The sequence below is a fragment of the Sphingobacterium sp. UBA7625 genome (genome assembly GCF_002484085.1).
Taxonomy (GTDB): Bacteria; Bacteroidota; Bacteroidia; order Sphingobacteriales; family Sphingobacteriaceae; genus Sphingobacterium; species Sphingobacterium athyrii.
The window spans coordinates 1-57,671 of record NZ_DLJD01000029.1; the positions used below are offsets into that span (position 1 = coordinate 1).

The following is a 57,671-nucleotide window of genomic DNA, read 5'->3' on the forward strand; positions in this document are numbered from 1 at the left end:
TAAAAAAGGCCTTTCAAATGAAGGGCCTTTTTTTATGTGTTAGTGGATCTGGGGCTGGTTACAAGTAATAACAACCCATCACAAGGTTATACACCTTAACACCGAGATAGCCCCCCACAACAGCATTTAGTTTGTCGTAAACCTGCTTTCTATTCAAAGGTTTGTCTTTTTTCTTAAGAAGATTGTCAGAAGAAATCGTTACTGGACTCAGTTCGACTTTAGTTGCGAACATATTATAGTGAAGCTCCGGAACAGCCAACCCCAAAATCATCCCAGGTAGACCATTGAATGCGGACGGTCCACCAGATACTGGAATCTGGTCCGTATAAAATGCTACAGCATAGATCGAGTCAAGCACAAGTCCGTTTGCCCGCCGGCATTGATACCCCGCGATCTCCCGGTACTCGTTCGTAATTTTCCATTTTATCTTTAGTGTCGAATCAGCGATTACGATCCGTTCTCCTCCCAATTCGAAGATGGATTTGAATTCCTTTGTTTTCAGATTCTGATAACTGCTAATTCCAGATTCAAAAATCCCCATCCGCATCAACCCCTGTGTGACTTCGGGATAATCCTCAGCAATATGCTCATACAGCACTTCATCCGGAGAAAATTTCAAGGTCTTTCTCAGCACTTGATTTTCTGGAGCCGCTTCCCCCAATCCCTTGAAGGCATTACGGCTCTCTTCATCTTTGGAATAGGCTCCATAACGCTTGATCAAATTTTTAAGAAATACGGTTTTCTCAAAAGTAATCGTTCCCCGGTCCGGGAAATAAGCGTATTGTCCTACCGCCGTTTTTCCAAAAAATAGGACTAAAAATAGGGTTATTATATTTTTTATCGTTCTCATTTTATTTCGATTTGGCTAACATCTTATTGATTTCCCAGCTTAGTTTTACCATATAATACCTACCGATTGTATTAAATCGACGCTCGGTAAGTAGGGTGCCGTTTTGATTTCGTTCAAAGCCTATATTTTGATTCAATATGTCATTAACCATAAAAGTTGCTTCGAGCTTCTCATCTTTCATAAACTTTTTCGATAGTGCAGGGTTCAATACAAAACGTTCGAACTTTTTACTATACACGGCCGTCGGTGCCTGATATCGATAGTTGAAGTCTGTCCGCAATACAAATTTGGCCGGAAGAAAATATTTAAGACTTCCATTGGAAGATAATGTAAAACCTTTACTGTCTTCCATCATACCAATTGAATTACTCTGGATGACATAGCCCGGCGAAACTTCAAATTCAAAATCCAGCCCTTTTGTTGTGGACTTTTGAAGCCCGTAATTCACTGAATAAGTTTGAAACTTCGCATTCGCCAAAACATTGTTCACATAATTATAATTGTTACCAATGGAAATAGTAGGTCCACCACCGTGTCTCAGTTGATACTTTTTCCACAGAATCCCATAATACATAGGGCTGATGCTAATCTGATTATTGGTATTGTGATTTAAGTTATCCCAGATAAACGTTGTTTTACCCACAGAATCAATTGTTGCATTTTGAACCAAGGCTTTGTTGGTACGGGAAGCATTGATGAAAATACCATAAAACTCACCTTTAAGGATGGAAAAAGATCTAAAACCTAAATTCAATTCATTGGTATAAGATGGTTTTAAGTTTTCATTTCCTAAATATTCATTCAACGGGTCAAGGTTTGACCGTAGTGGCTGAATCTGATTGAGTGAAGGTAATCCATTTGTTCCTCTATAGACCATTGAAATTGACCTATTTTTTTTAATCTCATAATTTAAATCCAAGACAGGATTATAAACAAAAAAGGACCTAGACAGATGTGCATTATCCGCTCGGTTTAACTGCGACAAATCGCTATTTTCAAATCTATTGGCAATATTAATAACAAATTTTTCCAGCGGTTTATAGTTGACCGAAAGATTATAGGTATTCTTCGTGGTCTTATACAAAAAGTCATTACTATAAACTTCATCCAGATCATCGTACTTACCTGTGACAGGATTTTTGTTAGATGATTTTACCGAATTATTGTCGCGGTTATAATTGATGCCGTACTCAAACGCTAAAATAAGCTTCTTTGATAGAGGTTCAGAGTAAGATACATCTCCCCCCATTGCAAACGATTTATTTGCAATCACCTTCTCTTGATCTAAAATCGTATTGCCGACGGAATCACCATCCTTGTAATAGCTTAGATTGGAATATAGCTGCTGATTTCCATCCTGCTTGTTACCTGATGTTGCATAGCTAAATGTTAATGAGCGCCCCTTTTTCTTAAATCTCCTTACATAAATTGCCGAGGTATTATACTGTTCTGACTCAGTATTATTCTTAAAATTTCGGGTATTGCCATTAATCTGTTGATCAAATTGGTTAAAGGTTGTTGAGATCGTTGCTGAGGAGCTAATATCCCTTCTCCGATTCGCACCAGCCCAAACGGTCAGATCCGATAAAGAATCTATTTTAAATTCATATTTCAGTCCGACGTTATGTTTTTTATTGTCGCTGGAAGCAGCCGTATTATTGTTGCTTATCAGAATGGTATCCCGTGCTGCATTTCTTGTGAATACACTTCTGTCCAGATCTACATTCGATTGACTATACTTATAGTCAATACGCCACGTATGTTTTTTATTTGTTGTTTTATCTGAATATAGAAAACCCGTATTTAAGGACTTCGGAACCCCTTCCCCCTCAAAATTTCCAGAACCGTCACCATCACCACCTATACTTGATGCCTCTTGACCATTCAGCCCTGTTTTTCCGGTATTACTTGCGATCAGATAAGTTGAAATCCGAAAAGATTGATTGAAATAATTCAAAAAGCCCTGACCAAGGTAAAATTTATTATTTCCGACACCAGCATCGGCTTTCCCAAATATACCACGTTTTGCTTCTTCTTTTAGTTTTACATTGATGGTCTGCGTACGTACTCCATCATCAATGCCCGTTTTCTCCGCTTTATCGGATTTCTTTTCATAGACCTGAATCTTGTCGACCATATCCGAACGGATATTTCGGCTCACCAATTTCGGATCATCCCCAAAAAACTCTTCGCCATCGACAAGCATCTTTTCGACCGTTTTCCCCTGTGCGGTAATCTTCCCCGAAGCATCCACGGTGATCCCGGGCAGCACTTTCAAAAGATCTTCAACCTTTGCATTTTTCTCCACCTTGAAACTCCGGGCATCGTATTCCGTTGTATCACCTTTAATTGTTATGGGGATCCGTCCCGTTACGATCACTTCCTCTAATAAAGTCGTACTGCTTGTCAGTCCAATCGACAAATTTGTGTAATCCTTCCCCGGTAAGATATCCGCATAATATTCACCATATTTTGGATAGGTAACGATAAGAATATATTGTCCGGTATCTGGTTTGGCCAAAGAGAATTTTCCGCCCTCATCAGAGCGGGTAAAATCTGTTAGTATCGAATCTTTGGCTGTCAACAACATGATCGTTGCTTTTTGTAACTTTAGCTGATCCTTTACGTCGTTAATCCTTCCCTCAATTTTGGATTGTGCTTGAACTATTCCGCAGGAGCATAGTAGGAAAAGTAAAAGTGGTAACCACAGGCTTTTCATAAAATTTATTGAATGGTATATAATGATAAATTGTATTAGCAGGCAAAACTACAATTTTGCCACTATTATTTTTCACTTCGGTTTTAAAAAAAATAACCATGTAATGAAAAAATTATAAAAATAAACATACTAAGTCGCTTTTTGGCCTATCGTATAGCAGCTAAATTTCGCATAAAGTTACCCCGATCAACATAGATTTTACTTTTTCTTAGTAAGGCACTTGAGTACCTGACAAATTAAACACACTTATGCTCGATGCGTCTTTACAAATTACCCAATTCCATGATAAACTGAACGGTTTCTTTATTCATGTGCTGTGACAAAACGCTCGAAATCTGATCGGTCATTGTCTTTCTGGTCATCCGTTTCACTTTACTTTTTTCGAACCTTTTTTTATCCATGATTACATCATTGCTCAATTCGACTTTCGTGGCAAAATAGGAAACATGCTGGCTGGGCACCACCAAGCCCAAGATCATCCCGGGAAGACCGTTGATGGATTCAGGTCCGCCACTGATTGGAATCTCGTTACAATAATAGCCGATTACATAAATCGAGTCAGCTGTAAGGCCATTGGCTCTCCGGCAATTGTATCCCGCGATTTCCCGATACTCGTCAGTAATTTTCCATTTGATACGTTTCATCGTGTCTTCGACAATAATCTTTTCACCAACGATATCATTATACCTTAGAAAAGAGCGGGTCGTCATATTGGACAAAGTAATCCCTTCAAAGTCCAATGCCAACATCATGATGTATTGCTTGACCATCTGATCCAGATTATCATCTTTGACTGGTTCAAACAAGGTTTCATTGGCATTGAATTTTAGGGTCTTTTTCAGTACGGCATTTTCAGGAAGTTTGGGTAACATCTGTTCAAAAAATATTTTTGATTTATCATCAGCCTTCGCCAAAAACTTTTTACCCACAATATTCTTCATGTACATGGTTTTATCATAGGAAATGCTCCCGGACCTTCCGAATAGCGTGTACTGCGCCTTGAGACTTAGAACTGTACAACAAAAAAAGAAAAAAACGATATATTTTAACATGGTATTTATCTTAAATTTTATAAAAACATTTTTGTGAAATCCCAGGATAACTTGAGCATATAATATCTACGGATCGTATCATAACGTCGCTGTGTAAAAATTGATGTTGATGCCGAACGGCTAAAACCTTTATTTTGATTAAGTACATCGTTGATCATAAAATCCAACATCAGAGATTCATTCTTCAGGAACTTTTTACTTACTCCGGGATGCAACAGGAATTGCTCAAATTTTTCATCAAAAGCCTTCGTCGCTGCCTCGTAGGTATAGCTATAGTTTGTATATACTTTAAAGGTTTTATTGATAAAATATTCAACACTACCATTTGATCCAAATACAAAGCCATTACTATTCGTGTTACGTTCCAGGCTGGATTTCATTAAGCGATATTGTGGGCTGAAGTTTAAATCGAAATTCAATCCAGTCTTTGTATCTCTTTTAAAGTTGTACGTAAAATTGAAATTCGTTGTGTTGACCTTGTTTAATTGCTGGTTGAATAGATTATAGTTATCACTCATATTCAGGTAGAACTGTGGCGAATTGGACAAGCCCAATTTTTTGCTCAATTTGAAATGGTACCCAGACCAGATATTCACGGAGGTATTTGTTTTACCTTTTACATTATTCCAGGTGTAGATATTGAGACCTTTTACAGTATCAATATTTTGTGTGATCGGATTTTTATCCAAAGTGATATTCCCGCCCACATAGACATAACTTCCTGTCAAAATCCGAAATGAGTTATAATTGATATTTAAGGAGTTTCTAAAAGAAGGTTTTAAATTTTCATTTCCCAAGTACCTGTTGATCTGATCCGAATTATCCAGAATAGGCTGAATCTGACTCATGGAAGGTAATTGGTTCTTTCCGGTGTAATTCATCCATAACCCTTTGGTCTTTGTGAAGGAATATCCGGCACTCACATTGGGATTATAAGTAAAATAACTTCTGGAAAGCCCTTCTTGACTATAATAATTATATTGTTTCAGTTTATCATTATTAAAATTATTGGCAACAGTGAACTTGAACTTATCAGTGGTATGCACGATGGCTAATTTATATCTGCTGCTCCGTCTATCAAAATCATAATTGTTACTAAAACGACTGTCCAGATCATCATATTTCCCGTCAGCACCTTTATTGAATGATTCAACACGGGAGGAGTTATTGCTACTTTCTATTCCAGTTCCGACAACAAGATTCCAAACTTTCGATAGAGGCTCTGTATAAGATACCGAAGCACCTAGCACATCATTTTTATTATTGCGTTCCTTGCGTTGATCTGTCCTGTCAATCTGTCTATGCCCTGCGGAATCCTTTTGAGCATAATTTTCAACAGTTGAGGATAGATGACCGTCTCCTATCATTTCACTTCGCTTGAATTGACCGTCAAATGTAAAGGAACGTCCTTTTTTCTTAAATTTATGCGTAAAATAGGTGCTAAAATTCAACTCGTTAACCGTATTCTTGATGGTCTCACGGGTGTTTTCAGCGACGGTTGTATCCATATTCTGGGTAAACTGATAGGCTTCACGTTTGTTGTCCGACCAAAGATTTTTACGGGAAGCTCCGCCTCGGATGGTCAAGGTATTTAATGAATCAAAATTCAGATCATATTTTAAATTGGCACGATGCTGATCGTTTTCTGTATCTACGGATTTAGTTGACTTATTATTGATCAGCCCCGTACTAATTGTCTCATCATCCCCATCACTGCTTAGTCTTCCATATTTATAGTTGATATTGACGTTGTGTTTATCCTTGTTGAATTTATCCGAAAAATTGACCCCCGAATTGATCGCACGGGGTATACCGATTACACCCTGCCCTGAAAAAGGATCGGTAAAATTAGACCAGGACATGGATCCGTCATCCCCGTATGAAACGCCTGAATCACCACCATATTTCTGTGCATCCTGCCAGTTCATGCTTGTCGTCCCATTATTTCCAAAAAGACCATAAACGGAGATCTTTTGAGATCCCTTGAATTTGTTTAACATCAACTGTCCCATATAATAATCACTGGTACCGCCTCCGAGTAAGGCTTTTCCGAACATTCCATTTTTGGCACCATCTTTTAATTTGACATTAATGGTCTGTTCGCGCTGTCCGTCATCTACTCCCGTTCGTTCGGCTTGCTCAGACTTCTTTTCATACACCTGCACCTTATCAACCATATCCGATCGAATATTGCGGGTGACCAGCGTCGGGTCATCACCGAAAAATTCCTCGCCATCCACGAGAACCTTTTTGACCGTTTTACCCTGTGCAGTAATTTTTCCGGACGCATCGACAGTAATCCCCGGCAAGACTTTCAGCAAATCTTCAACCTTTGCATTTTTCTCTACTTTAAAACTACCGGCGTCATACTCTGTGGTATCCCCTTTTATAGTAATGGGAATTCGACCAGTAACAATAACTTCCTCCAATAAAGTGGCCGTTTTGGTCAGCCCAACAGCTAACTTGGAATAATCCCTGTCTTTAGAAATCTCTGTATAGTAATCACCGTATTTGGGATAACTGACGATCAACAGATAGGACCCTGTATCTGGCTTGGATAAAGAAAAAAGTCCGTTTTCATCTGATCTCGTAAAACCCGTCAATATGGAATCTTTAGCGGTAAGCAACATAACTGTTGCATCAGATAATTTGACTTGATCCTTTACATCACTTATTTTTCCGGCGATAATTTTGGACTGTGCGTGCACTATTCCATGAACTCCGAAAACGAAAAATAAGAGAATTTGCAAAACTCTTTTCATAAAATTGTTGGATAGTATTTTAATATCAATATAACATTAGTAGATAAAACCAATGTTTTGTTACAGTAAATTTAATTTTATTTCTAAAAAAATTTCCCCGGCTGCCCCTACTCTAATTGAAAAGAAATAAAAAGTCCATGTCTGATCAAAATTGCGACTGTGAGTGAATCAGGCAAACCAGCACTTACATAGTTTTGTAATATGCCCACAATAAATAGTCCAATGCCTATTCCCAATACCAGAATCCCCGGCTTTTGCCAATCAGCGGGTTGCCTTCTTCTTTCCTCTCCGGGGATATTGATTGCTGTGCTGCGGTAACGCATGATAAAATAGAAGCTAAGTGTAACACATGCAAACATTCCTATCCCTAGAATTGCTGCCATTTGCTCTTTTCCCATAATAATTTGATTTAATTTTAACATTAGTCACTATCAAATCTGAAAAGGTTACAACAAATTGAGTTAAATGTACCGATTTGTGTAAATTTGTTTCAAATACAAACAATATGCAAAACATTAAAGAATATGTAGAAGCAAACAAGCAACGTTTTTTAGATGAGTTGTTTGATTTATTGCGTTTACCTTCGGTCAGTGCTGATCCTAAATTTAAGGGTGACGTGCAGAAGACGGCTGAATTTGTTGCTCAGAAATTGCGTGATGCAGGGGCCGACAAGGTAGAAGTTTGTGCCACTGCTGGTAATCCAATCGTTTATGGCGAAAAAATTATTGACCCTTCATTGCCAACTGTACTGACCTATGGTCACTATGATGTACAGCCAGCAGATCCATATGAGTTGTGGGACACCCCTCCTTTTGAACCGACTATCCGTGATGGTAAAATATATGCCCGGGGTTCGGCAGATGACAAAGGACAATTTTACATGCACGTAAAAGCTTTCGAATATATGATGAAAAACAATGCGCTGGCATGTAACATCAAATTTATGATCGAAGGTGAAGAGGAAGTAGGTTCAGTCAACTTAGGCACCTTTGTCAAGCAAAACACCGAAAGGCTTAAAGCAGATGTTATCGTGATCTCGGATACATCCATGATCAGCATGGCGCAACCGTCTTTGGAGACTGGCCTTCGTGGTCTTTCTTATGTCGAGGTCGAAGTTACGGGGCCAAACCGGGATTTACACTCTGGCGTATATGGTGGTGCTGTTGCAAATCCAGCAACGATTCTCGCAAAACTTATCGCCTCCCTGCACGATGAAAACAACCATATCGCAATTCCCGGATTTTATGACGATGTCGTTGAATTAACGGATGAAGAACGCAAAGCATTGAACGAAGCTCCATTTGATATTGAAGAATACAAATCAGATTTGGGTATTCAGAATATCTGGGGAGAGAAAGGATATACAACATTAGAACGTACGGGAATCCGTCCAACACTGGAGGTCAATGGTATCTGGGGCGGATATATCGGCGAAGGTGCCAAAACAGTATTACCTTCCAAAGCAAATGCTAAAATCTCCATGCGTCTTGTCCCAAACCAAAATTCTGAACGCATTACCGAGTTATTCAAAAAGCACTTCGAGGGTATTGCACCAGACTATGTTAAAGTAGAAGTAAAACCGCATCACGGTGGAGAACCGGTAGTCACACCAACAGACAGTGTGGCCTATAAAGCCGCTGAAAAAGCTTTACATGAAACATTCGGTGTAAAACCAATCCCTACACGTGGCGGTGGATCTATTCCAATTGTCGCTTTATTTGAAGGCGTTTTAGGATTAAAAACAGTGCTTCTTGGATTTGGACTAGACAGCGACAACCTGCATTCTCCAAACGAGAAGTATGGAATCGAAAATTACCTCATGGGTATCTCTACAATTCCTTTATTTCATAAATATTACGCAGAACTAAGTAAATAATTTAGTTTTTCATTAGATAAAGGGTTATTTTTAAATTTTAGAAATAACCCTTTATCGTTTTATGGATTTTGATTTTCGTCTCATCGTTTTTTATACTGCAGCTCAGCATCTTAATTTCACCAAGACCGCTTCGGCGCTTTTCATCTCGCAACCTGCGGTCAGCAAAAACATTCAGGAACTGGAAAAAAAACTTGGTGTTCCTCTTTTTGAAAGGAAGGGAAATAACCTCGACCTGACTGAACCGGGGCAAATTCTCTATAAATACGCCCAACAGATTATCAATCTCTACAATCAGGCAGGGCAGGAAATACAAGAACTACAAACGGGACGTAAGGGAAACCTTGTGTTAGGAGCCAGCACAACAATCTCCCAATATGTACTTCCCACCTTACTGGCAGACTTTCTTTCCCAATATCCAAACAACCGCATCCAGTCTTTTCAATCCAACAGCCGTAGCATTGAAGAACAGCTTATTGACAAAACATTGGACCTGGGGATCACGGAGGGCTCAACAGACAACAGGGCATTAAAATATATCCCCTTTATGAAAGATGAGCTCGTCTTGGTCACGAATAGCGAAAACCCGCTTTTAAAACAATTGAAAAACCCTATTCTTTCGGACATTACACGTCTACCTTTAGTGCTTCGTGAGCAGGGGTCAGGTACACGTACCATTGTTGAAAATGCATTAAAAGAACAACGTATCAGTCTCTCAGAAATCCAGATAGAAATGATATTACCATCAACAGAAAGTATAAAAGGATACCTGGCCCGCCGCCATAGTTTTGCCTTTCTTTCTATTCATACGGTTCAACGGGAGGTCCTGAACAATCAATTGACCATTGTCGATATTCCCCAGCTGTCTATTGAACGTTATTTCTATTTCACGCACGTATACGGAGGTCTTGCCGGTACCCCCAACCAATTCTTGCAGTTCTGCCTGAAACAAAATTTCAAGATATAACATTTGGTTATATCTCATAAAAAAACTTCGTTTTAATCGCTGTTAATGGACAGGTAGATTTGTACAAACGAATTAGAGGCATGGAATACAAAAAACTAACAAATTACCTAAAGGCGCTCAGTTGGATCATTATCGCATTGTTCATCACCTGTACAACACTCTGTGTATTTCCACTTAAGCATGAACGCACCGGTCAATCGACCGATTCGCTCGCTGCTGACAATGATTCTCTGATTACACATGTATCACAGTTCAGAGCCGTATCCTTCAAAGACAACCCAGAAGGTGAAATGGCTAGTTACGGCGAGAAGCTGATCAAAAACACGTATGACTATTTTTACGACGGGGAAATAAAAATCGGAAATAAATTGGCTTGCAGTAGTTGTCACCTCAACGGTGGGACCAAGGCATTCGCGGCTCCTTATGTTGGCCTCACAAATGTTTTCCCAGTTTACATTGGACGGGAAAACAAAGTTGAATCTCTGGAAGAACGTATTAATGGCTGTTTTGAAAGAAGTATGAACGGCCGCGCTATTCCAGAAAATGGCAAAGAAATGCGTGCTATTGTCACCTATATAAAAAATATCAGTATCAATACGGTCAATAAGGGAAGATTAACCGGTCAGGGCTTTGTCAAAATGGACATACCAAATCGTGCTGCGGATTTAAAACATGGTCGATTGGTCTTTGAAGGCAAATGTACCAGCTGTCATGGAAAAGACGGACAAGGGGTGCCGCAATCTACAGGTAAAGGATATCTATACCCACCACTTTGGGGCAAAGACAGCTACAACGATGGAGCCGGTATGGCACGATTGCTTACTGCTACACGTTTTATTAAAGCAAATATGCCCTTGGGAGCAAGCTACGACGCACCACAGCTCAGCGATGATGAAGCCTATGATGTTGCGGCATACATCAATTCTTTCGATCGTCCAAAAAAAGCAAACAAGGAATTTGATTACCCGAATCTGGCAAAGAAGCCAAAAGATAGTCCTTATCCCCCCTACGCAGACAATATTAGTTTAGAACAACATAAACATGGACCTTATAATTTTTAATATAATGAAAAAACACCTGACAATTGCGTGCATTCTCTTAGCAATGACAACAATACAAGCTAAAGCACAAAGCAATAAATTATTGCTAAACAACCATCAGTATACCGGTGCTGTCGCCAAGAAAAAAATGTATAAAGCAATCTATCAATTGGATAGTAATGATCCAAAAACAATCGAGAAAGCCATTCGCAATATCAACAATGTGCTGAAAGATCCGCGACTGAAAGGACATCTTCAAATTGAACTAGTGGCTTTTTCAGGTGGTACTGAAGCCTATCTAAAAAAGAATAGCCAGTATGAAAAACCATTGCAGGACCTCGTCGAAAAAGGTGTTATTGTCGCCCAGTGTTTAAATACATTGGAAGAGAAACATATCCCAAAGGAGGAGTTATTTGACTTCATCGGTTATGTTCCCAGTGGGAATGGCGAATTGATCCTAAGGGCAAATGAAGGTTGGGTCATTGTTAAACCATAGTATGATGAGAAAATTAATCACGTTAAGTCTCGCCTTGGCATGCTTTACCGTTCCAAAAATTAAGGCGCAGGAACATCGTTTTGATCCCCCTTGGAACAATCCGCCGGAATCAGCATTAAATTTTACTGTTCCCGGGATAGACAATATTCCGGATCTGTACGGGGATATTGAAAACCCACAGCTCACTGTATTTTTTGCCGGCAACCAGTTTATGGTCGTGGATGATTTACTGGCATCTTTCAAAAAAGAATACCCACAATATGAACGTATTTTTGTCGAAACATTGCCGCCGGGAATCCTGGCGAAACAGATAAAAGGGGGATCCATCACAATTGGCAATCTACGCATTACACACAAACCCGATATCTACACTGCAAGCAAACGTGCAATTAATGAAATGGCCGATTATTTCAGCCATACGCAAACCTATTGCTACAACAACATCTGTTTGATGATCCCACAAGGAAACCCTTCTCATATCAAAACGTTAAATGATCTGGGAAGAGCGAATGTACGGATTAGCATGCCTAACCCACAATGGGAAGGCATAGGTGAACAGATTAAGGCTTCCTATAAAAAAGCAGGTGGCGAACAGCTGGTCAAGAAGATCATGGAAGATAAGGTAAAGGATGGCAGTACGTATTTGACAAAAATACATCATCGCGAAAGCCCCATGCGTATCCTCTACAGTCAAGCCGATGTAGCTCCGGTCTGGACTTCAGAGGTAGTCTACCAAAAGCTTATCGGTCATCCTGTTGAAGGCATAGCTATTCCTGATGCGCAGAATACCACAGCAACCTATGTGGCCGCAAAATTGAAAGATGCACCACATGCACAGGCAGCAGATGATTTTTTAAAATTTATGGACTCCCCCACAGCCAAGCAGATCTACAAAAAGTATGGCTTTACAATAGACTAAAAGAAAATGGATAATTAATTATCCATTTTCTTTTTTTACTTTAGGTCAAAATTAGTTGAATTGTATGGTTCTATTGCTCAAAAAACTCCATCGTTACTGGTATTTTATTAGCGTTCTACTTGTTTTCATCGTATTATTCCCCTATATCTATTTCTTGGCACGGGATCCAAAAAAGAACTATGCTCAGATTGCGCGTATGCGACGTTGGGTATCCATAGGGGGATCAGCATTGGCAGGTGTATTTTTTAAAGTCACCTATGAATCAAAAATGGACTGGAACAGACCGATGGTACTTTGTCCCAACCATACCTCAGTGCTTGATATTACAGCGCTAACCTATCTATGTCCTGTCCCGTTTTCATTTATCGGGAAGGCCTCTCTTCTTAAAAATCCCGTAACCCGTATTTTTTTCAAAACCATAGACATTCCTGTCACACGGAGGAGTAAAGTATCTTCATTTAAGGCATTTCAACGTGCCAACGAACTTGTCCAAAATGGCCGCAGTGTCGTCATTTTTCCGGAAGGAAAAATAGATGACGGATTTCCACCTCAGATACATGCGTTTAAGTCTGGGGCCTTTCGTATTGCGGCACAAAACGATGTGCCAGTAGTCCCCATTATCATTGAAAACGCCTGGGATATCTTTTTTGATGATGGCGCCAAAAGGGGATCCCATCCGGGGATTGTCAGGGTTCATGTTTTTTCACCTATTGAAACAAAAGACTTTGACGACAACAATGCCGCAGACTTGGAGAAAATTGTTTATGACAAAATGCATTCCTATTGGATTATGAAGAATAAATCGTATTTTCATCAACCAGAGAACGTCCAAAAAATATGTCAGGAAAGATATTAATCGAAATCAAGGATATTGCTCGTGAATACCAAATAGGCTCAGAGACAATCCATGCACTCAGCTCAGTAACGCTCAATATTCATAAAGGAGAATTTGTAGCACTTATGGGGCCTTCAGGATCCGGAAAATCCACGTTAATGAATATCCTGGGTTGCTTGGATACCCCCAGTAGGGGTGAATATATCCTGAATGGGATTAATGTAAGTGACATGTCGGAAGACGAGTTAGCTGAAGTAAGAAATAAGGAGATCGGCTTTGTATTTCAAACATTTAATCTCCTTCCTAAAAGCACTGCATTGGAGAATGTGGCACTCCCTTTAATCTATGCGGGATACAATAAAGCCAAGCGAGAAGAAAAAGCTACGGGCGCATTGGAAAGTGTTGGACTAGGACACCGTATGGACCACAGACCCAATGAGCTTTCAGGGGGACAACGTCAGCGGGTGGCTGTAGCCCGGGCCCTGATTAATGATCCCTCGATTATATTAGCCGATGAACCAACGGGAAATCTTGATACAAAGACATCCATTGAAATCATGGGTTTGCTCGAGGAGATTCATTCCAAAGGAAATACCATTATTCTAGTCACTCACGAAGAAGATATTGCGCTACATGCTCATCGCATTGTACGCATGCGCGATGGTCTAATTGAAAACGATTACCCCAACGCTGACATTAAGTCCGTGTCACCACGGCTAAGTGCCTTAAATGAAAAAGGGAGCGACTTTGAGAATATTTAAAAATATTATTTCATTATAAATCAAACACTTATATTATTGACACAAAAATAACAGTTGATTTACTTGTTTAAGTTAAATTAAATGATAGTTTTGCGAAAATAGAGAACTTAAATTGTTTTTATATGTATTGGACATTAGAATTAGCTTCGCATCTAGAAGATGCACCGTGGCCAGCAACAAAAGATGAATTAATCGATTACGCTATTCGTTCGGGTGCACCAGTTGAGGTGATTGAAAACTTACAATCTCTTGAGGATGATGGTGAGCCATATGAAAATATTGAAGAAATTTGGCCCGATTATCCAACAAAAGATGATTTCTTCTTCAATGAAGATGAATATTAGCAAATAAAAAACGCCTTTAGTCAAAAGGCGTTTTTTTTTCAGAAAATTAATCCATTGCCATGAAGTTCAGTCTTACGCTTATGAAGATAAAACTAAATCTATTGTTGTTAACGTTCATAAGCTGTATGCTATCTATTTCTCTGTTCGCTCAGGAAAATCCTGCAGCGACAGAAAATATTGCTGTGTTAAGAAAATTCGTCCATCGTCTAAATGATCCCGATCTGGCGACTGACATCATTTTAAGTCAGGATATATTAACGGCGAAAAACCTCGATGAAGACCAACAGGAGTATCTTTTGGCCAGCATAGACGAAATCCGAATCAATGTACAAAGCAAAGATATCCGTCAATTAGAATATATCAATTTTATAGCAGCTGGCCGGAAAGAAACCTACGATATTGATCTGGAAGGAATAGATCCGCAACAAGTATATTTCGTGAGGTATCTCAAGCGTTTTGTTTTTGCCGCTGTTATTCGGGACAAAAAAATTGCCTCCTTTACCTTGGTCTCCAAAGGAAACAATAAAGCACATTTTGTATTCTATTAATCTTTCATATGTGTTATACTCTTCGTTTTTTCAGGCAATCTTATCTTTTTAAAATCCCCATCTTAGTTTGCCGTTGATCATCCTATTCCAATATGGAAAAGCACAATACACTTGACTTATTTCAGGATTTCACTCGGCTGGACTTATGAGCCATCTTAAGCTTAGACTGCTTTCTTAAAAATTTTTCAATAAAAACACTTGCATTTTAGAATTCTATCAACCATATTTGTAATAACAAAAACGGAAATGATAATAACTGTATTAAATAAGGCTTGGTGGTGGCACAACGAATAACGTTGTGGCAAACACCTATTGCATTATTTGATATATACATCAAGATATGATGGGCTTGCCTGAATAAGGTAAGCCCTTTTTTATTTACAAAAATATTATGAAAGAAATTTTAGCCCATTTATTTGAATACAAGACCTTTTCGCGGCAAGAAGCTTACGAGATTTTGACGAACATTGCCAAAGGTAAATATGATAGTCATCAGATCGCCGCTTTTATGACAGCTTATGGTATGCGCAGTATTCGGGTGGAAGAACTTGGCGGATTTCGAGATGCCATGTACGATCTGTGCCTCAAGCTGGATTTTGATGGCTATGACTTGATCGACTTATGTGGTACTGGCGGTGATGGTAAAAATACGTTTAATATTTCTACCATTGCTTCCTTTGTGACAGCTGGCGCAGGTTATCAGGTTGCAAAACATGGCAATATAGGTGTATCATCGAGCTGCGGCTCCTCCAACGTAATGGAGTATTTAGGGTATCAATTCAGTAATGACAAAACCGAGTTACAGCGACAGCTTGATGAAGCTAATATCTGCTTCCTCCACGCGCCGCTGTTTCACCCCGCCATGAAAACGGTGGCTCCCATACGTCGCGCATTGGGTGTGAAAACATTCTTTAACATGTTGGGCCCACTAACAAATCCGGCCAATCCGAGGTTTCAATCTGTCGGTGTATTTAGCTTAGAACTTGCCCGGCTTTACGGCTATCTATACCAAAATACAAACAAACAATATTCTATTATCCATGCACTGGACGGTTATGACGAGATATCGATGACCGGAGATTTCAAGGTTATCAACAATCAGGGTGAAAACTATTATAATATGGAGGAGTTAGGTTTCACTCCTGTTCTTCCACAGGAATTAGCCGGTGGTGACAGCATCGCCGAAGCAGCCCAGACCTTCTTGTCCATCTTGAACAACACAGGCACAGATGTGCAGAACAATGTTGTTTTGACAAATGCGGCATTTGCCATAAAAACATTTCATCCTAAAAAATCTTTTGGCGACTGTTTCTATGAAGCTGAGGAATCACTTATGACAGGAAAGGCGCTCACAAGTTTCAAAAAAATAATAAAGCGATAAAATGGCAATCAAGATAAAAGTTTGTGGCATGAAGCACCCTGACAATATCGTTGGAGTGACCGCCCTTGCTGTTGACTACATCGGTTTTATATTTTATGAGAAATCCAAACGTTTTGTTGGCGATGCTAATCAAGACTATATCAAAGGACTCAAAGGTGTTATAAAAGTTGGTGTTTTTGTCAATGCGAACCTTACCGAGGTACATCGTAAAATTGAAGAGTTCGACTTAGATGCAGTTCAATTGCATGGCGATGAAAGTCCTCAATTCTGTGCAGAACTTAAGCAATGTACACCAGTGACCGTGATCAAAGCTTTTGGTATAGACCCGCATTTTGACTGGTCAGTATTGGATGCTTATGTGGGGGTAATTGATTATTTTTTATTTGATACCAAAAGTAATTCCCACGGTGGTACCGGTCTACAATTTGACTGGTCTTTGCTCCATCAGTACAAACTTGATTGCCCTTATTTCCTCAGTGGTGGATTAAATGCGAACAATATTAAAGACGCTTTACAAGCAAATGATCCCAGGTTATATGCCTTGGATCTCAATTCAAAATTTGAAGTAGAACCAGGATTAAAAGATATTGATCTTTTGGCCCACAGCATAAATAGTATTAAGAAATGAGTATATATCAAGTCAATGAAAAAGGGTATTATGGTCCATTTGGTGGTGCCTATATCCCCGAAATGCTCTATCCCAATGTAAAAGAGCTACGGGAAGAATATCTCAAGATAATCGAAGAGAAAAGTTTTCAGGAGGAATTTAACCAACTACTCAGTGACTATGTGGGACGCCCCTCCCCATTGTATCATGCAAAACGACTGTCTGAAAAATATGGCACAACGATTTATCTCAAACGGGAAGATCTCAATCATACAGGTGCACATAAGATCAACAATACCATCGGACAGATTCTATTGGCCGAACGTCTCGGAAAAAAACGCATTATTGCAGAAACAGGTGCTGGACAACATGGTGTAGCTACAGCTACTGTTTGCGCATTAAAGGGGATACAATGTGCCGTCTATATGGGAGAAATTGACATTCAAAGACAGGCACCTAATGTTGCGCGAATGAAAATGATGGGTGCGGAAGTCATTGCCGCAACATCTGGTTCAAAAACACTCAAAGATGCGACAAATGAAGCTTTGCGCGATTGGATCAATAATCCTGTCGATACGCATTACATTATCGGCTCTGTCGTAGGTCCACACCCTTATCCCGATATGGTTGCCCGATTTCAATCCATTATCTCCGAGGAAACGAAAAAGCAGCTGTTAACAAAAACAGGGAAAGAGAATCCGGATATCGTACTCGCCTGTGTAGGTGGCGGATCCAATGCTGCAGGAATGTTCTATCACTTTCTCGACGATGAAGCTGTACAGTTATATGCCGTAGAAGCGGCCGGACATGGCGTTGATTCCGGTGAATCTGCAGCCACTACAGCCCTAGGAAAAGAGGGTGTTTTGCATGGTAGCCGATCCATATTAATGCAAACCGATGACGGTCAAGTAACTGAACCTTATTCAATCTCTGCCGGTCTTGATTATCCCGGTATCGGCCCACAACACGCTTGGCTGTTTAAATCTGGAAGAGGAAAATACGTTAGTATAACAGATGATGAAGCTATGCGTGCAGGATTGGAACTCACTCGACTAGAAGGTATCATTCCCGCGATCGAAAGTTCACATGCACTTGCCTATTTGGGTAAAATCCCTTTCAAAGGTGATGAAACCGTTGTGGTTTGTTTATCAGGGCGCGGCGATAAGGATCTCGATAACTATATGAAATACTTTGATTTTTAAAGCATGACTACAATTGAAAAAAAAGAAGGCAAACCCCTTCTATCGATATATTTTACAGCTGGGTATCCGGAGTTGGATAGTACTGTCCGCATCGCTAAAAAATTGGAAGAAGCCGGTGCTGACTTTCTGGAAATCGGCTTTCCATATTCCGATCCTGTCGCGGACGGACCTGTCATTCAACACAGTTCGGAAGTTGCCCTGGCAAACGGAATGACTGTCAAAAAATTATTTGATCAATTACGCGAGCTACGAAACCAGGTACAGATTCCCGTCTTTCTGATGGGCTATGTCAATCCCGTGATCCAATTCGGCGTAGAAAAATTTTGTGAAGAATGCAAAAATGTCGGTGTAAATGGCGTTATTATACCCGATCTACCGATGTACGAATACGAGGATCTTTATAAGGATACTTTTGAAAAAAACGGTATTGCAAATATCTTCATCGTTACACCGCAGACCTCAACAGAGCGCATCCGGAAAATAGACAGTCTATCCAATAGTTTTATCTACTTATTATCCTCCAATGCAACAACCGGAAAAACGCTGGATGTAAGTGAAGATACCAATGCTTATTTCAAGCGGATTCATGATCTTCAGTTGAAAAACCCCTTGATCGTTGGATTCGGAATTTCAAACAAAGAAGCTTTTCAGAAAGCAAGTCAACATACTGCCGGAGCAATTATAGGCAGTGCATTTGTAAAAAGACTCGGGGAAAAAGATTATATGGATCAGATCCCTGACTTTATAAAATCAATAAAAGGGTAAGACAACACGATGTGCTAACGTGAGTTCTAAGCAAAGCGACGGACTCACGTTAGTATCTTTAAGTACTTCAAAAAAGCTGTATCATACAGCTGTTAAATAGCCTATAGTTCCATTCCCTTTAAAAGATATTTGTTAACTTCATTTATAATTTACTAATATTGTAACGTAAATACACTTGAGCTAATGATATGCCTTTTAGGAGTGTTTATTAGCCAAAGACGGGATATAAACAATCTGATTACATTCTGTTAACAACCAATTCATGTATAACCAATAGTTTCACGAAATGAAGAGTAAAGCTGAAGATCTGAATTATACCGCATGGATTATTCGCTTAAATGCAGGTGAAATGATCGCTTTTGAATGGTTGTACAATACCTACAAACACCAGTTAGCTGGCAATCTTCTTAAACTCGTAAAAACGTCCGATATTGCCGAAGATATCCTCCATGATGTTTTTGTTAAAGTTTGGGAAAATAGAACAAAGATTGATCCCGCACGTTCCTTCGAAGGTTATCTTTACCGCATAGCAGCCAATATGGTAGCAGACTTTTATCGAAAAATCAGCAAGGATAGAAATTACCAAAAACACCTCATTTCTATACAAGAAACTGTTTATCAACATATTGATGAGTTATTGGAAAATAAATACAGAAAGGAACTGATAGATAAAGCCTTGACGGAACTCCCCCCTAAGTGCAGAACAGTTTTCCAATTGTGCAAAATTGAAGGCCGTAGCTATGAAGAAGTCTCCAATCTTTTGCAAATATCTCCAAATACGATTAGCAACCACCTAAACCGCGCTAACAAAAAGATACTATTATTTTTACAGAATCCTGTAAACCTCCCCTACTTCCTGCTCCTAATATGGATTAAATAATCCTTACGAAAAAAATAAAAAAAAAATAAATTTCATGTAGTGACTTTTTTACGCTAACACGTAATAGATATAAAACGAGTCCCTTGGAAAAGAAAAATTTGAATAAACTGTTTGAGGATTTTATTGCCAATCGCTGTTCGCCCGAAGACATTGAGCAGCTGATGCAGCATTTTGATTCGCCAACAAGCCTAGATAATCTGCGCAATCTGATTGAACAACAGCTTGCGGTACAGCAATTCGAAACGTCCCCCCAAGCTGTTGGATCGATCGTTTGCGCCGTTGATAAGAAAATGGCAATGACCATGTTGAAATATCAAGCAGGAGAAAAACAAAAACGAAAAACACAAAGAATATGGCGATTTGTTTCAGCCGCCGCCGCGTTAATCCTTTGTATCTTGGCCGTACTTTGGCAATACAAACCAGCTATACAGAAAGATACAATACAACAAGCTGAAAAAACACGCACTCAGGAAATTCGTCCAGGAAAAAACCAGGCACGTCTTACGCTATATAATGGCGAAAAGTTAAACTTTGACCAACAAGGGACCGACAATAAAAAAAACAGTACGGCCAATCTCAATTACGACAACGGAAAGTTAGTGTACGGTGGAAGCCCTGTCGAAGAAACGATTCAGTGGAACGTCCTTGAAGTTCCTAAAGCCGGAACCTTTGAAATACAGTTGCCTGATGGATCGACAGTGTGGGTAAACGCCAATTCCAAACTCTATTTCCCCAATCGTTTTCCAGCAAATGAACGATCCGTCAAAGTGGAAGGAGAAGCTTTCTTTAAAGTACAAAAAGATAAAAAACGTCCATTTAAAGTCCAAACTGGAGATCTTAATATTTCAGTCTTAGGAACATCCTTCAATGTACGTGCTTATCAAACCAAGCATATATCCACGACACTGATCGAGGGATCCGTCCAACTGACATATCACGATCAGCGAATCATCATGACGCCGGGGGAAAAAGCATTTATAGACGCAAAAAATAAGCTCCAAATCCAAACAGTAGATATTGAAGGCGCGACGGCATGGAAAGAAGGATATTTTTATTTTAAAGATGAATCATTGGGTAAAATATTGCAAGATGTAAGTAATTGGTATGATCTGAAGGTCAGCATAGCCGGAAATTTACCGGGCGGTCGATATAGTGGTAGTATGGATCGCAACAGTAATCTAAGTGGCGTACTCAAAATGCTCTCCACAGTTGCTAACCTTGATTTTATTCTTGATGGCAATCATCTTACTGTTAAATCAAAAAACAAAAAAAATTAATCGCCTATGATAAGAAGTTAGTACAATAAAAATACGGAGATGGTGGTAGCATCTCCGCAATCTGTTCAAAAAAGCTGTTCAAAAAATTATTAAACAACCTTAATTCAAAATTATGGAATATTTCTGTGATCGTAAAGAAACAATACGACTATATCGTTTTTTTACGGGCCATTATCTAATCATTAGAAGAATGAAACTGACGATCATCTTCATCTTGTTCTCAATTGGGTTAAACGCCAAAACAAGTGGACAACAAATCAAACTATCAGTCAAGCAGATGCGTTTGGAAAATGTACTTAAAAAGATAACCCAGCAGACTGATTATAAATTTTTCTATTCAAGCGATCTGATCGACAATACAGAATCGGTCAGTCTATCGGTAGAGGAAGCTTCCCTAGAAGAAATATTGGAAAAAATTCTTACACCGAGGGGGCTGAGTTATCAAAAGATGTCACGAACAATCACAATTACTGCCGCCAATAAGCCACAACAAATTGAGATTTCGGGAACTGTAAAAGATGATAAAGGACCACTTGCAGGGGTTAACGTCTATACCAAAGCCGACAACAGAATCGGGACAAGAACAGATGCGGATGGAAAATTCACATTAAGAGTACCTGCGAATTCAACACTTATTTTCAGTTTTCTAGGCTATGAGCGAAAAGAAATCGTTGCGCGAGATAAGGAGCTTCATGTGGTATTAAATCAGATCAGCAACGCAATGTCCGAAGTTGTTGTAACAGCTTTAGGTATCAATAAAGAGAAACGTAAAGTTGCTTATGCCGCACAAGATGTCAAAGGAGAAAGCCTGACTGCAGCCCGGGAGCCTAATGTCGCCGCCAGCTTGGTTGGAAAGGTCGCTGGCCTACAGATAAAAACCAAATCGACCTTGTTTGAGAATCCCGAGATTAGCCTGAGAGGTGGGAAAGCGACAATCGTCATTGATGGGGTACCTGCGCCTGATGGCTTTGATATGTGGAGCATAAACGCGGATGACATTGAAAATATCACCGTCTTGAAAGGAACTGCCTCATCGGCTTTATATGGTTCAGTAGCACAGAATGGAGCCATTATGATCACCACAAAAAAAGGGAATGGTGGCAAGGCGGGCATTGAGCTTTCCTATAATTCGAGCACAGAATTTCAGGCTGGTTTCTTGCGCATTCCCAAAACGCAACAGGATTACGGCATGGGTTTCAATGGTAAATATGCCTTTGTAGATGGTAAGGGTGGTGGTATCAACGATGCCTACGGTTATGTTTGGGGGCCCAAACTGAATCAACCAGATCCGTCGACAGGAAGTGGCTTTGTGGAGATACCTCAATATAACAGCCCCTTGGATCCGATAACGAATAAGTTGACACCGCTTCCATGGATTACCAGAGGAAAAGACAACTTAAACAATTTTCTCAATAATGGTTTAATTACAACACACAATGTGAGTGTTGCTGGATCGACAGACAAATCGGACTACCGCATTTCACTGTCTCACCTGTATCAAAAAGGACAGGTGCCCAATACAAAATTAAATTCAACGACCTTGAGCCTCGCAGGTAAGCTGAAACTGAATAGTAAACTTGAAGCTGAAGCGACTTTATCGTACAACAGGCAATACTCACCCAATTATCCAAACAGTGGTTATTCACCGGACAATTATCTTTATAATATTGTTTTATGGATGGGGCCTGATGTTGATATCCGTGATATGCGGAGTTATTGGAAGCCGGGCCGGGAGGGACTGGAGCAGCTGACTTACAACTACAGTTGGTATAATAACCCTTGGTTTTTGGCCTACGAGAAAGAAAGAGCCTACACGAACGACGTAATTGTTTCGCAAGGAAATATCAAATATAAGTTTAACAATGACCTAAAATTACTCGTTCGCGGTGGCATTACCACAAACTTTGCAAACAGTGAAAGTCGTATTCCCTATAGTTATATTAACTATGGTACGGATGCCGCTCCTTATGGCAATTACAGCATCAATCGTGATAATCAGATGCGCTTTGTCAGCGATGCCTTGCTGACCTATGACAAAAAATTAAGCCAAGATTTCACGGTTACAGCGAGCGTCGGCGCAAGTACACGATTAGATCAATATAATAAATTGGAATCCAAAACTACTGGCGGCCTTTCCGTTCCGGAATGGTACAATCTTGACAATTCAAGAGATCCTGTCCGTTCTACGAATGAGCGAATTGAAAAACAGGTGTATGGTGTCTATGGTTATGTTGACTTAGATTACCACAACATGGCGACATTAAGTTTGACCGGACGGAATGATTGGACTTCAGCGCTGCAATCTCCTTATAACTCTTATTTTTATCCTTCAGCCTCCCTCAGTCTGATTATTTCCGAAATGTTCCATTTACCTAAAGTAATCTCATATTTCAAATTACGCGGTGCTATAACAGATGCCACTACCGATATCAACGCCTATAGTGCACTGTTAACATATGAAATCGGTAGTAGATGGAACGGTAACCCTTCATTGTATCTTCCTAATACCTTACGTCCTCCGGGATTAAAACCCAATAAAACAATCTCTCAGGAATATGGTGCAGAATTACGCCTGTTTCGTAATCGTATCGGATTAGATTTCACCTACTTTAACTACGACAGAACGAACAATGTAGTAGAGGTACCACTCTCTGAAGCTTCCGGTTTTGCCAAACTTCAACTAAACGGGGATCGTTATCGTCGGAGAGGTATCGAACTTGTTGTTTCGGGGACACCAGTACAGACCCAGAACTTCAAATGGACGACCACATTGAATTATTCCCGTTTACGAAACACGGTAATTGAATATTATGGTGGCGAAGAAATTCGTGGTGGGGTGAAAGTAGGGGAACGAATGGATATCTATCGCGGCTGGGCATGGCAAAAGTCTCCTGATGGACAGATTGTACATGAAAATGGTATCCCACAGTATATTAATCAAGAGACCAACCTCGGGTATGTCCTCCCAAATTGGGAATTCGGTTTCCAAAACAGCTTTCAATATAAAAATTTCGGAGTTTCTTTTGCTTTTGATGGCCGTATTGGTGGAAAAATATACAATGGTTTAGAGGCAAAAATGTATGAAGGTGGAATGCATCCCAATACCGCAAACAGTTACCGGGACGATGCTTATAACGGAGAAAAGACATACCTTGCCGGTGGCGTAACACAAACGGGCGGCGAAGTTAGTTATGACGCACAGGGAAACATCACTGCTGATACACGCACTTTTGCACCAAACACAACTAAAGTTAACTATATAGATTGGGTGTTTGCAAAATATACCAATGGGATCGACGAATCTGTAAACTATAGTGGAACCTTCGTGAAACTGCGTGAAGTAACATTGACGTATCAAATTCCGTCCCACTTATTGACAAAAAGCCCTTTTAAAGCAGCTAGTATTTCTCTTGTCGGACGAAATCTAGCCCTTTGGGCGAAAGTTCCCTTTATGGATCCTGATGGCTATAACGGTTTGACAAAAAATAATAGTGTTTCCCCACAGACAAATAGTATTATTTTCCCTGAACCCACTATCCGTAATATAGGTTTCAACGTCAATCTCAAATTCTAAAAGCAAGAACTTATCATGAAAAAAACATATATATTATTGATCGTAAGTATACTCGCATTGAGTATGGGTTGCAAAAAATTTGATTATTATCAAGATAACCCCAATAAACCAACCAAAGCTACACCAGCTTTATTAATGACCTATATCTGTCAGAATATCTTTAACAACAATCCCATCAGTGCCGCTTATGCCTCAAGACACCTCACTTATTATGAGCGACCGAACGAGTCCATCAATTACAATTGGAATCGCGGCTCTTTTGACGGTTATGGCGGCTTACGTCAAGTACTCAAATTAGAGGCTCTTGTTGCGGATAACAAAAATTTCCAAGGACTTGCCCATTTGTTCCGTGTAATCTATTTCACCCAGCTGACGGAAACTTTTGGCGATATTCCGTATACAGATGCCTTGAAGGCCGAGCAGGATGGGCGCACGCCAATCTATGACAAACAAGAGGATATTTATACCGGATTATTGCAGGAGCTGGAGGAAGCTAATTCCCTGTTGGATGCCGGAAACGGAATTATCGACGGCGACGTTGTCTACGCCGGCGACGCCAATAAATGGAAAAAATTCGTCAATGCTTACCGGTTACGTCTACTGATCCATCTTTCGAAGAAAGAAGGCCAATCGAAAATAGCGATCAAACAGCAATTTCAATCTATCCTTAGCAACCCGGCTAAATATCCGTTAATGACAAGTCCTAGTGATAATGCCCAATTGGTATTTAATACAACTGATCCATCAAACTATTATCCTACTGCGGGTTCGCTAAGTGTTTCAACCTTAGTATCGCTCGAACAATCTTTTGTCGAAATGCTACAGCAACGAGAAGATCCACGTTTATTCTCCTTTGGAGATCCAGTCGCTGGCAAAACAGCGGGAGTTTTCGCAAACTATAAAGGAGTAGATGCAGGCCTTTCTCCGGCAGATCAGCAAGCTAGTGCTGCCCAATCGTCCCTGATTGCCCGCAGATTTGTCGACCTCCGTAATCCCATAAACGAACCGATGATCTTCTTAAGTTATGCGGAACAAGAATTTATTATTGCCGAGGCCATTCAACGGGGTTGGATAACCGGAGATATGAACGACCATTATCAAAAAGGAATAACCGCATCAATGGCCTTCTATAAAATAACTGGAACGATTGTCACGGATTACCTTAATAAAGATCTTGTTAAATTAACCACCGGTGACCCTTTAACAAAAATATTGACACAAAAATACATTGCTTTCTACATGAATTCAAGCTGGGAACCTTTCTTTGAACAACGACGCACTGGAGTCCCCGTGTTACGAGTTGGCCCCGGAACGTTAAATGGAGGTAAAGTACCCAAACGTTGGCAATACCCACTTTCCGAGTCACAATATAATGAGGCGAATCTAGATGAAGCTGTAAAGAGACAATTTGCTGAGGGAGATAACGTGAATGCCAGTATGTGGCTAATCAAATAAACTAAAACATGGATACTAGAAGAGATTTTTTAAAAAAGGCAGCTATGCTTGCCGGGGGAGCATCACTTTCCCAAGTGCTCCCAGCGGCTATCGCAAAGGCTATGGCTATTGATCCGGCTCTAGGTAGCACATTTTATGATGCTGAACATGTGGTTCTGCTGATGCAGGAAAACCGGTCTTTTGATCATGCTTTTGGTACGCTACGGGGTGTCCGCGGCTTCAATGATCCAAGAGCCATCCGTCAACCAAACAATCACAAAGTATGGTTACAGACACAAAAAAACGGGGAAACATACGCTCCTTTCCGACTGGACATTAAAGATTCAAAAATCACATGGATGGGTTGTCTTCCACACAACTGGACCGACCAGACCGATGCGCGAAACAACGGAAAGATGGATAAATGGCTAGATGTCAAACATTCCGGATTTAAGGAATTTGCAGATCTGCCCCTGACCATGGGCCATTATACACGGGAAGATATCCCATTCTACTATTCACTCGCGGATTCTTTTACCATCTGCGACCAGCATTTCTGTTCCAGTATCACAGGTACAAATCCCAACAGACTTTATTTTTGGACAGCTAATATCCGGGAAAACCTGAATGGAAAAGCATTGGTATGGAATGGCGATTCTGAATTTAGCGGCAAAGCAAACTGGAAGACTTTCCCAGAGCGACTTTCAGCGCTGGGTGTAGACTGGAAAATATATCAAAATGAGATTTCCTCAAGCAGTGCGGGATACAGTGGTGAGGCCAATAGCTGGTTGGCGAATTTTGGTTGCAACCCGATGGAATATTTCCCTCAATACCAAGTCAAATATAGTTCCCGATACAGGGAGCTCCTCACAAGGAAAAAAGAGGAACTTGACAAAAAAATAGCTGCAACAACGGCAAAAGATACGCTTGAAAAGCTGCATAAGGAACATGCACATATAAACGAAGAACTGCAACAATACAGCGCAGAAAATTTCGAAAAGCTTGATGAACGGACCAAAGATATCCATCGCCGTGCTTTCGTCAATAACAGTGCGCAGCCCGGTTACATGGAACTCGAAACCATGCACTATCAGGAAGGTGATCAGCAACGGGAACTGCAGATCCCAAAGGGCGATGTGTTATATCAGTTCAGAAAAGATGTCACTGAAGGTAAACTACCAACGGTATCCTGGCTTGCACCGCCACAACTTTTCTCAGATCATCCCGATTCGCCTTGGTTTGGTGCTTGGTATGTCAGTGAAATCATGGATATCCTCACACAAAATCCCGAAGTCTGGAAAAAGACAATCTTTATTCTTACCTATGATGAGAATGATGGTTATTTTGATCATTTCGCGCCCTTTTCAGCCCCAAACCCTTATGAAGCAGAGAGCGGTAAAGTATCCTCAGGCATAGATCCCAAATTGGAATTTGTCCGTCGTGACGAACAATATTACCCAGAAAGTGGGAGAGAAAGCAATATAGGTCTGGGATATCGTGTCCCTTTGATTATTGCTTCGCCCTGGACAAGGGGTGGATGGGTAAATTCTCAGGTATTTGATCATACTTCGAGTTTACAGTTTTTGGAAAAATTTATTAGCCATAAAGTCCATAAAGAAACCAAGGAAACCAATATAAGCAGCTGGCGGCGTACAGTTTGTGGAGATCTCACCTCTGTATTTAGGCCTTACCATGGGGAAATCATCAAAAAACCGCTGGTATTGGAACGTCAGCTTTTTATCAAAGAGATCCACCAGGCAAAATTCAAAGGGCTCCCAATGGGATTCAAAGCATTGTCAACTGCGGAGATCGAACAGATTGAAAAGAATCCCGCACTCTCCCCCTATTTTCCAAAGCAAGAAGAAGGACTTCGTGATTCTTGTACTCTTCCGTATGAGCTGTATGTACATGGCGAATACCTACCTGAAGGAAAGTATCAGCTGACGTTTGAAGCGGCTAATACGATGTTCGGTGCGCGTTCTGCAGGTTCACCTTTTACGGTATACCATCGCAGGTCTTATAAGGGCGAAATCGGTACCTCCCGTAACTATGCCGTATCTCCGGGGGATCAGATCTCGGACAGCTGGTCTATCCATGCATTTGACAAGGAAATGTTTCAACTTGACGTACATGGTCCTAATGGGTTCTATCGTATGTTTAAAGGTGATACGCAACGCCCAAACATTAAAATTCGCTGCACCTACGAGAAAAGTAGGGATGAGCGGTCATTTACAGGTCGTCTTTCCTTCACTTGTATAAATCAAGATAGCAAAAGCCATCGTCTTTTGCTTGAAGACATCAGCTATGGTGGAGATAGAAAGGAATTCGAACTCAAGGCCGGAGCGTCAACAACAGTGTTATTCGACCTTTCCAAACAAAGCTTTTGGTATGATTTCCGTGTCAGCTGTAAGAATGACAGTGTATTTGAAGAACAATACGCAGGTCGTATAGAAGCTGGAAAAAGTGGAAAAAGCGATCCGCTATTAAGCCGATAACAACTGAAACGGGGTTATTTTGAGAAAGAGATAACCTCGTTTATCAGTTATTTATAAAGAAAATAGATGATCAATCTAAAATCAACTCGTTTAAGCCATAATTACTTAGCAAAGCCCCCATCACTATTATTCTTGTATACGACGAATAACGTGATAGAATCCTTTATATAGTAAAACTGCGCCAACAATCAAAAAAACAGCTAATAAATATAAACTGATGGAGTTAATAAATAATAGACACATCATAACGGTAATTTTTGGTTTTTTATTTCTTATGTACAAGTTATAACATTTATCCAAAATATTACAAAAAAAAAATACAAATTTTCTCTACTTTTGTTGCGATGAGGAAAATTGCATTGTTTATCGGCTTGTTTTTTTATTTGCTTGCGGCAAGTGGTGCAACTTTACACTTTCATTTTTGTCAGGGTGAAGCGCAAAGTGTTTCATTAAGCCAAAATCAAACGGCTCATTGTCCACTATGTGCTAAGTCGGATAAAAAGCAGCAAAATCACTGCCATCAAGAAGGCAGTTGTAAAGATGTCGTTATTGCTGCTCAAAAGGTCGATGACTTTAACAGATTATCACAAACCCTTAATTTCAATAGTTTCTCTCCGGCAATTGTTACACTGCATTGGATATATAATTATTATCAATTTCCTACCGATGAGGACGATTCATCGAAATTAAGTGCTAATCAGAACACCGTAATAAAAAGGTACAGTCCCGCTGTATTTATTCTTAATCAGAGTTTCAGAATTTGATTCTTTTCTTTTTTTTGATTTTTAATCAAAATAACTGTCGATGATTCTACCTTCGACCTTACATGCTATGCGCGATTTTTTTCAGGCCGTACATTATCAAATAAACTATGAATCAAATTTTAAAAAAAATATATACAACGACTCTTTTATTCTTGTTTGCCCTGGCATTCGTGCAGGCGCAAAGCGATAGTAGCCGAACGCTTACCGTAGCTGGCAACTGTGCCATGTGCAAAAAGAGAATTGAAACCGCTGCGAAACTACCTGGTGTTGAAAGCGCCGTATGGAATACAAGCGATAATTTGCTACATCTTAAATACAATGCTCAAAAAATTGAACTGGAAACCATCAAAAAGAATATTGCACTGGTCGGACATGATGTCGAGAACTTGATTGCAAGCGAGGAATCCTATGCAAAACTCCATGAGTGCTGTATGTATCCAAGACTGGAAAACGGAAAAGTTCCCGAAAAGAAAGTGGTTTCTACAGAAGATGGGCACCACGATCATCCCCATACCGTCACAGGTGTTGTTGTCGAAGAAAATGAAAAAGGAGATCTAAAACCTATCGTTGGTGCCAATTTACATTGGGCGAATTTACCGACCAGAAATACCAGAAGTAATGAAAACGGTGTATTTAAGCTTGATCACAAAGAGGGTTTTGACAAATTAGTCGTCAGTTATGTCGGGATGAAATCCGATACAATCACGATCAAAGACCTGCATGAGGTCGTCATGATCATTGCGAAGGGAAATGTACTCATGGAAGTCGAAGTCAAAGGAACACGTCGGTCGAATTACATTGACCGGATGACACCAGCTCGACTGGAAGTTCTCACAGGAAAAGAATTATTTAAAGCTGCATGTTGTGATTTAAGTGAAAGCTTTGAGACCAACGCTTCAGTGGATGTCATTAGTGCAGACGCGGTAACCGGCAGTAAACAGATTCAAATGCTGGGTCTTAGTGGTATATATACACAATTGACGGTAGAAAACTTGCCTGGACCACGTGGTTTGGCCTCACCATTAGGACTTAATTCCATTGCCGGTACCTGGATTGAATCCATTCAAATCGCCAAAGGAGTGGGCTCTGTGGCTAATGGGTACGAAAGTATGGCCGGTCAGATCAATGTCGAGCTGAAAAAGCCACAAAATTCTGAAAAGCTATTTTTTAATGCCTATGCAAATAACATGGGACGTACCGATGTGAATTTAAATCTATCTCAAAAAATAGGTCAACATTGGTCTACATCGGTGTTATTACACGACAACTTTATGTATAATAAGTCCATGAACTTTAGCCACAATGGATTTAGGGATGTGCCCGTTGGCAATCTTTTCTCCGGAGTAAACCGTTGGTTGTATGAGAATGGCAAAGGTCTGATGGTTCAGTTCGGCGTCAAGTATTTAAATGACGATCGTACTGGCGGGCAAATAGATTTTGACAAAAAAACAGATAAGGGCACGACGAATCGTTATGGACTTGGTTTCGATATTGAACGGGTTGAAGGTTTTGCCAAAATAGGCTATGTATTTCCAGAAAACAAACACCGAAGCATTGGCCTTCAATTGGCTGGTTCCAATTATAATCAAAAAAGTTATTTCGGGTTAAAAAATTACAACTCCGAACAGCAAAATGGTTATGCCAACCTATTATTTCAGGATATTATAGGTACCGTAGCCCATAAATATCGTGTGGGCGCCTCCATCAATTACGATAACTACGATGAATGGTATTTAACCAATCAAAATTTCAAACGGAAAGAAGTCGTTTCAGGTGCATTTGCAGAATATACCTTCAGTCCATCCGAAAAATTTGATGCGGTAGTCGGACTGCGCCAGGACTATAATTCATTATATGGCTGGTTCACTACGCCGCGGTTGAATGTACGCTATGCTCCTATTGCCGGAACGACATTCCGCGCAAGTTCAGGTAGAGGTCAACGCACCGCCAATATTTTTGCTGAAAACACGGCGGTGTTAGCAAGCAGCAGGAGATTGATCATTCAATCTCAGGATATCTACAATAAAGCTTATGGTTTGCAACCAGAGGTATCTTGGAATACAGGGATCGCGGTAGACCAAAATATGCGCATCTTTGGAAGGGAAGCCTCCGCCTCCATTGAATTCTTTCATAACAGCTTTTCCAATCAGGTGGTGGTCGACTACGAAAATCCAAGAGAAATCAGTTTTTACAACTTAACCGGAAAATCATTCTCAAATAGTTTACAGACAGAATTTCGGTTTATGCCAGCGCCACATTTTGAAACACGATTGGCTTACCGTCTATTGGATGTCCAGACCGACTTTCAGAGCGGAAGAAAAACAAAACCATTGTTGGCAAAACACCGTGGTTTCGTCAATTTAGCCTATAATCATCATTCCGGATGGAGCTTAGATTATACCTTGAATGTGGTCGGACCGAAACGCATCCCTTCAACCATGGATAATCCAGTTGAATACCAGATGCCGACCGAATCAAAAACGTACGCAACGATGAACGCACAGATCAGCAAAACTTTTGGAAAAGATAAAAACTTTACCGTATATGTCGGTGGTGAAAACCTGTCCAATTATTTCCAGAAAACACCCATCCTTGCGGCGGACCAACCTTTCGGAAACTATTTTGATACCTCCATGTTATGGGGACCTTTAACAGGGCGCATGTTTTATACAGGCGTTCGATATTTCATAAAATAGAATCATTTTAACATAAAAAAAGCGGCTCTGCCGCTTTTTTTATGTTAACTTCTTCAATTCTTGATATAATCGCGCCGTCGGAAGTCCCACGACATTATTATATTCACCTTCGATCTTCTCGATAGCAATTAAACCGATCCATTCTTGAATACCGTAAGATCCAGCTTTATCAAGCGGTGAAAAATGAGTAACATAATAATCAATTTCTTCTCGATCCAATACGTGGAAATGCACTGTTGTCGTTTCGACAAAGGATTGCACGACACCTTGCCAACGTATTGCTACCGCGGTAATGACCACATGTTTATTTCCGGATAGGTCTGCCAAAGTCTGCTTAGCTTCCGCTGCATTCTTCGGTTTACCTAAAATCTCACCTACGGCCGACACAACAACGGTGTCAGCACAGATCACCAAGCCATCTGTTTTATCTGCAAAAGCCTGTACTTTTTGCAGTGCAATCTGACGAACAGCTTCACTGGCAGAAAGACTCGGATCAACATATTCATCCGTCTCCCGCACCTCTACTTCAAAGGTAATGCCCAATCCCGATAAGAGCTGCTTGCGTCTCGGAGACTGGGACCCCAGGATAACTGTTTTGTTCTTTAAATTTTCTAACATCGTCAAATACTTTTTATCGTTTCGTCCTCATACCAATTTCCCTGCATTTTAAGTACCTTTTCAATCAGTTCCCGTACAACCCCTTTTCCCCCATTGAAAGCCGAGATATAATGTGATATCTTCTTGATCTCTTCCACGGCATCTGCCGGCGACACGGCCAAACCAACAGATCGCATGCAACTAAAATCAGGGATATCATCACCAATATACATCAATTGATCAAGTCCCAGATGATAATCTTTAGCTAACGCTTGCAATTTCGAAAGCTTATCTACGACACGCGAGTGAATTTCTTTCACGCCCAATCCCTGTAAACGGCGCTCCACCCCTATGGAAGCCCCGCCAGTGATGATAAAGATCGGATAACCTTTTTTAATGGCCAATTGTATGGCATATCCATCTTTTATATTAAAAGTCCGCAGCTGCTCCCCAGCTTCATTCACCTGTACAGTTCCATCTGTCAATACCCCATCCACATCCAATACAAATCCTTTTATTGTTTTAAATTCAGTCAATACCATTGAAATATATTTTTGTAAAAATAAAGCATTTCCGCTAAATATACGATTCCCCTCCACCGCCCCTTTTTTCTCAGTTTACGCCATAAAATTATTCAAATAAGCCAAAATATCATTTATATGTCACAACATAGTTGTATCAGCAACTTATTATAAAAAACATTTGGATGGAACCCGATATTTAGCGTATCTTTGTAGAAGATAATTAAAGGTTATCTGGCTATGAAAACACTAACAATACTGTTCAAACAAACAATTTTGTTTAAAGCAGCATAAGATTAAAAAAACAATCAATTTAGTTTTTCATGGCAAAAAATACGGCAACTAATTAAGTTTAGTCGCCCTTAAAAAGTCTTTTCATAATTTAGGTTTATAATTGGTTAGTAACAAACCCTGGTGCCCATCATCAGGGTTTTGTTTTATTAGGACTTTTTATTCCTTTATGCACAATATTGTATTTATTTGCTTTTTTGACTATTTTAGGAATAGCAAGTTTTTTTGTTATTTTACATATATCTTTTTTTCCCCAGGTAACATCAGGAAACTACCGACAGAAAAATGAACGATAGTTGGGCGATCAAAATTCATTAAACTCATTCTCGCATGGAGCAAAAAAACTATAGAAAGCAAATTACCATAGGAGTGATAATTTCTTTTTCGCTTATCTTTATTTCCGCCCTATACTTTTTTATTTCTCTGCATCATATCGTCGATAATGAGCGTAATATTGTCCGGATCGCTGAAAATAAATTTAATGTGATCAATGAAGTCCGATCAAACATTGATGAAGTGAACGATGTTAAACTTCATTACTTCATAAAGGAAGATCCGGACTTATTTATTCCTTATCGAAACGAACGAAAGCACATAGATGAATTATTGCGATCTATTGTTCGAGCAGATGAGCTCTATCCGGTCTCCCCATTAGCCATTGAAACACTTCGTAAAGAAATTGCACTTTTCTATGATTTCGAAAAAGATATAACCTATGCCAAACTGAACAATGGTTCGCTGCCAGCCTATATCCATGAACAGAAAACAGCGATCTTAAATCAGATAGATATACTATCCGGAGATCTGCTTGATCAAAGGGCAAGTCGGCTGGAAAAATCTAGAAACAGTCTTCAATTGGCGCAGAACATTACCTATCTTTTCATTGCAATCGGCTTAAGCGGTTTTTTCTATATTCTAGCAAAATTTTCCGGTATTTCAAAAGTTTTGAGAGCCACTGTCAAAGGACAAAGAGAATCCAATAGTCGTCTTCAACATTTACAGAATCAAACCAACAATGATAACTGGATCTTGAATGCTATCAACCATATAGATGAACAGCTAAGGGGTGATTACAATGATAAAAAAATAGCCGAGATCAGCCTAAATGCGATTACCAGTACAACGAAAGCCCTGGGAGGGACAGTCTATATTTTTGATGATAATTACCGGGAATATCAATTATGTCATAAAATAGGAATCGCCACGAAACAGGAGATTAAAAAAAGTTTTAAAGAAGATGACGGTATTCTGGGGGAAGTAACAAACAAACATAACGTAGTTAAAATCAAGGATATCGACCATAATCATCTCGTTTTAGAAACTTCTTTATCCAATAGAATAGAAACAGAAATCTACATTATTCCATTCACCTATGAAAATCACTGTGTTGGTCTGATGGAAATCTGTTGCCCGATCGTATCAGAAAAAGAGGAACGGTTACGATTCAATTTCCTTGATAAAGTAAAAGGCAACATCGCGATTATCCTCAAAGTTGCGCAGACCCATGGCAAACTTGCCGATCTCTATGAAGAACTTCAACAGCAAACGGAAGAACTTGAAGCTCAACAGGAAGAATTGAGAACTACAAACGAGGAATTAGTCCATAAGACTCATTTACTGGAAGCTTCCGAAGAAGAGCTCCGTGTACAACAGGAGGAACTTATACAAACAAACAATGAGCTCGATGAGAAGGCGAAATTACTCTTCACCCAAAATGAAGATCTGGAAAAAGCAAGACAGGCCATTGCACAAAAAATTGAAGAAGTCGAATTATCAAGTAAGTACAAATCCGAATTCATGGCGAATATGAGTCATGAGCTACGGACTCCGCTGAATAGTATTCTTATACTTGCCAAATTGCTGCAGGACAACAAAAAGAAAAATCTGAATGACGATCAGATAAAATATGCTTCAGTGATCCACAGTGCAGGTACGGATTTACTCCACTTGATCAATGAGTTATTGGATTTGGCAAAAATAGAATCTGGAAAAGTGGAAGTCCAAAAGGAACGTATCAATACAAGCGACCTGGTCAATTACATAAAAGATTTCTTCCATGATACCGCAGAATCCAAGATGATCAAATTTAACGTTGAAATTGATAGCGATACACCACAAGAATTTATTGGTGATGAACATCGCTTACAACAGGTGCTAAAAAATTTGTTGTCGAATGCGTTTAAATTTACGGGTGAAAATGGCACAGTATCACTCAAGATCAATATAGAAAATGAGAACATCTATTTTACGGTTAAGGATAACGGTATCGGTATCGCTCCGGAAAAGCAAGAGCTCATCTTTGATGCATTTAAACAGGAGGACGGATCCACAAGCCGCAAATATGGTGGCACAGGACTAGGCCTGTCCATATGTCGTGAGATTGCAAGCCTATTGAAGGGAAGAATTACCCTAAACAGCAAAGTTGGTGATGGCAGTACCTTTATTTTCAGTGTACCACTGGAGAAAGAAGCTGCAATTGAAAACATTCCGGAAATACCGGTTATTGATCAAAATAGCGTACCATCCTATCCACAATTAGAAAATATAACCCTCGAAAAAAATCGTCCTATTGAGAATAGTAACAGAAACAATAAATTACTGATCATCGAAGACGACTTTATTTTTGCAGATATACTAAAAGATTATGCGATCCAAAATGGTTATGATGCCTATATCAGCTATGACGGACAAGATGGCCTTCATAAAGCGCAGAACTTAATCCCTGCTGCCATCATACTAGATATCATGCTGCCAAAAATGGACGGTTGGGAAGTGCTACGTAATCTCAAAAAAACAGATTCAACGAAGAATATCCCTGTACACATGATGTCAGCGGGAACTTTCCTGCATGATGAACCGATATCTGCGGGTGCTATCGGATTTATGTCCAAACCAGTTTCTGAAAAATCACTAGCGGAGACTTTTCTAAAAATTAAAGCGTCAACAAGCCATCCTATTCAGAAAATTCTATTGGTGGAAGATCAGGAAATTCAAAGTGATTTTATCAAGCAATCTCTCGAAGAACAAAATATTCAGATATTTCAGGCCTTCAACGCGCAACAGGCGCTCGATCTGCTGGACCAGGAAAAAGTATTTGACTGCATCATTATGGATCTAAATTTACCGGATAAATCTGGTATTGAACTGCTCAATGAGATCAAATCAAACAGCCAGTTTAAAGATTTACCGATTATTATCAACACTGCTATGGAGCTAAGTCCTGAACAAACATCCGAGATCTTGCACCATAGTCAAGCCATGGTATTAAAATCAGCCAAATCCAATAATAGATTGATCGATGAAGTCAATTTATTCTTAAATAAAATCCGGAGCAGCAAAACGGAATACCTCGCATTTAACAATAGTGCTTCGGTGCTCGTGGAAAATAATTTGGCTGCTAAGACCATCTTGCTGGCAGACGATGATATGCGCAATATTTTTGCACTAAGTACAGCATTCGAAAGCTATGATATGAAAATCGAGATTGCAAATAATGGTCAGGAAGCACTGGATATTCTAGCACGCAACGAGGATATTGATCTTGTTTTAATGGACATTATGATGCCTGTCATGGACGGATATGAAGCGATCGAAAAAATAAGGTCAAACAAGAAATTTTCAAATCTCCCTATTATCGCCGTGACAGCAAAGGCAATGAAAGGTGACCGAGAAAAGACAATTGCTGTAGGAGCAAACGATTATATTAGCAAACCCGTTGATGTGGATAAATTGATATCCTTAATGCGTGTATGGTTGAGTTAACTACTAAAGTAGCGGTAATGATCACTTTTGAAGAGTTGGAGGAAATTATTGATATTGTCAAAAATCTTCACGGTTATGATGTGTCCGGATATACGAGAGCATCCCTCAAGCGGCGTGTCACCAGAATTATGGAGCTAAACAAACTGGACCTGGTCGAATTAAAATCCAAACTAATTAACCAGCCAGGATTTAACACTCATTTTTTACAGGAAATTACAGTCAATGTGACTGAAATGTTCAGAGATCCGGAATTTTACAAAGCATTAAAAAACGATGTATTTCCTTATCTGGCCACTTACCCCCATATTAAGCTGTGGAGTGCCGGTTGTTCCACGGGTGAAGAAGTCTACTCTTTGGCCATTTTACTACAAGAAGCAGCGCTTTATCAACGTTCCTTTATCTATGGAACTGACATTAATAATAAAGTGTTGGAGAAAGCCAAACGAGGCATTTATTCGTTGGCAAAAGTGAAGGAATATTCTGAAAACTTTATTAAAACGGATCCCAAAAGTTCTTTATCCGAATATTATACAGCTATGTACAATGCGGCCACGATAAATAATAGCCTAAAAAAAAATGTGCTTTTTTCGCAGCACAGCTTGGTGTCCGACCGGGAATTTAATGAATTTCAATTGATCACATGCCGTAATGTATTGATTTATTTTGACACAAACCTCCAGGAAATGGTATTGGATTTATTTTATAATTCACTTTGCCACCTTGGCTTTTTATGTCTAGGTTCAAAAGAATCATTAATTAACTATAAAAATGCAGCAAAATTCAAGGTTGTAAATAAAAAACACAACATTTATCAAAAAATCGGTTAGGTCAAGATGGAACGTAAAATTCTTTTATTAGCGGGTTCCGCTGGCGGGTTTAGTGTTATTTTAAACATCCTGAAGGCATTGGAACGTCCGGTTCAGATACCCATCATCGTCGTTGTTCACCGCAATCCCAAATACGCATCAAGTATAGAAGATACCCTTTCGAAAGCCCTATTACAAAAAATAAAAACTGCTGACGATAAAGAGAGTATCGCGGACGGAACAATCTATTTTGCTCCCGCAGGCTATCATTTACTTATTGAGCCAGATTATAGCTTTTCATTGGATATCTCAGAACCGGTTCAATATTCAAGACCATCTATAGATGTGACCTTTGAGTCGGCTGCCGAAATCTATAAACAAAATTGTACTGCAATTTTGTTTTCCGGGGCCAACCAAGATGGCGCACAAGGATTGTTAATGATAAAAAAGTACGGCGGAAAAACCTATGTGCAGAACCCGCTTGAGGCAGAAGTTCCGATAATGCCTCAGGCTGCAATAGACCTTAATGCGCAAGATAAGATCTTGAGTATAGCCGAAATAAAAGATTACATTATGCAATTAACCTAAAGTTGTATTTTTGATTTGATATAATGAAGAAGATTAATATATTGATCGTCGATGATAAAATTGAGAATATTATCAGTCTCACAGCATTGCTGGAGGATATCGAATATGTAAATATAATTAGTAGTACAGATCCCAATGAAGCGTTAAAAATCTGTTGGAAAGAAGAAATTGATCTCGCTCTGGTTGATGTACAGATGCCCGAAATCAATGGATTCGAATTCGTCACCTTCCTGAAGAAAAACCCAAAGACGAATCACATCATCCCGATCATGGTAACTGCTATTTCCAAGGAGGACAAGTACCTCATTCAGGGACTTAACAGTGGCGCTGTAGACTATCTATATAAACCGCTCAATCCAGAAGCTACCATCGCAAAAGTCAAATCTTTTGTTCAGCAACTGTTGATACAACAGGAAATTAAAGAAAAAAACATTGCATTGGAGGAGTCTAAACAAGCTATTCTTAAAGCAAAAGAAGAAGCTGAACTCGCCAGAAAGTCAAAAGAAACGTTCTTAGCCAATATGAGTCACGAGATTCGGACGCCTATCAACGGCATTATGGGAATCACCCAAATGCTAAAAAATTCACAGCTTACCGTTGAACAGGAAAACTGGATCTATAAACTCGATTCGGCCTCTCAAAACTTACTTACGATCATTAATGACATTTTAGACCTCTCCAAAGTCGATTCGGGCATGATGAAGCTGAATATGGAATCCACTTCGGTGCATGATATTACCGATGATTTGAACAATCTGTTTATCGATAAGGCGAACTATAAAGGTTTGAATTTTAATATCGAGGTGGACGAGCGGATAAACAGTTATTTTTTAACGGATCCGCTTCGCTTAAAACAGATTCTAACGAACTTCATCTCCAATAGTTTCAAATTTACCTCTGCAGGCTCGGTCATTTTAAAAATCCAGCTTCTAACGGAGAGTAATCAGCAAATTGGTTTACAGTTTCAGGTCATCGACACTGGTATCGGTATCGCAGAAGATGCATTGGAAAAAATATTCATCGCATTTGAGCAAGGAGAAGACAGCATTACAAAAAAATTTGGTGGAACGGGCTTGGGCTTAGCAATTGTAAAACGTATCGCTGCCCTTCTCAATGGAAAGGTTTTCGCATCAAGTGAATATGGCAAAGGAAGCACATTTTCTTTTGAATGCGATTTTGACAAAATAGAAGATAAACCTAAAGAAAAAGAAACACAAGTGCTTTATACCGAGTTACCAAAATTTAATTCACCGATGATCCTGATTGCCGAAGACAATGAATTAAATAGCTTTATGTTAGCAAATATCCTCAAGAGCTGGAATTGCGAGATCACCTTGGCGACAAATGGACAGCTTGCCCTCGAGGAAATAAACAGAAAAAAAATAGACCTGGTATTTATGGACGCACACATGCCACTCATGAGTGGTTTTGAAGCGATCAAAGAAATACGTCGCCATAGGAATCCTGCCATTGCGAATATGCCCATTATCTCCATTTCTGCTTCAGTTTTAAAAGCAGAACAGCAAGAAGCTTTGGATGCAGGAGCCAATGAAGTGGTTGGAAAACCATTTGATCCTATCAATTTATACAAAACAATTGAAGCTTTATTGTCAAAATTGAAATGATTGTTTCGATTTACCGATGAAATCATTAATTTTAAAGAATTAACAAAACATAATAATGAAAAAACTTTTTATGATACCAGCAGTTGCAGTTGCCTTGTCAATTGCATCTTGTGGCGGAAACAGTGAGAAGTCTGGCAAATCAGCTAGTACAGAATCGACAACTTCAACAGAAAACCAAGCAACAGAAACAGTACCTGGAATTGAAAACGTAGCTATTTCCAACAGCTTATCTTTAGAAGGTAATGATCAGATGAAATTTGACAAGGATTTATTCCGTGTGAAAGCTGGTGAACCTGTAGAATTATCTTTCAAAAATGCAGGTACCATGCCAAAAGAATCTATGGGACATAATGTTGTCATCCTTAAACCGGGTGTAGATCTTCCAACTTTCGGAGCTGAGGCGGCAGCAGCCGCAGCTGATGAGTATATTCCAAAATCAGCATTGTCTTCCATCGTTTCCCACACGAAATTATTAGGTCCGGGTGAAACAGATAAAATTACATTTACACTTGAAAAAGGAGTCTATCCTTTCATCTGTAGTTTCCCTGGTCACTACGGAGTAATGCAAGGAAAAATCGTTGCAGAATAATATAAAAACAAAAAAGGGTATCTAGATATAGGTATCCTTTTTTTGTTAAGGTATTATTTTTCGTTAACAATGATCACAAGTTACTGCCCCTTGATCCTTTTCGCTGATTCAGTTGAATCATCATCTACAACCTCGCACCACGCCGATGCCTGCTCCTATTTAATGAGCAGCTTGTTTACAAAATAACTTTTATCGCATACAGATTTAACGAAATAAGATTATTTTTTGGGTTGCACACGCCTATCCATTTATCAAAAAAATGTAAAGTAAGTCTATTCGCCTACAAATCGTAAGTTTTGATTTCCTATCCCATTAATAATCATTAAATTTGTACTACTAAAAATTAAAACGTAATCAATGCAATACGACGTAATTGTAATCGGAAGCGGTCCAGGCGGATATGTAGGAGCTATCCGTTGTGCCCAATTAGGATTAAAAACAGCTGTTATTGAAAAATATAGCACATTTGGTGGTACTTGTCTTAACGTTGGATGTATTCCTTCAAAAGCGCTTTTAGATTCATCGGAGCATTACCACAATGCTGCCCATAATTTTGACGCATTTGGCATCAGTTTAAAAGACCTAAAGGTGGATATGGCAAAGATGATTGCTCGTAAAGACGATGTCATTGCTCAAAATACTGCCGGTATCACTTTCTTATTCAAGAAAAATAAAATTGACAGTTTCCAGGGTGTGGGTTCATTTGTGGACAAAAACACCATTAAAATAACAAAAGCAGATGGTTCTACGGAACAAGTTACAGCAAAAAATGTAATTATTGCCACAGGTTCAAAACCGACTTCTCTACCGTTCTTGCCGGTTGACAAAAAAAGAATTATCACTTCCACGGAAGCGCTTAACCTAAAAGAGATCCCTAAACATCTTATTGTCATCGGTGGTGGTGTCATTGGTTTAGAATTAGGTTCGGTATATGCCCGTTTAGGTTCAAAAGTTTCTGTCGTTGAATTTGCGAAGTCCATCATTGGTACAATGGATGGTGGCTTAGGTAAAGAATTGCAACGTGTTTTGAAAAAATCATTAGGCATGGAATTCTACTTGGGTCACAAAGTCACAGGGGCAACAGCAAAAGGGAAAACCGTAAAAGTAACAGCTGAAGATCCAAAAGGACAAGAAATCACATTGGATGGCGATTATTGTATTGTTGCAGTTGGACGTACCGCTTATTCTGAAGGTCTAGGCTTAGAAAATATCGGCATTACATTGGAAGAAAGAGGCAAGAAAATCCCTGTGAACGCTCACTTAGAGACTTCTGTACAAGGTGTATTTGCGATTGGCGATGTGATCACTGGCGCTATGTTGGCACACAAAGCCGAAGATGAGGGGGTATATGTCGCTGAATATATTGCGGGACAAAAACCACACATCGATTACAATTTAATTCCCGGTGTTGTGTACACCTGGCCTGAAGTGGCTTCAGTTGGAAAAACGGAAGAACAACTGAAAGAAGCCGGCGTGAAATATAAAGCTGGGTCTTTCTCCTTCAAAGCTTCTGGCCGTGCAAAAGCCTCAGGTGATACAGATGGTTTTGTCAAAGTATTGGCTGATGCAACAACAGACGAAGTATTAGGCGTACATATGATCGGTCCACGTGCAGCAGACATGATCGGCGAAGCTACAGTAGCCATGGAATACCGTGCTTCTGCAGAAGATATCGCACGGATCTGTCATGCTCACCCAACCTACACCGAAGCTCTTAAAGAAGCTGCATTAGCAGCAACCGCAAATAGAGCAATACACGCTTAAGCGTTAATAGCATAAACCAAAGGGGAAAAGGAAACTTTTCCCCTTTGTCATAACTACCTATATAAAATGAATTTTTACACAAGAAAATGGGTCAAACCCGAAGATCTTAATCCGAACGGAACATTATTCGGCGGAACACTTTTGCGTTGGATAGATGAAGAAGCTGTCATTTATGCGATTGTACAATTGGGCAATCCAAAGGTCGTTACCAAATTTATATCTGAAATCAATTTTGTAAATTCTGCCAAACAGGGAGATATTTTAGAGTTAGGTATAGAGGCGACTAATTTTGGAAGAACATCATTGACAATGCGTTGTGAAGTCCGAAATAAAATCTCAAAGAAAACAATCCTATCCATCGACAAACTGGTATTTGTCAATTTAGATGAGGATGGAAACCCCGTCCCACATGGAAAAGATAGCATTACCTACGCTTACATGGGAATCGAGAAAACAGGAAGAGATGATTAACCATCTCGCCTGTTCCTATTGTATTGAAGCATATTTTTTGTAAACCGCTACCCGCAAATTTATGCGCACAAATTATCGGACACTATTGCTGTATGCTTAACTTAAACCTAGCCCTAAGCTTAACGGTTTTTAAGATATTAATATCTCAAACCCAAATGATTAAGATTTCTGTCTTTTTCCTTCGATTTCCTTCTTTAAATCCAATTCTACCCAAAATCCAAGGATGGGAACCAAGGAGGCCAAAAAGTACTTAATCGCTTTCAGAATGGGCCATTTATATTCGATGGTAGACATGATGAGCATCACGACAAATATAACGACAAAAAAGCCATGAATGGATCCAGCAATCTTCACTGCCTCGGGTATTCCGGCAAAATATTTCAGGGGCATTGCAATAAAAAACAAGCAGATCGTGGAAACAGCCTCCCACAGCGCAATTTGTCTAAATATTCTTAACATAATGATAAACTGTGTATTGTGAACATCAAAAATAACACTCTAAACACGGTTACTCCATTATTTTTCGTCCTTTTACCGACACGTGACATTAGGCTGTACACAATGACATTGTTTTATCAAAAACCGCCAATTTTACAATAAATAGTTCATATTCATCAGAAAAAATATGTACTTTTGAATGAATATAAGGTTCAGTACCTTGGTATTTGAAGCTATAACACTCAACTACAGAATATTTATTTATATGAATTACGACATCATTGTAATCGGTAGTGGTCCAGGCGGGTATGTTGCTGCCATTAGAGCCGCTCAGTTAGGGTTCAAAACAGCGATTATTGAACGCGAATCATTAGGCGGAATTTGTCTAAACTGGGGCTGTATCCCTACAAAAGCATTATTGAAAAGTGCTCAAGTATTTGAATATTTAAACCATGCCGCAGATTACGGCATCAATGTTCAAGGTGGTGAGGCTGATTTCGAAGCTATCGTCAAAAGAAGCCGCGGAGTAGCTGAAGGAATGAGTAAAGGTATTCAGTTCTTGATGAAAAAGAATAAAATTGATGTCATCAACGGAACTGCGAAAATTAAAAAAGGCGGTAAGATCGACGTAAAAGGCGCAGACGGTTCGACAAAAGAATATGCAGCAAAACACACCATCCTGGCCACAGGAGCACGTTCACGTGAACTACCTAACTTGCCACAAGATGGTAAAAAGATCGTTGGCTACCGCCAGGCAATGACATTACCTAAACAACCAAAATCTTTAGTGGTTGTTGGTTCTGGTGCTATCGGTGTTGAATTTGCTTATTTCTATAATGCAATTGGAACAAAAGTGACTATCGTTGAATTTATGGATAGAATCGTTCCAGTTGAAGATGAAGAAATCTCAAAACAATTAGAAAAAAGCTTAAAGAAACAAGGCATTAATATCCTTACTAAATCAGAGGTGCAATCCGTTGACACATCCGGCGAATTGAGCAAAGTTTCCATTAAAACGGAAAAAGGTATTGAAGTCATCGAAGCGGAAGTTGTACTATCTGCGGTAGGTATTGCTCCTAATATCGAAAACATCGGTTTAGAAGAGGTTGGTGTAAAAACTGATCGTGGCCGTGTTGTAGTAGACGATTTCTACAAAACAAATATTGAAGGTGTATACGCTATCGGTGATATCGTTAAAGGCCAGGCCTTAGCTCACGTTGCTTCAGCAGAGGGTATTACCTGTGTCGAAAAAATCAAAGGTCTTCATGTAGAACCTATTGATTATAACAATATCCCGGGATGTACTTATTGTTCTCCAGAGATTGCTTCGGTTGGTTATACTGAAAAAGCCGCAAAAGAAGCTGGCTATGAAGTTAAAGTAGGTAAATTCCCATTCTCAGCTTCAGGAAAAGCTTCTGCAGCTGGCGCAAAAGACGGTTTCGTCAAAGTTATCTTTGATGCAAAATACGGTGAATTCCTAGGTGCACACCTGATCGGATCTAATGTTACTGAAATGATCGCAGAAGTTGTTGTTGCCCGTAAATTGGAAACAACAGGACATGAAATGATCAAAACAATCCATCCGCACCCAACAATGAGTGAAGCTATTATGGAAGCATGTGCCGATGCATACGGTGAAGTGATCCATCTATAGTCGCATATAATATAAAAAAGAGGGGAAAATNNATTTTCCCCTCTTTTTTATATTGTTCATTTCAGAAAAAACTACATCACCAATCTCGACTTAAAAACAATTTGCTGATCTGCCACATCTGAATTCTCAATTCGCTCAAATAGAATTTCCGCCGCCTTACGTGCCTGCATACCCGGAAACTGTTCAATACGTCCCATTGGTGGGTTTTCCATATACTGCCACAGTGGATAATTGGCATAACTAATGAAAAAGATATCTTGATTTAGGACCAATCCCTTATTGCGCGCTGCTTTCATCAGATCCAGTGTAACAAAGTCATTGAAAGAAATAATCGCCGAAGGCCGTTCAGGCATCGCAAATATACAATCCATGGCTTTTTCATTCCCCTCTGTGCTCAGGTCTGTTTCGATAATATTCTTTTCCAGAATATCCATTCCATTTCGCTTCATTGCAGACAAATACGCTACTTTTCGGTCCTCACTGGCAGGTAATGTCTTCGGTCCATTAACTAAAGCAATTACTTTGTGCCCGCGTGCCACAAACGCATCTACAGCCTCATTCATGCCGGTCGACAGATCACTTTGAACTTTATTGATATTTGGCAAACTAGGAACACAATCAAAAAAGACAACCGGTATTCCAGATGACTCCAGTTTTTCGATAAATTCCAAATTTGTCGTCTTCTTCCCGATCGACATTAATATACCATCTACGCGATGATTTTTAAATGTTTTTAAAATCTGTTCTTCCCGATCTGGATCATCCAATGATTGCCCCATCAGAACAGTATACCGTTGAGCCGAAGCAACATTTTCTATTTCGCTGATCGCGAAGGAAAAAAATGGTTCCGATAAACTAGGCAGGATAACAGCGATGGTAAATGTCTTGCGTTGTTTAAAGAAAATAGCTGTCTGATTGGGTTCATAGTTCAATTCTTCGGCCATTTTTTTGACACGCATTGTCGTTACCAATCCAATACTTGGATGATCATTCAATGCTCTCGAAACCGTGGAAGGACTGATTTTCAGCTTCTTGGCAATTTCCTTAATCGTGGCAGGCTTGTTCACTTTATTCATAAATCCAAGGGCTTTATATAAAAATAGGGCTTTTATATCCCTAATCATAATTTTTTTTCAACAATGTTTTTCAATATTCTTCTATCTTCAAAACTTTGTTGGTAGATAATACAAAGATAATCACTACAAACTTAGTCCACAAATTGAATTGCGGAACTATTTACCGCAAATTCCTGGGCTAAGAATGACATGGGATCTATCTTTCGAAATACAAGCTCATCCTCAAAATAAATTTTTATCCGATCGCTGAACACTCCCCAATCCACAAATCTCACTTTGTTCAGTTGTTCCAGTGGATTTCCCTTCGTCAGAATACATATTATTTTACCAGCAGCACTCAATTGAGAAAATAATGTGGTGATATGATCAAAAAGATGCAGCTTTAACGGTAATACGGCATTTACATGCAATCGTTCAAAATTTTCCTTATACTTCATGTCGAATCCAAATGTTGCTTGCGCATGTTCAAATAAGGATTCTTCCCCTTGGTTTTCCAAATGGTTTTTCATGAAATTAACTAGATCGCCCTGGGAAGGAAATGTCTCCGTGAATTCAATAAAATTAGCAAACAGATAGTAAACTTGGAGCAAGTAATCTTTTTTTGGAAAAATAACATCATCCAATTCAAAAACATAGACTTTCTTTTCTTCTGGAAACAGCATCACTAATAAACCTTTAAATTAAAAAAACGTCGCACAAGTCAGGTTCAGCATGAGGCGAACAATAATACAATTGCTTTATTTCGATACGCAGATTAGTGCAAAATCTTCCTCAGAATCCGATCTGACCAATAGCCCATCCAGGGTATTTTCAGCCACATCATCTCCCAATAAATTATCGCCTTTGGAAAGCAAAACATAAGGGAGGTCAACAGGAGGATTTTCAATGATAGGAAAAGTATCAAGAATATCTTTATCCGGAACAAGCACAGCGATCTGATACTCGTCAAATAACACTTTGGCTTCGGCCAATGGTTCAAGCTCGAAACCACCTAAAGGCAGCACATAATCCACTTGCTGGTCTAGGCTCAATTTGAGTACCTCGTGTGCAAAGGTAGGTAGCAATCCTTTGGGAATTGACATATAATTCCTCGATTTTAGGAGTAATTCCGGAATCTCTTCCGAGCTCGCGTACAAAACTTCAAATTTTCCTGCAAGCTTTTTGGCAATACGCATCGCCAGTGGTCTGGTTCCGAAAGTTATTAATATTTTCTTCATCAAAATAATTATACTACCAACCCATCCCGCATATGAATTGTCCGGTCTGAAATGCGGGCCAATTCTTCATTATGGGTTACAATGATAAATGTTTGTTGAAATTTAGTTCTAAGGTCAAAAAACAGCTGATGTAAGGCTGCTGCATTTTCTGAATCTAAGTTACCGGATGGCTCATCTGCCAAAATGATAGAAGGATCATTCATTAGGGCTCGGGCGACAGACACACGTTGTTGTTCCCCCCCGGACATCTCAGCAGGCTTATGGTCAATGCGATGAGAAACTCCAAGTAATTCCAATAATTCCTTTGCTTTCTTCTCCGCTTCGGCCCGCCCCTGCCCATGGATAAATGCAGGGATGCATACGTTTTCCAATGCCGTAAATTCAGGCAACAAGTGATGGAACTGAAAAACAAAACCGATATGTTCATTACGAAATGCACTCAGCTTTTTGGCATTCAGTTTATGGATATCAACACCATTAATAAATATGGAACCTTGATCAGGTTTGTCCAATGTTCCGATAATATGTAAAAGTGTACTCTTACCTGCTCCTGAAGCTCCAACAATACTCACGATTTCACCTTTTTCCACGCTTATGTCAACGCCTTTCAAGATGGGCAATGCCCCATAAGCTTTGTGAATTCCTTTGGCTTGTAACATCATAGGGCAAAGATAAATAAATTTACGATATCATGCCTTTGAATAAATAAGCAGTTATTTCTCTATTTCAGCCATTTTATTTTTCACAAATGTCAAAAAATAGATAAAAGAGCAATTTATCCCTTGTCTTATCCCTTAAAAAAACATATTTTTACGCCAAATATTTTTGCAAATGAACATTCACGAATATCAAGGAAAACAAATACTAAAGAGCTTTGGTGTGCGCGTACAGGAAGGTATCGTAGCAGATACTCCAGAGCAAGCTGTGGAAGCGGCTAAAAAAATGAAAGAAGACTACAATTCCGACTGGGTTGTTGTCAAAGCTCAAATTCACGCTGGTGGCCGTGGTAAAGGTGGTGGTGTCAAGTTAGCTAAGAACTTAGATGAAGTCAAACAAAGAGCAACTGACATCATTGGTATGCAATTAGTAACGCCTCAAACTGGACCTGAAGGTAAAAAAGTAAACAAAGTTTTGATCGCTCAAGACGTTTACTATCCAGGTGAAAGCGAAACAAAAGAATTCTACATGTCTGTCTTATTGGACCGTGCTACAGGACGTAACATCGTTATGTACTCTACAGAAGGTGGTATGGACATTGAAGAAGTTGCAGAAAAAACACCACACTTGATTTTCAAAGAAGAAATCGATCCAAAAGTAGGTTTACAAGGATTCCAAGCACGTAAAATTGCTTTCAATCTAGGTCTTTCTGGTGCTGCGCACAAAGAAATGGTAAAATTTGTTGCTGCACTTTACAAAGCATATGATTCTACGGATTCTTCCATGTTCGAGATCAATCCAGTATTAAAAACTTCTGATGACAAGATTTTAGCCGTTGATGCTAAAGTAAATCTTGATGAGAACGCTTTATACCGTCATCCAGATTACGCTGCTATGCGCGATGTAACCGAAGAAGATCCTACAGAAGTTGAAGCTGGCGAATCAAACCTTAACTATGTTAAACTAGATGGTAACGTAGGTTGTATGGTGAACGGTGCCGGTCTTGCAATGGCAACAATGGACATCATCAAATTAGCTGGTGGTGAACCTGCAAACTTTTTAGATGTTGGTGGCACGGCAAATGCTGAAACGGTAAAAGCTGGTTTCAATATCATTTTGAAAGACCCTAATGTAAAAGCAATCTTGATCAATATCTTTGGTGGTATCGTTCGTTGTGACCGTGTTGCACAAGGGGTAATTGATGCTTACAGTGAAATTGGTAATATTCCTGTTCCTATCATCGTACGTCTTCAAGGTACAAATGCCGAAGAAGCGAAAAAATTAATCGATGAGTCAGGTCTGCAAGTTTATTCTGCAATCTTATTGAAAGAAGCTGCTGAATTAGTAACCAAAGTATTGAAAGGATAATTCTTTCGATCATCATAAAGCTTAAAAGCGGATCAACTGAGTTGATCCGCTTTTTTGTTCTAAATGCAGCCCCTTTCTATTGGTTTTGATCCAAATATTCGTCCGGAAAATTTAGTTTTAAAAGCTTATTGATCCTTCATTCAGCGAATTAAATCAACATTGATACCCAATAAACCAACAGAATAGCTTATTTTTGTATAGCTTTTTAAACAAAGCATCTTTTACAAGTCATTCTCCAAAAATTAAAATGGAACACACAAGAATAAAGGAACTATTGAATGCCACAGAATTTGGCAAAGAGGTCGTTGTTAAAGGTTGGGTAAGAACTTTCCGTAACAATCAATTTATAGCAATTAATGACGGTTCGTCAATCAATAATATTCAAGCAGTAGTCGATTTTGAAAATACACCTGAAGATATCCTGAAGCGTATCACTACCGGAGCAGCAGTTCGTGTAAAAGGTCAATTGATAGAATCGCTAGGTAAGGGACAAAAAGTGGAAGTTAAAGCTACGGAGGTAAGCATTATTGGTGATTCAGATCCCGAAAAATACCCCTTACAACCGAAGAAGCACAGCTTGGAATTTCTACGTGAAATTGCGCACTTACGTTTCCGTACAGGAACATTCAATGCGGTATTTAAAGTACGCAATGCCTTGGCATTCGCTGTGCATAAATTTTTCCAGGAAAATGATTTTGTGTATATGCACACACCGATTATCACAGGTTCTGATGCAGAAGGTGCCGGTGAAATGTTTCAGGTGACTACCTTAGATCTAAAAAATCCACCGCGTAAAGAAAACGGAGAAATTGATTTTAAAGAGGATTTCTTTGGGAAATCGACAAATCTGACGGTATCTGGTCAATTAGAAGGTGAACTAGGCGCAATGGCCTTTGGAAACATCTATACTTTTGGACCAACATTTAGGGCTGAAAACTCAAATACAACGCGTCACTTGGCTGAATTCTGGATGATTGAACCGGAAATGGCTTTCTATGAACTGGAAGACAATATGGACCTCGCCGAAGCCTTGTTGAAATACGTGATAAAATACGCTTTAGAAACTTGTCCTGAAGAAATCGAGTTTTTGAAAAGCCGTTTATTAGAAGAAGAAAAATCAAAACCGGCAGCAGAACGTTCTGAACTAAATTTGGTTGAAAAGTTAAACTTCGTCTTAGCAAATGATTTCGAGCGTGTAACGTATACAGACGCTGTTGAAATACTAAAACGCAGTAAGCCAAACCAAAAGAAACAATTTAAGTATTTAATTGACGATTGGGGAGCTGACTTGCAATCTGAACACGAACGTTATTTGGTCGAGAAACACTTCAAGAAGCCTGTTATTCTGACTGATTACCCAAGAGAGATCAAGTCTTTCTACATGAAACAGAACGAGCCTGATGCGCAGGGGCGTAATACCGTACGTGCGATGGATATTCTTTTCCCGGGCATTGGTGAGATGGTCGGCGGCTCACAACGTGAGGAAAATCTAGACCGCCTATTGGCGCGTATGGCAGAAGTAGGCATACCAGCAGAAGAAATGGAATGGTTCTTGGATACCCGCCGTTTTGGTTCTGTACCACATTCAGGATTTGGTGTAGGTTTTGAGCGCTTGGTCTTGTTCACTACCGGAATGACCAATATCCGCGATGTAATACCATTCCCCCGTACTCCGAAAAATGCAGAATTTTAATATAAAGAACAACAGCCAAAACAAAATATTTTGGCTGTTGTTCTTTTAGAAAGATACGTATCTGAATAATAGTTTGCCCCCTTGAGATGGTAAGCACCTCGTTCAGGGGCTCGCAGATTAAAAGCTATGATTTTCATAGGTCATAATAAATTACTATACGCAATATGCTTATCAAGATATATAACGACAATCCCAATCCAAAAGCCATTGCACAGGCTGTTGACATCCTTAAAAGAGGCGGAGTAATCATCTACCCCACCGATACTGTCTATGGTATCGGCTGTGATATTACACAACAAAAAGCAATAGAACGTGTCTGTGAGATCAGAGGATTAAAACCGGATAAAGCCAATCTATCCTTTATCTGTTATGACCTGACCGATATTTCCCAGTACACCAAGTCATTCGATACGACCGTATTCCGTGTCCTGAAGAAAGCGCTCCCGGGCCCCTTTACCTTTATTTTTAACGCAACAACAAAAGTTCCCAAGCTATTAAGTTCGAAAAAGAAGACCGTGGGTATTCGCGTGCCAGACAATAACATTGTTCGGGAAATTGTGAAACAATTGGGCAATCCGATTGTGACAACTTCCATTCACGATGAAGATGAAATAATCGAATATTCGACTGACCCCGAATTGATCTATGAGAAATATCAGGATCTTGTCGATGCTGTTATCGATGGCGGTTATGGAGACAATGTCGCTTCTACGGTAGTAGATCTAACAGAAGGAACCTTTGATGTTATCCGTGAAGGCAAAGGTGATCTGGAACAATACTTATAGTAGCCTCCAAATTCCAGTATGGCAGTCGACCAATAAACATGCGCCCAACAAATACCACCCTAACGGACTGTTGGTATTTTGTGCATAAGATTGACTCTTTGGTATTTCGCTTTAGACTTATCAACAAAAACAACCACTTATTAACATAAAGAATGTTAATAAGTGGAATACCTGTACCTACCCATCACTTGGGAATGTGAACAACTCAGCACTTACCAACATTAAAATGTGAATAACACAACAAAGCAAAATTAAAAATCACGGTAAAATGTGTAAAACTACGAGGTTATCCACACAAAAATGTTAACAACAGAGCTAAATGCATCGCTAAGCCAAAATTCATTGTGTATAACCATCCTATATTCACATCTCAATGTTGAAAGCTATACCCCAAGCCCCACTCGCTGCTTTATTGCCGTATCAAAGAGCTCAAATCCTTGCCTGATGGTCAATAACTACAGACTCCTGTTCAAAACTTCTAATCCTCAGACGCTTTATGCGCTCACTCGCATCGCATAGGCAATCATGCTAACTGAAATAAATGTCATTAGATTTACGATATAAAAACAAGTCTATGCTTTTCCTTTTATTGGTATTGAATGCCTTGTGATAAAAGTTCAAGCGTTACACAGATCACAAAACACGAGACATGTCAGTGGAGATACAATAAAACTACTTCCGTTTCCATCTGTTGATAATCTGATTTTGATAAACGGTACTTACGACAATCACTGATTTATTGAAAATTCTATATGAAAGGAACATCAAAAATAAAAGATTGAGATAGTCACCCCGCTTGAATTCGACGTGTTCAAAACGTGCAAGCAGCTTTGTCCGTGCGGTTTCAGGGAGATGAAATAGGTTGGCTAAACTTAGCTACGAATACAGGCTACAAAATCACGACCTCTTCGATAATGACATGTCCGACATACTCATTTACCCTTCCGAGGATCTGACGGCGCATTAATGCCAGTTCATTTTTAATCACGGCAGACTCTACGCGTACAAACAACTTTTTGTCACGCACATACAGCTGCTGCGTGCGATTGGCAATTGCCTTTCCAATCAATTGAGGCCATACCGAAGCGATTGAGGTCTCATCAAATTTTCGGCGTAGTTTATACGCTTCGAGGAGACGCTCTACCCCCTGCTTAATGGTCATGTCATCGCTTGACCGAATAAATTCCAGGCTCTTTTTCGTTGGTTGTTTCTTATACATTCACTTGTCCTCCTTCGATTCCAAATATACGAACAGGGCGATTGATTTCGTCAAAGATTCGTTGAATTCTTTTTGAATCCGTATCCGTTAGAAAAATCTGACCAAAATCATCATCAGAGACCATCTGCATCAATTTATGCGTACGGCGATCGTCCAGTTTATCAAAGATGTCATCCAGGAGAAGTAAGGGTTTAAATCCTTTTTTTTGCTGTAAATAGGAATATTGAGCAAGTTTTAACGCAATGAGAAATGATTTTTGTTGTCCTTGGGAGCCAAACTTTTTCAGCGGCATTCCACCATGGATAGTAAATATCAGATCATCTTTATGAATCCCCTGACTAGTACGTTCCAAAATACGGTCACGCTCAAGGTTTTTCGCTAGAATATTCAGGAAGGAATCCGACATTAGGGGGGACTCATATTGCAGCTGGACAGACTCCGCATCTTCGGTCAAAAATTCATAATGTCGGTCAAACTCAGGTTGAAACTCTTCCATAAATGATCTTCTCTTGGCAAAGATAATATTGCCGACTTCCTCAAGTTGAAAGTTAAGAATTTCGATTAATCCCAAATCCAGAACACTGGTTTGACGGGCCTGTTTGAGCAGGCTATTTCGTTGGGCTAAGAATTTATTATAGATAATTAGCGTATCCAGATACTTATTGTCCGTTTGGGAAATCACATTATCCACAAACTTTCGACGTTCCTCGCTCCCATCCGTAATAATGATACTATCATTTGGCGAAATCATAACCAAAGGAAAAAGTCCAATATGATCGGCCAGTCGAGGATAATCTTTTTTGTTCTTTTTAAACTGCTTTTTTTGATTCTTTTTTAGGCTGCAGGAAATAACATCACTATTCGATTCTTTATCAAATTCACCTTGGACCATGAACCAATCATTACCGGATTTGATATGTTGCGAATCTATAGGATTAAAATAGCTTTTACAAAGTGATAAGTAGTGGATTGCATCCAAAAGATTGGTTTTGCCAACACCATTATTCCCTGTAAAAGCATTTACTTCAGGGAGAAATTCCAAAGAAGATTCCGAGTAATTCTTGAAATTTAGAACAGAAAGTTGCTTGAGCCACATAGCACAAAGATACGCTATTTGACCGCTAATAATTATTTTATTTCCTCAAAATCGACAAACTCACCAGCCGTTTCCGCCCCTTTGCGCTCGGGAGTTTCCTTGGGTGGAATATAATCAACTTTAATTTTGCCTTCAGGCTGAGATCTTTTATTTTCTTGCTGACGCTGACCGGTAAATTCATAATGGAAAGTACCACCTTGCCCCTGGCCGCTATATGCTCCCCCCTGTTCCTGCGCTTTTTTCATCAACTTTTCAGCTGCCTTGCGCATCGCAAACGGTAATAATAATTTGAATAAGAATCTTATTACAAAGTAAACAGCGAATGTAATAAGTATAAATTTTAAAAATGCCATAGTTAATTCGTTGCTATTTTCTCAAATTTAACCAATAACTCCATAAACTGTTGTCTTTAAAATGTCAGATAAGAAATTATTAACAATTTTTAAGACTTCGCCAGTTTCCCTTTTGTCTCCATGATTGTACGGTAAAGCTCCTCTTGTCGCTGGGTTCCCAACACGTAGGTCAATCCATCTTTATCCGTTAGGAAGACCGCATTTTTACCCCCTGCAAAAAACTTAATCTTCCCTTTGGAATGCAGGTTATAAACAGGGTTATTAAAAAAAAATGTGCTATATGGTCCCTTTTCAACTTTCGAAATAGAAGCCAAATCTATTTTCACCACCCGGGTAGACCAGAGACCACTGATCAGGATATGATCCTGGAATACTTCTATGCGAAACAAGACCATATACATCATAACAATGGATGTAATGATGATCCCCACTCCGACAATGAAAAACAATTGACTGGAAATCAAATGGTCCAAATTCAGATAAAATGCGGTAAAACAAAATAACACAAGTACCAAACGTACGCTTATCCAAACACGGTCACGTCCTAAATATTGATTTTCCGAATAGAATACACCTTCTTTCATTTCTTTTTTTATAATAGGGCACAGAGACAATTTTCCCTTGCTCCTTAATCCTTAACCACATTTACAGACTAAAGTAAGGACTTTTTTTGTATTGCTGGTAATCTTATAGCGATTATCCATGCGATATTTGGCAAGCCAAAGAATATCCCCATTTCCGTTCACCAGAATAGGAATGTTTTCCTTTTCAAATAAACTGATTTTCTTATTGATGAAAAAATCACTCAGCTTTTTTCGCCCATCCATGCCCAAAGGATAGAAGCTATCTCCGATCTTCCATGAACGGATTGTCAATGGAAAGACAAGCAGATCATAATCGAATTTTGCAATCTCCCTACTCGTATTAATCGCAAGTTCTGTAGAGATCCCTGCATGGAAACAATATTGTTTCCATTCCACCGTCGATGTTTCAGAGGTAATGATCGCCTCGTCCGACGATATAAACTCCTTCTCTTTGATAAAAAGTTCATTTCTATCCAAAAGCATATGATAGCAATCCGATTGAAAGATACGCCCTGATTCCCGTCCCCAGGCTTGCTGCAAATCACTTAACACGGCTTTAGAAAAATTAAAACCGGAAAACAACTCGTACAATAAGGGCAAATTGTTCAAATGTTCTTCCAGATCTTCTTTGCGCACTACCCAACCATCACCTGTAGACCGAAAAAGTTTATTCCGGATCGGTTCGACAAATTGCTGTAGCAATTGATAAGATTCCTTAAAGTGTGTAATATTCTGTTCAAAAATCTGCTCAAAATCGGGTTGTAGCTTTTTGAAATGCGGAATGATATCGATTCTTATCTTATTGCGCGCATACTTTGTCGAAAAGTTAGATTGGTCATCCCGATAAGCAATACTATATTCCTGAACGTAATATTCGATTTCACTTGCTTTAAGGAATAAAAGCGGCCGAATGATGCGATCTCTTACAGGCAAGATGCCCTGAAGTCCTTGCAGACCAGTTCCACGTGAAAGATTTAACAAGACGGTTTCAATGTGATCATTGAGGTGTTGAGCGACAGCAATTCGGTCAAACTGAAGTTGCTCACGAAGTTGTTCAAACCAGCGATAACGAAGTTCGCGTGCAGCCATCTGAATGGAAATTTGATTTTCCTTGGCATAGGTCTTGGTATCAAACTGGTTGACAAATATTGGAATTCCATTATCAGCAGCAAATTTTCGAACCAAAGCTTCGTCCAGTTCGGAGTCCTCTCCACGCAACTGGAAGTTACAGTGCGCAATAGCGATATTAAAGCCGGCTTTTGCGAATAAATGTGCCATCAGCATCGAATCTTTTCCCCCACTTACCGTAAGCAATATTTTGTCATGAGGCATCATTAAATGCTCCTTTTCAATATATCCCTTTAATCTTTCCAGCACATTCATACAACAAAGTTACGGTATATTTTGGCTGAATGATAAATTCACATCTTAAAATTTGTGAAATCCAATAAAGTAGCAATTAAAATCCATATTTTTGCCCTTGTGAGACAATACATTTTTACCCTGATTGTATTAATTTTAACTGGCTTGACGGTGCAAGCCCAGAAACAGGACGAATTAAAATTACTTTCTTCGTCGCATATTATTACTGGAAAGAACGGCAACGTCGTTTTCTACCGTCCCGTATATGAACATGTTGGTTCGACCTTATCCTCTGACAGTGGGTATTTACATAATGATAAACTGGGTCGACAATTCTTCGAGGCCTATGGAAATGTAATCATCACCCAACCTGATGGCACACAGATATTTTCCAATAAGCTGCATTATGAAGCAGCCATGCAATTAGCGACATTAACCGGAGCAGTGCGTATGGTCAGTACCAGCGGATCAATATTGACCACCGATCATCTTGTTTATAATATGCGTAGTAAAATTGGAAATTACTATAGCGGTGGACGTATTCTCTCCGGAAGTGACACGATCACCAGCCAGCGCGCAACCTATTTCGAAAATACCGGCGAATCTTATTTTAACCAAAAAGTTGTTGTCCGATCGACGAATGTAAAAGTCTATACAGACTCCATGAAATACAATGGCAACACCCGAATAACAGATTTCTACGGCCCTACAAATATGAAAGGGAATAAAGGCGAAAATCTGTATACGGAAAAAGGCCGTTATCATATGGCTACCGGTCAGGCCTATTTTTCTAAGAACAACCTTTATACAGAAGGCACCAAATTCCTAAAAGGAGATAGTCTTTTCTACGATAGACAAGTTGGCATCGGTAAAGCCGTGAAAAATGTTGTCTTTGTGGACACATTGGACAAATT

General features: G+C 39.5%; 49 protein-coding genes (1 of these 49 running past the window's edge). 32 read left to right on the forward strand and 17 right to left on the reverse strand.

Going from position 1 to position 57,671, the window contains the following annotated elements:
• Positions 1–58: 58 nt before the first annotated feature.
• The 5 genes from B4G94_RS13295 to B4G94_RS13315 all read right to left on the reverse strand — a co-directional run bounded on the left by B4G94_RS13295 (position 59) and on the right by B4G94_RS13315 (position 7,781).
• Positions 59–850, reverse strand: coding sequence for a GLPGLI family protein (locus B4G94_RS13295; protein WP_108635916.1), 792 nt, complete (start codon positions 848–850; stop codon positions 59–61).
• Position 851: 1 nt separating this feature from the next.
• Positions 852–3,569, reverse strand: coding sequence for an outer membrane beta-barrel protein (locus B4G94_RS13300; protein ID WP_286859476.1), 2,718 nt, complete (start codon positions 3,567–3,569; stop codon positions 852–854).
• Positions 3,570–3,832: 263 nt separating this feature from the next.
• Entirely contained in the window at positions 3,833–4,621 is a 789-nt protein-coding gene (locus tag B4G94_RS13305; RefSeq protein WP_108635918.1) for a GLPGLI family protein, read from the reverse strand.
• 17 nt (positions 4,622–4,638) lie between these two features.
• On the reverse strand, positions 4,639–7,383 hold the full coding sequence (locus B4G94_RS13310; protein WP_286859477.1) for an outer membrane beta-barrel protein: 2,745 nt from the start codon (positions 7,381–7,383) through the stop codon (positions 4,639–4,641).
• A gap of 107 nt (positions 7,384–7,490) precedes the next feature.
• The gene (locus B4G94_RS13315) at positions 7,491–7,781 is read right to left on the reverse strand and encodes a hypothetical protein (RefSeq protein WP_286859478.1); all 291 of its coding nucleotides are present in this window, start codon (positions 7,779–7,781) and stop codon (positions 7,491–7,493) included.
• Positions 7,782–7,888: 107 nt separating this feature from the next.
• Here B4G94_RS13315 and B4G94_RS13320 point away from each other — a divergent pair, with 107 nt between their 5' ends.
• From B4G94_RS13320 to B4G94_RS13415, 20 genes are all read left to right on the forward strand, one after another.
• On the forward strand, positions 7,889–9,259 hold the full coding sequence (locus B4G94_RS13320; protein WP_286859479.1) for a dipeptidase: 1,371 nt from the start codon (positions 7,889–7,891) through the stop codon (positions 9,257–9,259).
• Positions 9,260–9,320: 61 nt separating this feature from the next.
• Entirely contained in the window at positions 9,321–10,223 is a 903-nt protein-coding gene (locus B4G94_RS13325; protein ID WP_108635921.1) for a LysR family transcriptional regulator, read from the forward strand.
• A gap of 80 nt (positions 10,224–10,303) precedes the next feature.
• The gene (locus B4G94_RS13330; RefSeq protein ID WP_286859481.1) at positions 10,304–11,284 is read left to right on the forward strand and encodes a c-type cytochrome; all 981 of its coding nucleotides are present in this window, start codon (positions 10,304–10,306) and stop codon (positions 11,282–11,284) included.
• A 43-nt stretch (positions 11,285–11,327) separates the two neighbouring features.
• Positions 11,328–11,759, forward strand: coding sequence for a DsrE family protein (locus B4G94_RS13335; protein WP_286859483.1), 432 nt, complete (start codon positions 11,328–11,330; stop codon positions 11,757–11,759).
• 1 nt (position 11,760) lies between these two features.
• Positions 11,761–12,678, forward strand: coding sequence for a substrate-binding domain-containing protein (locus B4G94_RS13340; RefSeq protein ID WP_286859484.1), 918 nt, complete (start codon positions 11,761–11,763; stop codon positions 12,676–12,678).
• Positions 12,679–12,742: 64 nt separating this feature from the next.
• Positions 12,743–13,534 (forward strand): lysophospholipid acyltransferase family protein, encoded by a 792-nt coding sequence (locus B4G94_RS13345; protein ID WP_286859486.1) that lies wholly within the window; start codon positions 12,743–12,745, stop codon positions 13,532–13,534.
• A complete protein-coding gene (locus B4G94_RS13350) occupies positions 13,516–14,274 on the forward strand; it encodes an ABC transporter ATP-binding protein (RefSeq protein WP_108635925.1) in 759 nt (252 codons plus the stop codon). The genes B4G94_RS13345 and B4G94_RS13350 overlap by 19 nt, the downstream gene beginning before the upstream one ends.
• A 122-nt stretch (positions 14,275–14,396) precedes the next feature.
• On the forward strand, positions 14,397–14,618 hold the full coding sequence (locus B4G94_RS13355) for a DUF2795 domain-containing protein (RefSeq protein ID WP_028072584.1): 222 nt from the start codon (positions 14,397–14,399) through the stop codon (positions 14,616–14,618).
• A gap of 80 nt (positions 14,619–14,698) precedes the next feature.
• On the forward strand, positions 14,699–15,166 hold the full coding sequence (locus B4G94_RS13360; RefSeq protein WP_146191115.1) for a hypothetical protein: 468 nt from the start codon (positions 14,699–14,701) through the stop codon (positions 15,164–15,166).
• 391 nt (positions 15,167–15,557) lie between these two features.
• Positions 15,558–16,547 (forward strand): anthranilate phosphoribosyltransferase, encoded by a 990-nt coding sequence (gene trpD / locus B4G94_RS13365; RefSeq protein ID WP_286859489.1) that lies wholly within the window; start codon positions 15,558–15,560, stop codon positions 16,545–16,547.
• 1 nt (position 16,548) lies between these two features.
• Positions 16,549–17,175: a phosphoribosylanthranilate isomerase gene (locus tag B4G94_RS13370; protein WP_286859490.1), complete on the forward strand. Its 627-nt coding sequence runs from the start codon at positions 16,549–16,551 to the stop codon at positions 17,173–17,175.
• Positions 17,172–18,356: a tryptophan synthase subunit beta gene (trpB, locus tag B4G94_RS13375; protein WP_108635929.1), complete on the forward strand. Its 1,185-nt coding sequence runs from the start codon at positions 17,172–17,174 to the stop codon at positions 18,354–18,356. Before B4G94_RS13370 ends, trpB begins: the two co-directional genes overlap by 4 nt.
• Positions 18,357–18,359: 3 nt before the next feature.
• Positions 18,360–19,121: a tryptophan synthase subunit alpha gene (gene trpA, locus B4G94_RS13380; protein ID WP_108635930.1), complete on the forward strand. Its 762-nt coding sequence runs from the start codon at positions 18,360–18,362 to the stop codon at positions 19,119–19,121.
• A 286-nt stretch (positions 19,122–19,407) separates the two neighbouring features.
• Positions 19,408–20,001 carry an RNA polymerase sigma factor gene (locus B4G94_RS13385; protein WP_108635931.1) on the forward strand — a complete coding sequence of 198 codons (594 nt, stop codon included), beginning with the start codon at positions 19,408–19,410 and terminating at the stop codon, positions 19,999–20,001.
• An 83-nt stretch (positions 20,002–20,084) separates the two neighbouring features.
• Positions 20,085–21,278 (forward strand): FecR family protein, encoded by a 1,194-nt coding sequence (locus B4G94_RS13390; protein WP_286859492.1) that lies wholly within the window; start codon positions 20,085–20,087, stop codon positions 21,276–21,278.
• A gap of 190 nt (positions 21,279–21,468) precedes the next feature.
• Positions 21,469–24,852 carry a SusC/RagA family TonB-linked outer membrane protein gene (locus B4G94_RS13395; RefSeq protein WP_286859494.1) on the forward strand — a complete coding sequence of 1,128 codons (3,384 nt, stop codon included), beginning with the start codon at positions 21,469–21,471 and terminating at the stop codon, positions 24,850–24,852.
• Positions 24,853–24,867: 15 nt separating this feature from the next.
• Positions 24,868–26,307 (forward strand): SusD/RagB family nutrient-binding outer membrane lipoprotein, encoded by a 1,440-nt coding sequence (locus B4G94_RS13400; RefSeq protein WP_286859496.1) that lies wholly within the window; start codon positions 24,868–24,870, stop codon positions 26,305–26,307.
• Positions 26,308–26,315: 8 nt separating this feature from the next.
• Positions 26,316–28,781: a phosphocholine-specific phospholipase C gene (locus B4G94_RS13405; protein WP_286859498.1), complete on the forward strand. Its 2,466-nt coding sequence runs from the start codon at positions 26,316–26,318 to the stop codon at positions 28,779–28,781.
• A gap of 344 nt (positions 28,782–29,125) precedes the next feature.
• The gene (locus B4G94_RS13410; RefSeq protein WP_286859500.1) at positions 29,126–29,545 is read left to right on the forward strand and encodes an HYC_CC_PP family protein; all 420 of its coding nucleotides are present in this window, start codon (positions 29,126–29,128) and stop codon (positions 29,543–29,545) included.
• Positions 29,546–29,652: 107 nt separating this feature from the next.
• Complete coding sequence (locus B4G94_RS13415; protein WP_286859501.1) at positions 29,653–32,241, forward strand: TonB-dependent receptor domain-containing protein; 2,589 nt, start codon at positions 29,653–29,655, stop codon at positions 32,239–32,241.
• A 39-nt stretch (positions 32,242–32,280) separates the two neighbouring features.
• Here the strand turns inward: B4G94_RS13415 and B4G94_RS13420 are convergent, their stop codons facing one another.
• Both B4G94_RS13420 and B4G94_RS13425 read right to left on the reverse strand, forming a co-directional pair.
• Entirely contained in the window at positions 32,281–32,859 is a 579-nt protein-coding gene (locus B4G94_RS13420) for a Maf family protein (protein ID WP_108635938.1), read from the reverse strand.
• Between the two features lie 2 nt (positions 32,860–32,861).
• Positions 32,862–33,380 (reverse strand): KdsC family phosphatase, encoded by a 519-nt coding sequence (locus B4G94_RS13425; RefSeq protein ID WP_286859503.1) that lies wholly within the window; start codon positions 33,378–33,380, stop codon positions 32,862–32,864.
• 600 nt (positions 33,381–33,980) lie between these two features.
• On the opposite strand from B4G94_RS13425, the gene B4G94_RS13430 reads away from it, so the two are divergent.
• The 7 genes from B4G94_RS13430 to B4G94_RS13460 all read left to right on the forward strand — a co-directional run bounded on the left by B4G94_RS13430 (position 33,981) and on the right by B4G94_RS13460 (position 43,255).
• Positions 33,981–37,412 (forward strand): response regulator, encoded by a 3,432-nt coding sequence (locus tag B4G94_RS13430; RefSeq protein WP_286859505.1) that lies wholly within the window; start codon positions 33,981–33,983, stop codon positions 37,410–37,412.
• Complete coding sequence (locus tag B4G94_RS13435; protein ID WP_241254921.1) at positions 37,400–38,239, forward strand: CheR family methyltransferase; 840 nt, start codon at positions 37,400–37,402, stop codon at positions 38,237–38,239. Before B4G94_RS13430 ends, B4G94_RS13435 begins: the two co-directional genes overlap by 13 nt.
• A 6-nt stretch (positions 38,240–38,245) precedes the next feature.
• On the forward strand, positions 38,246–38,806 hold the full coding sequence (locus B4G94_RS13440; protein ID WP_108635940.1) for a chemotaxis protein CheB: 561 nt from the start codon (positions 38,246–38,248) through the stop codon (positions 38,804–38,806).
• 23 nt (positions 38,807–38,829) lie between these two features.
• Complete coding sequence (locus tag B4G94_RS13445) at positions 38,830–40,431, forward strand: response regulator (protein WP_286859507.1); 1,602 nt, start codon at positions 38,830–38,832, stop codon at positions 40,429–40,431.
• A 55-nt stretch (positions 40,432–40,486) separates the two neighbouring features.
• Positions 40,487–41,020, forward strand: a complete 534-nt coding sequence (locus B4G94_RS13450; RefSeq protein ID WP_104384943.1) for a plastocyanin/azurin family copper-binding protein — start codon at positions 40,487–40,489, stop codon at positions 41,018–41,020.
• A 357-nt stretch (positions 41,021–41,377) separates the two neighbouring features.
• Positions 41,378–42,784 carry a dihydrolipoyl dehydrogenase gene (gene lpdA / locus B4G94_RS13455; RefSeq protein WP_286859509.1) on the forward strand — a complete coding sequence of 469 codons (1,407 nt, stop codon included), beginning with the start codon at positions 41,378–41,380 and terminating at the stop codon, positions 42,782–42,784.
• Positions 42,785–42,850: 66 nt separating this feature from the next.
• The gene (locus tag B4G94_RS13460) at positions 42,851–43,255 is read left to right on the forward strand and encodes an acyl-CoA thioesterase (protein ID WP_108635943.1); all 405 of its coding nucleotides are present in this window, start codon (positions 42,851–42,853) and stop codon (positions 43,253–43,255) included.
• A 159-nt stretch (positions 43,256–43,414) separates the two neighbouring features.
• Here B4G94_RS13460 and B4G94_RS13465 read toward each other — a convergent pair whose 3' ends face one another.
• Entirely contained in the window at positions 43,415–43,714 is a 300-nt protein-coding gene (locus B4G94_RS13465; RefSeq protein WP_165305648.1) for a DUF3817 domain-containing protein, read from the reverse strand.
• 244 nt (positions 43,715–43,958) lie between these two features.
• Between B4G94_RS13465 and lpdA (B4G94_RS13470) the strand changes: the two genes are divergently transcribed.
• The gene (lpdA, locus tag B4G94_RS13470) at positions 43,959–45,347 is read left to right on the forward strand and encodes a dihydrolipoyl dehydrogenase (RefSeq protein WP_286859513.1); all 1,389 of its coding nucleotides are present in this window, start codon (positions 43,959–43,961) and stop codon (positions 45,345–45,347) included.
• Between the two features lie 71 nt (positions 45,348–45,418).
• Here the strand turns inward: lpdA (B4G94_RS13470) and B4G94_RS13475 are convergent, their stop codons facing one another.
• The 4 genes from B4G94_RS13475 to B4G94_RS13490 form a co-directional block, all read right to left on the reverse strand.
• Positions 45,419–46,423: a LacI family DNA-binding transcriptional regulator gene (locus B4G94_RS13475; protein WP_108636109.1), complete on the reverse strand. Its 1,005-nt coding sequence runs from the start codon at positions 46,421–46,423 to the stop codon at positions 45,419–45,421.
• Positions 46,424–46,554: 131 nt separating this feature from the next.
• A complete protein-coding gene (locus B4G94_RS13480) occupies positions 46,555–47,085 on the reverse strand; it encodes an HAD family hydrolase (protein ID WP_286859514.1) in 531 nt (176 codons plus the stop codon).
• Between the two features lie 75 nt (positions 47,086–47,160).
• Positions 47,161–47,640: a hypothetical protein gene (locus B4G94_RS13485; protein WP_286859515.1), complete on the reverse strand. Its 480-nt coding sequence runs from the start codon at positions 47,638–47,640 to the stop codon at positions 47,161–47,163.
• A gap of 8 nt (positions 47,641–47,648) precedes the next feature.
• Positions 47,649–48,299, reverse strand: coding sequence for an ABC transporter ATP-binding protein (locus B4G94_RS13490; RefSeq protein WP_286859551.1), 651 nt, complete (start codon positions 48,297–48,299; stop codon positions 47,649–47,651).
• A 172-nt stretch (positions 48,300–48,471) separates the two neighbouring features.
• Between B4G94_RS13490 and sucC the strand changes: the two genes are divergently transcribed.
• From sucC to B4G94_RS13505, 3 genes are all read left to right on the forward strand, one after another.
• A complete protein-coding gene (gene sucC / locus B4G94_RS13495) occupies positions 48,472–49,665 on the forward strand; it encodes an ADP-forming succinate--CoA ligase subunit beta (protein WP_108635949.1) in 1,194 nt (397 codons plus the stop codon).
• A 247-nt stretch (positions 49,666–49,912) separates the two neighbouring features.
• Entirely contained in the window at positions 49,913–51,358 is a 1,446-nt protein-coding gene (gene asnS / locus B4G94_RS13500) for an asparagine--tRNA ligase (protein WP_108635950.1), read from the forward strand.
• Between the two features lie 164 nt (positions 51,359–51,522).
• Complete coding sequence (locus B4G94_RS13505) at positions 51,523–52,143, forward strand: L-threonylcarbamoyladenylate synthase (protein WP_108635951.1); 621 nt, start codon at positions 51,523–51,525, stop codon at positions 52,141–52,143.
• An 889-nt stretch (positions 52,144–53,032) separates the two neighbouring features.
• Here the strand turns inward: B4G94_RS13505 and B4G94_RS13510 are convergent.
• The 5 genes from B4G94_RS13510 to tilS all read right to left on the reverse strand — a co-directional run bounded on the left by B4G94_RS13510 (position 53,033) and on the right by tilS (position 56,778).
• Complete coding sequence (locus B4G94_RS13510) at positions 53,033–53,362, reverse strand: DUF721 domain-containing protein (protein ID WP_077437878.1); 330 nt, start codon at positions 53,360–53,362, stop codon at positions 53,033–53,035.
• The gene (gene recF / locus B4G94_RS13515; RefSeq protein WP_108635953.1) at positions 53,355–54,458 is read right to left on the reverse strand and encodes a DNA replication/repair protein RecF; all 1,104 of its coding nucleotides are present in this window, start codon (positions 54,456–54,458) and stop codon (positions 53,355–53,357) included. Before recF ends, B4G94_RS13510 begins: the two co-directional genes overlap by 8 nt.
• A gap of 32 nt (positions 54,459–54,490) precedes the next feature.
• Entirely contained in the window at positions 54,491–54,811 is a 321-nt protein-coding gene (locus B4G94_RS13520) for a DUF4834 family protein (RefSeq protein WP_165305644.1), read from the reverse strand.
• Positions 54,812–54,900: 89 nt separating this feature from the next.
• Complete coding sequence (locus B4G94_RS13525; RefSeq protein ID WP_241254920.1) at positions 54,901–55,395, reverse strand: hypothetical protein; 495 nt, start codon at positions 55,393–55,395, stop codon at positions 54,901–54,903.
• A 51-nt stretch (positions 55,396–55,446) separates the two neighbouring features.
• Positions 55,447–56,778 (reverse strand): tRNA lysidine(34) synthetase TilS, encoded by a 1,332-nt coding sequence (gene tilS / locus B4G94_RS13530; protein ID WP_286859517.1) that lies wholly within the window; start codon positions 56,776–56,778, stop codon positions 55,447–55,449.
• 99 nt (positions 56,779–56,877) lie between these two features.
• Here tilS and B4G94_RS13535 point away from each other — a divergent pair, with 99 nt between their 5' ends.
• Positions 56,878–57,671, forward strand: the 5' portion of a protein-coding gene (locus B4G94_RS13535; RefSeq protein ID WP_286859519.1) for an OstA-like protein. 1,711 nt of this gene lie beyond the right edge of the window; only the first 794 of its 2,505 coding nucleotides appear in the window; it begins with the start codon at positions 56,878–56,880; its stop codon lies off the right edge, out of view.

Bases quoted from the DNA above. Each gene is read 5' to 3' on its own strand.
- B4G94_RS13320 (WP_286859479.1), top strand. From the start codon at position 7,889: ATGCAAAACATTAAAGAATATGTAGAAGCAAACAAGCAACGTTTTTTA.
- B4G94_RS13465 (WP_165305648.1), bottom strand. From the start codon at position 43,714: ATGTTAAGAATATTTAGACAAATTGCGCTGTGGGAGGCTGTTTCCACG.
- lpdA (WP_286859509.1), top strand. From the start codon at position 41,378: ATGCAATACGACGTAATTGTAATCGGAAGCGGTCCAGGCGGATATGTA.
- trpD (WP_286859489.1), top strand. From the start codon at position 15,558: ATGAAAGAAATTTTAGCCCATTTATTTGAATACAAGACCTTTTCGCGG.
- B4G94_RS13395 (WP_286859494.1), top strand. From the start codon at position 21,469: ATGAAACTGACGATCATCTTCATCTTGTTCTCAATTGGGTTAAACGCC.
- asnS (WP_108635950.1), top strand. From the start codon at position 49,913: ATGGAACACACAAGAATAAAGGAACTATTGAATGCCACAGAATTTGGC.
- lpdA (WP_286859513.1), top strand. From the start codon at position 43,959: ATGAATTACGACATCATTGTAATCGGTAGTGGTCCAGGCGGGTATGTT.
- B4G94_RS13475 (WP_108636109.1), bottom strand. From the start codon at position 46,423: ATGAATAAAGTGAACAAGCCTGCCACGATTAAGGAAATTGCCAAGAAG.
- B4G94_RS13355 (WP_028072584.1), top strand. From the start codon at position 14,397: ATGTATTGGACATTAGAATTAGCTTCGCATCTAGAAGATGCACCGTGG.
- B4G94_RS13360 (WP_146191115.1), top strand. From the start codon at position 14,699: ATGAAGATAAAACTAAATCTATTGTTGTTAACGTTCATAAGCTGTATG.
- B4G94_RS13295 (WP_108635916.1), bottom strand. From the start codon at position 850: ATGAGAACGATAAAAAATATAATAACCCTATTTTTAGTCCTATTTTTT.
- recF (WP_108635953.1), bottom strand. From the start codon at position 54,458: ATGTGGCTCAAGCAACTTTCTGTTCTAAATTTCAAGAATTACTCGGAA.
- B4G94_RS13525 (WP_241254920.1), bottom strand. From the start codon at position 55,395: ATGAAAGAAGGTGTATTCTATTCGGAAAATCAATATTTAGGACGTGAC.
- B4G94_RS13415 (WP_286859501.1), top strand. From the start codon at position 29,653: ATGAATCAAATTTTAAAAAAAATATATACAACGACTCTTTTATTCTTG.
- B4G94_RS13305 (WP_108635918.1), bottom strand. From the start codon at position 4,621: ATGTTAAAATATATCGTTTTTTTCTTTTTTTGTTGTACAGTTCTAAGT.
- B4G94_RS13350 (WP_108635925.1), top strand. From the start codon at position 13,516: ATGTCAGGAAAGATATTAATCGAAATCAAGGATATTGCTCGTGAATAC.
- B4G94_RS13520 (WP_165305644.1), bottom strand. From the start codon at position 54,811: ATGGCATTTTTAAAATTTATACTTATTACATTCGCTGTTTACTTTGTA.
- B4G94_RS13410 (WP_286859500.1), top strand. From the start codon at position 29,126: ATGAGGAAAATTGCATTGTTTATCGGCTTGTTTTTTTATTTGCTTGCG.
- B4G94_RS13300 (WP_286859476.1), bottom strand. From the start codon at position 3,569: ATGAAAAGCCTGTGGTTACCACTTTTACTTTTCCTACTATGCTCCTGC.
- B4G94_RS13490 (WP_286859551.1), bottom strand. From the start codon at position 48,299: ATGTTACAAGCCAAAGGAATTCACAAAGCTTATGGGGCATTGCCCATC.
- B4G94_RS13485 (WP_286859515.1), bottom strand. From the start codon at position 47,640: ATGAAGAAAATATTAATAACTTTCGGAACCAGACCACTGGCGATGCGT.
- B4G94_RS13445 (WP_286859507.1), top strand. From the start codon at position 38,830: ATGAAGAAGATTAATATATTGATCGTCGATGATAAAATTGAGAATATT.
- B4G94_RS13510 (WP_077437878.1), bottom strand. From the start codon at position 53,362: ATGTATAAGAAACAACCAACGAAAAAGAGCCTGGAATTTATTCGGTCA.
- B4G94_RS13345 (WP_286859486.1), top strand. From the start codon at position 12,743: ATGGTTCTATTGCTCAAAAAACTCCATCGTTACTGGTATTTTATTAGC.
- B4G94_RS13335 (WP_286859483.1), top strand. From the start codon at position 11,328: ATGACAACAATACAAGCTAAAGCACAAAGCAATAAATTATTGCTAAAC.
- sucC (WP_108635949.1), top strand. From the start codon at position 48,472: ATGAACATTCACGAATATCAAGGAAAACAAATACTAAAGAGCTTTGGT.
- B4G94_RS13450 (WP_104384943.1), top strand. From the start codon at position 40,487: ATGAAAAAACTTTTTATGATACCAGCAGTTGCAGTTGCCTTGTCAATT.
- B4G94_RS13315 (WP_286859478.1), bottom strand. From the start codon at position 7,781: ATGGGAAAAGAGCAAATGGCAGCAATTCTAGGGATAGGAATGTTTGCA.
- B4G94_RS13440 (WP_108635940.1), top strand. From the start codon at position 38,246: ATGGAACGTAAAATTCTTTTATTAGCGGGTTCCGCTGGCGGGTTTAGT.
- B4G94_RS13370 (WP_286859490.1), top strand. From the start codon at position 16,549: ATGGCAATCAAGATAAAAGTTTGTGGCATGAAGCACCCTGACAATATC.
- B4G94_RS13340 (WP_286859484.1), top strand. From the start codon at position 11,761: ATGATGAGAAAATTAATCACGTTAAGTCTCGCCTTGGCATGCTTTACC.
- B4G94_RS13405 (WP_286859498.1), top strand. From the start codon at position 26,316: ATGGATACTAGAAGAGATTTTTTAAAAAAGGCAGCTATGCTTGCCGGG.
- B4G94_RS13330 (WP_286859481.1), top strand. From the start codon at position 10,304: ATGGAATACAAAAAACTAACAAATTACCTAAAGGCGCTCAGTTGGATC.
- trpB (WP_108635929.1), top strand. From the start codon at position 17,172: ATGAGTATATATCAAGTCAATGAAAAAGGGTATTATGGTCCATTTGGT.
- B4G94_RS13430 (WP_286859505.1), top strand. From the start codon at position 33,981: ATGGAGCAAAAAAACTATAGAAAGCAAATTACCATAGGAGTGATAATT.
- B4G94_RS13425 (WP_286859503.1), bottom strand. From the start codon at position 33,380: ATGGTATTGACTGAATTTAAAACAATAAAAGGATTTGTATTGGATGTG.
- B4G94_RS13325 (WP_108635921.1), top strand. From the start codon at position 9,321: ATGGATTTTGATTTTCGTCTCATCGTTTTTTATACTGCAGCTCAGCAT.
- B4G94_RS13420 (WP_108635938.1), bottom strand. From the start codon at position 32,859: ATGTTAGAAAATTTAAAGAACAAAACAGTTATCCTGGGGTCCCAGTCT.
- B4G94_RS13385 (WP_108635931.1), top strand. From the start codon at position 19,408: ATGAAGAGTAAAGCTGAAGATCTGAATTATACCGCATGGATTATTCGC.
- B4G94_RS13460 (WP_108635943.1), top strand. From the start codon at position 42,851: ATGAATTTTTACACAAGAAAATGGGTCAAACCCGAAGATCTTAATCCG.
- B4G94_RS13400 (WP_286859496.1), top strand. From the start codon at position 24,868: ATGAAAAAAACATATATATTATTGATCGTAAGTATACTCGCATTGAGT.
- B4G94_RS13435 (WP_241254921.1), top strand. From the start codon at position 37,400: ATGGTTGAGTTAACTACTAAAGTAGCGGTAATGATCACTTTTGAAGAG.
- B4G94_RS13480 (WP_286859514.1), bottom strand. From the start codon at position 47,085: ATGCTGTTTCCAGAAGAAAAGAAAGTCTATGTTTTTGAATTGGATGAT.
- trpA (WP_108635930.1), top strand. From the start codon at position 18,360: ATGACTACAATTGAAAAAAAAGAAGGCAAACCCCTTCTATCGATATAT.
- B4G94_RS13310 (WP_286859477.1), bottom strand. From the start codon at position 7,383: ATGAAAAGAGTTTTGCAAATTCTCTTATTTTTCGTTTTCGGAGTTCAT.
- B4G94_RS13505 (WP_108635951.1), top strand. From the start codon at position 51,523: ATGCTTATCAAGATATATAACGACAATCCCAATCCAAAAGCCATTGCA.
- tilS (WP_286859517.1), bottom strand. From the start codon at position 56,778: ATGAATGTGCTGGAAAGATTAAAGGGATATATTGAAAAGGAGCATTTA.